The organism is Pseudomonas syringae pv. cilantro (genome assembly GCF_001293775.1).
GTDB lineage: Bacteria > Pseudomonadota > Gammaproteobacteria > Pseudomonadales > Pseudomonadaceae > Aquipseudomonas > Aquipseudomonas syringae_P.
Genome location: NZ_LGLN01000056.1, coordinates 50,596 through 107,821 on the forward strand (window position 1 = coordinate 50,596; position 57,226 = coordinate 107,821).

Sequence of the window (57,226 nt, forward strand, 5' to 3'; positions counted from 1 at the left end):
GCAGCCGCAGGCTGCCCTGTTCGCGTTCACGGCGTCGGACTTCTGCGGGTTGTCGTGGCCTTTCCAGGCGTCGGCGTCGTACTTTTCTCCCGACACATAAGCCGACAGGCCTTTGTATTCACCCGTGTCTACGCGCATGAACGTGCGCGAAGTGGCGTAGCTGCCCATGGTTTGCGAGAGGCGTGCGCCGAACTCCTTGTCCGGGTTGGCACTGGTGAACTGGATCGTGCCGCCCAGATCGCTGTTCGACGCCGTACCCAGTGAGCCGATACCGGGCGCCACTTCGCTGGCGGCAATGTTTTCTGCAATGATCGCCCGGGTGATGCTCAGGCCGTTGAAGTTGCCGAAGCTCATGTTGCCCAGCGTGACGCCGTCCAGCGTGTACCCCAGGTGATGCATGTCGAAGCCGCGCAGGCTGATGCGCTGGCTGCCTTCTTCACGGCCCAGCGGGTCACCGGACTGGAAGTTCACCCCCGGCAAGCGTTGCAGGACTTTCATCGGGCTGGTGCCTGCGGAGTAAGCCTGCACGTCTTTTTGCGTAACGCGTTGCACCTGACGGGTTTCGCCCTGGCCGATCACCGAAACAGTGCCCAGCGTCGTGGCAGAAGTATCGTCGCTGGCGGGCGGCGTGGCAGGTGCAGGCAGGTTGTCATCGGCCTGAATGAACGGGCTGATCAGGCACAGTGAATTCAATGAAATCAGCAGTGCGAGACGCGTTAGCGGAAATCGAGAGGCGCGCGAAGTCGATCGAGTGTTCATGGACAGTTTTCCTGGGGCGTCAGGGGGCCACGCTTGCGCGGGTCTGTGGGGTGAACGACGGTTTTGTTTCAGGGGCTTTCAGTGATGACCGACAGGCAACTGATGCCGGCTGTCTGCACGCCGGTCGGCACGTGATCGGCGTTGCTGTGCGGCGCCATCAACAATGAAGAGCGCGCGTTAGAACGCGTGCCTGCAGGCCGTTCAGGCCAGGAACGACGTTCGTGCGGGGGCAGTCGGTGGGGCAGGATCAGCGTTGGCATGAGTTCAGCTCACCATTGAAGGAAGGCGGGCTCGACGCGCTGGCGACGGGCCCGTTTCAACTGGTGCTGATATTAATACTCATCATGTGTATTAATTATGACCGCTGCCATACGGTCATGTGATTTCTTCCATTCGCGAGTAAGCGGGGCTTCTGGATATCCTGTATCAGCCCTCGATGAACGCCAGCAAATCCTCGTTCAAACGCTGCGCATGCGTCACGGCAAAACCGTGTGGCGCACCCGGATAAACCTTCAGTTCAGCGTCCTTGATCATTGCAGCTGCGCGCTTGCCTGATGCCTCGAACGGCACCACCTGATCGCCATCGCCGTGAATAACCAGCGTCGGTACATCGATCTTCGCCATGTCTGGACGGAAATCGGTCGCGGAGAACGCCGTGACGCAGTCCAGCGTGCCTTTGAGCGAGGCGAGCAGGGCGATATTCAAGGTCTGGGTCAGCACGCCCTCGGATACTTTCTGCTCTTTATTGAGGCCATAGAACGGCGTGGCAAAGTCGCTGATGAACTGAGCACGGTCCTTGAGCAGGCCTTGCTTGATGCCCTCGAATACCGACGCGTCAACGCCTTCCGGGTTGTCTTCAGTCTTGAGGAAAAACGGCGTGACTGCGCCCAGCAGGGCCAGTTTGGCAACCCGTGCGCTGCCATGTTTTGCGATGTAGCGTGTCACGTCGCCGCCGCCCATCGAAAAGCCGACCAGTACCACGTCGCACAGGTTGAGGTGCTCGATCAGTGCTGCGATATCGTCAGCGAACGTGTCGTAATCGTAGCCTGTCCACGGCTGGCTGGAACGGCCAAAGCCACGGCGGTCAAAAGCGATGGTGCGGTAGCCCCGGCTGCTGAGGTATTCCATCTGGTATTCCCACATGTCCGCATCCAGCGGCCAGCCGTGGCTGAACAGTACCGGTGTGCCCGTGCCCCAGTCTTTGTAGTAGATCTCGGTTCCGTCTTGCGTGGTGAACGTGCTCATGCAGATTCCTCTCGTGTCAGGTGGGTAACATCGCTCCGATAGCTTCATGCTCATGTTTTCCGGCATCGGGCCTGGGGCATAGTTCAGTCGGAACGTCGCAGAGGTCATACTCGATGGCTGTTATAGAAGCGTTTCTTGAAACATCGGCTCATTGTATTTCGCTGGGCAAAGCGAACTTGCCGGGCAAACCGGAATCAGTTCCTTGGGTTTGAAGCTCCCTGGACCTGACCATTGAAGGAGAACTGCGTGGCGTCTCAGCTGAAAATCTTGATCCTGTCGGGTCTGTTGTTATTCGCAGGCAGCTTCAATCTTCAGGCGGCCGATGTTCCCGCGTTGCCAATGGGCGCTGCGGTGCCTGCCGACGACAAGGCAGCGGACAAGGCTGACAGCAAGGCGGCGGACAAACCCGCCGCCAAACCGGATGAAAAAGCCGCTGACAAAACCGATGCCAAGTCAGACGCGGCGGCCGACCCGGCTGCGGCTGATCCTGCGGCGGAGTTGCTGGTGCAGGGCGGTTTGCTGGGGGCGATCAGTACCAGCATCGATGACGTCCAGCAGAAGCTCAATCTGGACGACAACCTGTTCGATGCCTGGCGTTTGCGCGCCGACCGTGCGGCCGATGAGCTGGAAAAGCTGGTCAACAAGCGCACCACGCGTTCTCCCTGGAGCGTGGTCGGCGACTTCCTGGCCCTGTCGTTCGTGTGGATCGGGTCATTCGCGGTGCTGACGACACTGGGCCGCTTCGTCGCCGTGCGCTTGTGCCGGACGGCGTTCATCCGGGTGCGTGAACGCAGCCAGGCGCTGCTCAAATACGTATTGCCGTTCACCTTGCCGGCGATCATCTGCCTGCCGCTGACCCTGTACGTCAGCCACTTCATGCCGTCCTCGGTCGGCCGGGCGCTGGCGCTGTGTTTCGCTTACGCCACCAGCAGCGGCATCGTTTCGACATCGGTGCTGCTGTGCGTGATCGTGATGTTCAACTCCGGCCACAAGCGCGCAGCCGTGCGCATGATTCGCCGTTACGCGCCAAAGCCGTTGTTTGTGGTGGGCTTTCTGGCGGCGCTCAGTGATGCGCTGACCAGCCCGCAGATTGCCCGCCAACTGGGCAACAACGTCACCACCAGCGTCGCGGTGTTTACCGGGCTGTTCGCCTCGGTGGTGTTCTGCATGTTGATCATCAAAGTGCGTCGTCCCGTGGCGCACCTGATTCGCAACCGCTCATTGAGCAGTCGCCTGCACCGGCCTGCGCTGCAACAATCGCTGAAGATATTTTCGAACCTGTGGCACTTGCCGATCCTGCTGATGATTCTGGTCTCGGCGATCAACCTGATCGGTGCCGGCGAAGACAGCCAGGAAGCGCTGCGCTGTGCGCTGTTCACCACCATTTTGCTGATTGCCACGGTGTTTCTGAGCACTGTGTTTCAGCACATGTTCAAACCGACCGAATCCCTGGGGCGCGGCGGGCACGTCTATAAGGCGCGGCTGCTGAGCCTTGTGTACGCGGTGTTGCGCATCGCGCTGGCGGTCACGTTCATCGAAGTGCTGGGGCGCATCTGGGGCTTCTCGATGTTCGAGTTCGCCCAGCGCAATACCCTGGGCCGGGTGATCAGTGATTCGCTGAGCAGCATCGGCCTGATATTCGTGGTCACCTGGTTGTTGTGGGTGGTGCTCGATACGGCGATTCAAGAAGCCCTCAAACCGCCCGTCAACCAACGCAGCGGGCGCCAGCCGAGCACACGGATCAAGACCATTCTGCCGCTGCTGCGTAATGCGGTGAAAATCATCCTGGTGGTGATCTGCGCCATCACCACCATGGCCAATCTGGGGATCAACGTCGCGCCGCTGCTGGCCGGTGCCGGTGTGGTCGGTCTGGCCATCGGCTTCGGTTCGCAGCAACTGGTTCAGGACGTGATCACCGGCCTGTTCATCATTATCGAAGACACTTTCTCGGTCGGCGACTGGGTGGTGCTCAGCACCGGCCATTCCGGGACGGTCGAAAGCCTCACAATCCGGACCGTGCGCCTGCGCGACGGCAAGGGTTTTGTGCACTCGGTGCCGTTCGGGCAGATCAAGGCAGTCACCAATCAGTCACGGCAATTCGCCTATGCGTTCTTCTCGGTGCGGTTCACCTATGAGTCCGACATCGACGACGCACTGGCCCTCATCCGTGAAACCGGTCAGTCGATCAGCGAAGACATCCTGCTCAAACACAACCTGCAAGGGCCGCTGGAAGTGTTCGGTGTCGACAGCATGGACCTCAACGGCATGGTGCTGACCGCGCAGTTCCGTACCTCGTCCGGCGGACAGTACGCGGTCGGGCGCGCATTCAACGAGCGTCTCAAGCGGCTTGTGGATAAGAATCCGAACGTGCGCTTTGCGCAGACTTACCCACAGATGGTCATGGCCCCGGGCTTCAATAACCCGCAGGCGGGCCCGGAATCCGAAGGGCCGCCTGCGCCGTCGGACCCGGCTGCGGCCACGCCTTCAGCGCCGGCACCTGCACCGCTTGGTCTGCCCAAGGGTGCCAACCCAGCGGGGCCTGCTGCTCAGTAGGTGATCCGGCGAGACCTCGGGGTCGACGCTGCAACGCCTTGTGGCGGCGTCGATAACCCGACAGGCTGCGCAACTGTTGGGGGTTGGCAGCCAACGTGTTATGTTTGCAGGCGTTTTTCAATTGTTCGTTTGATTACTCTGATACCGAGCCTGCTGACTCTATGCGTATGCGCCTTATGCTGTTGGGCGGCGGGAATGCCCTCGGGCAGGCGCTGATTCGTCTGGGTGCCGAGGAAGACATTGGCTTTCTCGCACCACGTCCCCCGCAAGACGGCTGGGACGTGGCAAGCCTGACGCAACTGCTCGATGACACCCGTCCCGATGCCCTGATAAACCTTGCTTACTACTTCGACTGGTTTCAGGCGGAGACCGTGAGCGAAGCGCGTCTGACTCACCAGGAACGCTCCGTCGAGCGCCTGGCCGAACTGTGTCAGCACCACAACATCACGCTGGTTCAGCCGTCCAGTTATCGTGTCTTCGATGGCTCGCGGGCGACCGCCTACAGCGAAAAGGACGAGCCAGTGCCGTTGGGGCTGCGCGGCCAGGCGCTGTGGCGTATCGAACAAAGCGTGCGCGCCACGTGCCCGCAACATGTCCTGGTACGTTTCGGCTGGCTGCTGGATGACAGCGCCGACGGCGTGTTGGGGCGCTTTCTGTCGCGTGCCAAAGAACCCGGAGAGTTGCTGCTTGCCGATGACCGACGGGGCAACCCGACGCCGGTCGATGACGCGGCGCGGGTGATCATTTCAATCGTCAAGCAACTCGACTGTGAAGCGCCGCTGTGGGGCACTTACCACTACGCCGGGCACGAGGCGACCACGCCGCTGGCGTTGGGCCAGGCGGTACTCACCGAAGCGCGCCTGCTGCGCGAACTGGCGATTGAATCGCCGACCGCGCAGGCACACGCCGCGCGTCCCGACGCAGCCGAAGAGCCGCAACACGCGGTGCTGGCCTGCAAGAAAATCCTTCACACTTTCGGCATCAAGCCCCGCGCCTGGCGGGCGGGTTTGCCAAGCCTTCTGGATCGGTATTATCGACATGTCTGACGCTCCTGTTCTGATCACTGGAGGCGCTGGTTTCATTGGCTCGCACCTGGCTGACGCGTTGCTCGCAAACGGGCACAGTGTGCGTATTCTCGACAATCTTTCGGCGGGCAAGCGCAGCAATCTGCCGCTCGACAACCCGCGGCTAGAGCTGATCGTCGGTGACGTCGCCGACGCCGCGCTGGTCAAGCGTGCGGCGCAGGGGTGCCAGGCCGTCGTGCATCTGGCCGCTGTGGCGTCGGTGCAAGCGTCGGTGGATGATCCGGTGCTGACTCACCAGAGCAACTTCATCGGTACGCTGAATGTCTGCGAAGCGATGCGTGAAGCCGGCATCAAGCGGGTGATCTTCGCCTCCAGCGCGGCGGTCTATGGCAACAATGGCGAAGGTGAGGCGATCACCGAAGACACCACCAAAGCCCCGTTGACCCCTTACGCGTCTGACAAGCTGGCCAGTGAGTATTACCTGGACTTCTACCGTCGCCAGCATGGTCTGGAACCGGTGATCTTTCGCTTCTTCAATATCTTCGGGCCGCGCCAGGACCCGTCTTCGCCGTACTCCGGCGTGATCAGCATCTTTGCCGAACGCCTCCAGAACGGCCTGCCGATCAGTGTGTTTGGCGACGGCGAGCAAACGCGCGATTTTTTCTACGTGGGTGACTTGCTCAAACTGCTGCTGCAAGCCCTGTCGCGGGAAAACGCCATCGAAGGCGCAATCAATGTCGGGTTGAACCAGACCACATCGCTCAATGAGTTGCTGTCAGCGCTCGCGGACGTGGTGGGTAAGAAACCGGGCGTCACCTATCAGGCACCGCGCTCGGGCGACATCAAGCACTCCCGTGCCAGCAACCAACGCTTGCTGGAGCACTTCAGCCTCGACGCGCCAACGCCCTTGAAGCGTGGTCTTGAGCTGTTGATGGGGCGGTGAGCCTGACGCCCTCCGTGATGCACGCCTGATGGTTGTCCCCACCGGGCGTCGTTCCGGTTTCAAAGCAATCGCTGATTACTGCCCGACGGGTTTGCGCAGATTTTCCAGCAGTTCATGCGTCGGATAACCATCTGCTGGCCAGCCGAATGATTGCTGGGCGCTGCGGATCGCTTTGCGCGTGTTGGCGCCGATGATGCCGTCTGGCGCGCCTGCATCGTATTGGCGGGCCGAGAGCAGGGTTTGCAATTCGATGCGCTCAGAACGGCTCAGCGGCACGTCTCCTCGTGGCCACGCACCTACCACGTACCCGGCGCCCTTGAATCGGTCGGAAAGCAGATTGATCGCCAGCGCGTAGGACGTGGAGTTGTTGTACTTGAGGATGGCGCGGAAGTTGTCCAGCACCAGGAAGGCTGGTCCACGGTAACCGGCGGGCAACAGCAATACGGCCTGTTGCTGGCTGGCGGCGACCGGAATTGCCGATCCGTCTGGCTGTTTCAGGCCCAGTTGCTGCCATTCAGCGAGGCTCTTGCGCGTTGTCGAATCGGCCAGCGAGTAATCGAAGCCCGTGCCGAGCACCACCTCGAAGCCCCAGGGCTGGCCACGCTGCCAGCCGGAGCTTTGCAGGTAATGCGCCGTGGAGGCGAGGGCGTCAGCCGGGGTGTTCCAGATATCGCGGCGGCCATCGCCGTCAAAATCCACGGCGTGGGTGTTGTACGTGGTCGGGATGAACTGGGTCTGGCCCATTGCACCGGCCCACGAGCCGAGCATCTTGTCTGGGGTGATATCGCCATGCTGGATGATCTCCAGCGCGGCGAGCAACTGGCTTTGCGCGAAGCCGGGACGACGACCTTCGTAGGCCAGCGTTGCCAGTGAGCGAATGACGGATTGCGTACCCTGGAACGAGCCGAAATTACTCTCCATTCCCCACACCGCGACCAGCGCCTGACGGTCCACGCCGTACTGCTGCTCGATCTTCTGCAGATCGTCAGCGTACTGCGACAGCAATGCCTGACCCTTGCGCACGCGGGCCGCAGAGATGGCGCCGTCGAGGTATTCCCAGACCGGGCGGCTGAACTCGGGCTGGCTGCGGTCGGCCTTAACGACGCTCATGTCCGGCGTGACATCGGCGAACGCCTGATCGAACACATCCGCTCGAATACCGGCCTTCAGTGCTTGCGCACGAAAACCGGCCTGCCATTCGCTGAAGCTGACGGCGGGCTGAATCGTAAGGGAGTCATCGACGATCAACGCTGGCGTAGGCGCTACAGCGGGAGGATTGGTCTGTACTTTGCCGGGTTGAAGGGGCGTGGCATCGGCTGCAGTGGGTTTTTCTGCGCAGGCTACCAGGGCAACGAGGCTGGAGGCAGCGATGAGTTGGCGCAGCTGCGGGCGATGGGTAAAACGAGAAGGCATGCTTGAGTCCAAGGGTATTACCGTTAGGTGCAGACCATAACACGGCTAAGCGGTTGAAAGCGCCTCGGAGATGTTGCTCGATATCAGGCCGCCATAAAGCAGGAAGCCTCCCAGCTTTTAGACTGGAAGGCTTCGCGGCGGTAGCTGCCTTTGCCCTTGGACGGTTGTTCCTGACGACTGCGGAACAACGGCTGGGCGATGATGGATTTGGCCTTGTTCGGCCGCTTTGGCTTGCTCATGGCGAGGTGCTCCTGATAGGTGTTGTGACGCGACGCAGATCATCGGGCAGACTGGCGGTTGTGTCCAATAGTGGTGTGCTATGGCGCTAAGCGCCTTGAAATGCATTACCACGCAGAGTTGCTCAGCGTTATACACAAGTCAGCTTTTGATTCTGGCCGGAAGCCGTGGGAGCGAACNCGCCCTTCGGGCAGAAGCCTGAAAGCCACTTTTTTCGTGTTGCTCAGGACCTGTGTGATGAGCGCAGAGCATTGTAACGAGAGTCAAACAACCCCTGACAAACCCTCACTCCGCAGGCAACGCCAGCCTCTGTCCCGCCATCAGCAGCGCCAGCCGGCTCAGACTGCTCCACGGCGAACCTGCCGCCTGGCCCTTGATCTGCGCGTCGATACGTTGGGCGTCCATGAGCAACTGGCTCCAGCGTTTCGTCGAGTGGCGCTGCAGCGCTTTGCTCATCAACGGTTTGCGCTTGTCCCAGATCGGCGGGCGTGCCGAGCTGAACACCTTGTCCAGCGGCACGCCCTGGCTGAATTGCTGGGACATGTTGGCCAGCGCCCGCAGCTCGCGGGTCAGCGCCCAGAGAATCACGGGTGTTTCGACCCCTTCGCCGCGCAGGCCTTCCAGCATGCGCAGGGCGTGGGCTGCCTCGCCATTGAGCACCGCATCGGTCAGGCCGAAGACGTCGAAGCGTGCACTGTCGGCCACAGCAGCCTGCACCGTCTCGACAGTGATCTGACCTTCTTCGGCCATCAGTTTGAGCTTTTCGATTTCCTGCGCGGCGGCCAGCAGGTTGCCCTCGACCCGTGCAGCGATCAGTTCGACGGCATCCTGCGTGGCAGCCAGCCCGGCTTGAGAAAGACGCTGACGAATCCATTGCGGCAACTGGCCGATATCCACGGGCCAGATCTGCACGAACTGAGTCTGTGGGCCTTCAACCAGCGCCTTGCCCCATTTGGTCTTCTGCGCGCTGCCGTCAAGCTTGGGCAGGCTGATCAGCAACAGGGTGTCTTCGGCGGGTCTGGCGCAGTATTCCATGAGCGCCGCAGCGCCTTTGTCACCGGGTTTGCCAGAAGGCAGACGTAGCTCAAGAAGCCGGCGCTCGGCAAACAACGACATGCTGGCACCTGCCTGGAGCAAGGTGCCCCAGTCGAAGCTGGCGTCGGCGCTGAATACCTGGCGTTCGTCGAAGCCTTGCTGGCGCGCAGCCGCGCGGATGGCGTCGGCGGCTTCCTGGCAGAGCAGCGGGTCGTCGCCGCTGATCACGTAGACGGGCGCGAGCGTGCCTTGCAAGTGCTTGCCGAGTTGGGCGGGGGCGAGTTTCATGAGTCAGAGGGTGTCGGGGCCAGCTTCCTGGCCCCGGACACTTATCTGCCTGGAATTTCGACAGGCGACTGCTGAGGCGTCGCGTCGCGGATGCGCTGAGCAGCTTCCAGTGCGTCGGCTTCAGCCTTGGCAACTGCGTCGGCCTTGGCCTGAAGCTCTTCCAGGCGGGCCGGTGTCAGTTGTTGCAGACGTGCCATCAACTTCTGGATCAGGTCGTTGCGCATTTCCTGACGAACCTGTGCCGCTTCCTGGTCAGAACCGGTCAGGTTGTTGCCATCGTGCACGTAGGAGCGGTCTGCGGTGACTTTGCTGTCCAGCAGCAGGCGGTCTCTGTCGCCATGGACTTCATAGTTGAGCGTGGTGGTCAACTGATACTCCGCCGAACGGCCCGAACCGGAATAGCTGGCGGTGCGCTGGTTTTCAGCTTCGTTGGTCAGGATCAGCTTGTAAGGCGCGCCGGTGTAGACCTTGACGCCGGAGCTGGTCAGCAGGCGAGTGAGCTGGGTCACGGTTTCGCCGTAGGCATTGCGTGCGCTGACGTCCAGCTCCTTGAGCGCCAGCTCGGTGGTGCCGGTGCCACGCAGCTGGAAGCCACAGGCACTCAACAGAACGGCCAGGCCCATTACCAGCAGATTGCGTTTGATCATCTTGATGCTCCCCTTGAATCCGTTTGGGCCGACGTGGCGTACCCTGAAAATATATTCGACGCCCGGCATCTGCCGGGCGCCCGATCCAATCAGCTTGCGACGATGTTGACCAGCTTGCCAGGCACGACGATCACCTTGCGAATGGTCAGGCCATCAGTGAAGCGCAATACGTTTTCGTTGAGGCGTGCGGCCGCTTCGACTTCTTCACGGCTGGCACTGGCGGGCATTTCGATATGGCCGCGCAGCTTGCCGTTGACCTGAATGACCAGTTGCAGGCTGTCCTGCACCAGCGCACTGGCATCGAAAACCGGCCAGCCGGCGTCGATGACGGGCTCGCTGTGGCCCAGCTCGGTCCACAGCTCATGGCTGATGTGCGGCGTGATCGGTGCCAGCAGCAGAGTGACCGTTTCCAGGCCTTCTTGCAGCAGCGCACGGTCTTGCGGCGTAGCCTGCGGGGCTTTTTCCAGCACGTTCATCAGCGTCATCACTTGCGCGACAGCGGTGTTGAATTTCTGGTTCTGGCCAATATCCTGGCTCGCCTGCTTGATGGCCTGATGGATCGAACGGCGGATTGCCTTTTGATCATCGGTCAACGCTGCAACGTCCAGCGCGGTCGCCGGGCCCTGAGCAACATGGCTCTGGGCCAGACGCCAGACGCGACGTAGAAAGCGATGCGAACCCTCGACGCCCGAGTCTGACCATTCCAGGCTCATGTCGGGCGGGGAGGCGAACATCATGAACAGACGACAGGTGTCTGCGCCGTACTGGTCGATCATGGTTTGCGGGTCGATGCCGTTCTTCTTCGACTTCGACATCTTTTCCGTGCCACCGATTTCCACCGGCAGGCCGTCGCTGGTCAGCGTGGCGCTGATGACCTTGGCCTTGGCGTCTCTTTCGAGGGTCACGTCGGCCGGGTTGATCCAGGTCTTCTTGCCGCTGGTTTCCATGCGGAAATAGGTTTCGGCGTTGACCATGCCCTGGGTCAGCAGGTTCTTGAACGGTTCGTTCGAGGTCACCAGGCCTTCATCACGCATCAGCTTGTGGAAGAAGCGCGCGTAAAGCAGGTGCAGAATCGCGTGTTCGATACCGCCGATGTACTGATCGACCGGCAACCAGTGGTTGGCCGCGTTCGGCTCGACCAGGCCACCTTCGTAATGCGGCGAGGCATAACGTGCGTAGTACCAGGAGGACTCGACGAAGGTGTCCATGGTGTCGGTTTCACGCTTGGCCGGTGCGCCGCATTTCGGGCAACTGCACTCGTAGAACTCAGGCATGCGCGCCAGCGGCGAGCCGGCGCCGTCGGGCACCACGTCTTCCGGCAGCACGACGGGCAACTGGTCTTCCGGGACCGGCACGTCACCACAGGTGTCGCAATGCACGATCGGGATCGGGCAGCCCCAGTACCGCTGACGGCTGATGCCCCAGTCGCGCAAACGGAACTGGGTGCGGGACTGGCCCAGCGATTTCTTGACCAGCGCAGCTTCGACAGCATCGAATGCGTCCTGGAAATTCAGGCCGTTGAATTCGCCGGAATTGATCAGCGGGCCTTGTTCGTTGTACTCGGCTTGCCACGGCGCAGGTGTTTCATCGCCAGCGCTGGTGCGTACTACAGGTTTGATCGGCAAGTCGTATTTGCTGGCAAATTCGAAATCGCGCTCGTCGTGAGCAGGGACCGCCATGACTGCGCCATCGCCGTAATGCATCAGCACATAGTTGGCGACCCACACCGGCAGTTTTTCACCGGTCAGCGGGTGTTCGACGAACAACGAGGTCGGCTGGCCTTTCTTTTCCTGCGTGGCGACATCCGCTTCGGCGACGCTGCCGCCTTTGCACTCATCGATGAATGCCTGCAGCGCAGGGTTGCCTTGCGCCGCCAGGGTGGCCAGCGGGTGTTCGGCGGCAACGGCGACGTAGGTCGCGCCCATCAGGGTGTCAGGCCGGGTGGTAAACACTTTCAGCGCGCCAGCTTCGCCGATTGACGTCTGATCGTAGGGGAACTGCACTTCCATGCCGCGCGATCTGCCAATCCAGTTGCGCTGCATGGTCTTGACCTGTTCAGGCCAGCCCGGCAACTCGTCGAGGCTTTCCAGCAGCTCGTCGGCGTAGGCCGTGATCTTGAAGTAGTACATCGGGATTTCGCGCTTTTCGATCAGCGCCCCGGAACGCCAGCCACGGCCGTCGATGACCTGCTCGTTGGCGAGTACGGTCTGGTCGACCGGGTCCCAGTTCACGGTGCCGTTCTTGCGGTAGATCACGCCTTTTTCGAACAGGCGAGTGAACAGCCATTGTTCCCAGCGATAGTAATCGGGCTTGCAGGTAGTGACTTCGCGAGACCAGTCGACCGCCAGACCCAGGCTCTTGAGCTGGTTCTTCATGTAGGCGATGTTTTCGTAGGTCCACTTGGCGGGCGCGACGTTGTTGTCGATCGCGGCGTTTTCCGCCGGCATGCCGAACGCATCCCAGCCCAGCGGTTGCAGGACATTCTTGCCCAGCATGCGCTGATAGCGGGAGATCACGTCACCAATGGTGTAGTTGCGCACATGGCCCATGTGCAGCTTGCCGCTCGGGTAAGGAAACATCGACAGGCAATAGAACGTGTCCTTGCCTGGCTGTTCACTGACTTCAAAAGACTTTTGCTCATCCCAGAAGGTCTGGGCGGCGGCTTCGATTTCGCGGGGCTGATAGAGTTCGTGCATGGCTACTTTTTGCTAAAGATTAGTGACCCTTGACCCCTTCGTTGCTTTGCCGAGTCAGGTCGGCACCGCTTGCCGGACAATTGTATCTGTCTGTGCGGTGCGTTCGGGCTCAAGCGCGCGGAAGTGGAATTACAGGAAGCGCCGTAGCATACATGAGGGCCGTCTACCGAGGGAAACCCTGATTGCCTCTCGCGAAGGCAAAGCCCGCCTGACAGCTCTATCTGGCCGTTGGTCGCAGCCTCCGACCTGTTTTTAAAGCGGCGCTAAGCTCAACCCCGAGGGTGATGATTATCTTCGAGGAGGTGAGCGGATGACAGAGTTGCAGCACGTAGTCAGCACATCCGAGTTGTATGGGCGTTTGATCGATCGTCTGGGGCTTGCCCTTGAAACGGCGAGCACGTCGGTTCGGCTGCGCAACGAATCGCCCGCCGAGCTTGAGCTCAAGGGCTTGAGTTCGGCCGAGTTCGAGTTGATAGAGGCCTATCTTGAAAAGGATTCTGTGACGGCGCACAACGCTTTCACGGCTGCGTCAGCGGCCACTGAGGCGATTGTGCCGGAGCATGACCGATTGCTCAGGGCTCCGAGGCAATCAGCGACCATTATCTGGCTGAAAGACAAGCGGCGGGCTAAAGCATCTCTCAGATTAGGCCGCAGCAGCTAGGGTCTGCTTTTATATGCAGGCGTGCAGGCCTGCCTGCTTACCAGGCGTTGCCTGAGCATTGTTGTCAGGCTTCAAACATTTTAGGCTGCGGGCATCTCTGGAGATGCCCTGATGCCTGTGCGCTATCTGCTCAAAACCCTCTTGTTGCCGCCTGGCATCCTGTTTCTGCTGCTGCTCGCTGCCTGGTGGCTGCGTCGCTCACGTCCGCGCCTGGCGGCTGGCTGCTTTGTTCTCGGGCTGGGCGGGTTATGGCTGATGAGTCTGCCCGTGGTCGTGGAGTTTTCCGCCCGTCAACTGGAGCAGGTGCCGCCCTTGCCGCAGCGGCAGTGGGCAACACTGGCGCAGCAGGCTGACGCGATTGTGGTGCTCGGTAACGGTCGCGAGCGAAACTCACCCACCTGGGGCGCCGATACACCGACCGGTCTGGGGCTGGAGCGGCTGCGGCTGGCGGCGCGCCTGTCGAAAGAATCCGGTCTGCCGATCCTGACCACCGGCGGCTTGCACTTCGACCAGCCGCCGAGCGAGGCGGCCATCATGGCGCAGTCGCTGCAACAGGACTTCGGTGTGACGGTGCGCTGGCAAGAGGGCTTGAGTCGCACGACCTGGGAAAACGCCACCCTGACCGCCAACGTGTTGCAGCCGTTGGGTATCAAGCGCGTGGTGCTGGTCACGCAGGCCTGGCACATGCCGCGGGCGCGCTGGAGTTTCGAACAGGCGGGTTTCACGGTGGTAGGCGCGCCGGTCGGCTTTCTTGGCGTAGACAATGCCCGGCCTTTCGGCGGCTGGTTGCCGGAAAGTCGGGTGTTTACGCAGAGCGGCGTGCTGCTCAATGAAGCGGCAGGATTGCTGGTTTATCCGTGGATCTACAGGAGCAGCCACTGAACGGGTGCCGATCCTGCCTGACAGCAGGCAGAATCGGCTTGGTGCTCAGGCCGTTTTGGAAATCCGAGCCGCCATCAACGCCCAGCCAAACAGCAGCAGGCAGACAATCGCCAGTGGCCACGAACGCCAGTGCAGGTAAGGCGTGAGTTCATGCATCGGCACGACTTCGCCATACAGCACGCCGCGTTCGAACTGCGGAATCTGCACGGTGATCCTGCCGAACGGGTCGATCAATGCGGTCACGCCGTTGTTGGTCGCTCGGATCATCCAGCGGCCTGCTTCAAGCGCACGCATCTGGGCCATCTGTAAATGCTGCAAAGGGCCGATCGAGGTGCCGAACCAGGTGTCATTGCTGACCGTCAGCAGCAGGTCGCTTTGTGCTGAAAGGCCCGCGGCGAACTCCGGATAGACCACTTCGTAGCAGATGAACGGCGCGATTTGATAACCCTTGGCCTGCAACAGCGCCTGATCGTTCGGGCCGCGAGCGAAGTCCGACATCGGCAGGTCGAAGAACGAGATCAGCCCGCGCAGCAGGTCTTGCAGCGGCACGTATTCACCGAACGGAACGAGCTTCTGCTTGTAATAGGTGCCGTCGCCCTGACCCGTGACCGTAATGCCGTTGTAGTAACGGTACTCGCCACGCCCGTTCGGCTCGCGCACCGGAACCCCGGTAATCAGCGCCGCGCCCCGGTCCGAGGCAAACTTGCCCATCATCGACAGGTAGCCTTCGGCACTCTCCTTGAGCACCGGCACTGCGGTTTCCGGCCAGACGATCAGATCGGCCTGTCGGGAGCGAAAGGTCATGTCCCGATACAGCGCCAATTGATCATTGAGCTTCTGCGGGTCCCATTTCATGCTTTGTTCGATATTGCCTTGCAGCGCCGCGACTTTCAGCGGCGGGCCGGAAGGTGACGTCCATGCATGATCCTTCAGCGTCAACCCTGCGATCCAAGGTGCCAGCAGCAACAGCACGCCCATGGCCAGAAACGATGCGCGCGCACGCAAGCGGTGCAGATTGCACAACAAGGCGGCAGTCAGGCCCAGTGCAAACGAGATCAGCCATACGCCACCCACCGGGGCAAGCCCGGCCAGCGGTCCGTCGAGCTGGCTGTAACCGGAGTAAAGCCACGGGAATCCGGTGAGAAACCAGCCACGAAACGCTTCCTGGCCCAGCCACAGGGCAGCAAACGCCAGCGCATCGGCCAGCGGGGCTTCGTTGCGGCGTAACCAGCGCGCCCAGACAAAGGCGGGCAGGGCGAAGAACAGCGCGATGGCGGCGATGAACAGCAGCATCAGCAAGCCCGCCAGCAACGCCGAAGCGCCGCCGTAGGTGTGGATGCTCACGTAGATCCAGCTGGTGCCCGCGCCGTACAGGCCGAAGCCGTAGCACCAGCCGCGAGCGAGGGCCTGGCGCGGGTTCAGCTCGCGCAAACCCAGATAGAACATCGCCACCGCCACCAGCACCAACGGCCAGAGGTCGAAGGGCGCCAGGGCCAGGGTCGTCAGTCCGCCAGCCGCCAGGGCCAGCAGGTTACCGGGCCAGCCGGGGCGGGTTATCCAGCGCATGTAGATTCCTTAGAGCGACATCAGGTGTTTGCGGACAGTGATTACGGACGTGAAATAGGGCTCACGCGCAGCAAGTGAATGCGACGGCTGTCAGCGCTCAGGATGCGGAAACGATAGGCACCGATCTCGGTGATTTCGTTGCGCTTGGGCAGATGACCGAAGGCATTCATCACCAGACCGCCCACCGTGTCGAACTCGTCGTCGGAAAAGCTGCTGTCGAAGAACTCGTTGAAGTTCTCGACTGGCGTCAGGGCCTTGACCAGGAAGTCGCCGCTGGGCAACGGTTTGATGTAGCTGTCTTCCTCGACGTCGTGCTCGTCTTCGATATCGCCGACGATCTGTTCCAGCACGTCTTCAATGGTCACCAGACCCGCCACACCGCCGTACTCGTCGATGACGATGGCCATGTGGTTATGGTTGGCGCGGAATTCACGCAGCAGCACGTTGAGGCGCTTGGACTCGGGCACAAACGTGGCCGGGCGCAGCAGCTTCTTGACGTCATCGCTGTCGCCGTCGGCCTTGAGGATCAACGGCAGCAAGTCCTTGGCCAGCAGCACGCCGAGCACGTCGTCGTGGCTCTCGCCGATCACCGGGTAGCGCGAGTGCGCTGCATCGATGACAGCGGGCAGGAATTCGCGGGGTGTCTGGGTGGCCTTGATGCTGATCATCTGCGAGCGCGGCACCATGATGTCGCGTACTTGCAGGTCAGCCACCTGAATGGCCCCTTCGACGATGGCCAGCGCTTCGCTGTCCAGCAGTTTGTTCTGGTGGGCTTCGCGCAGCAGCTCTAGCAGCTCCTGGCGGTTTTTCGGCTCATGGACAAAGGCCTGGGTCAGTTTACCCAACCATGACTTTTGTCCGTTGCTCGATCGGTCTTCGCTCATAGCCCTTACTCGTGGTCCTTGCTGGGTGTGTCTGAATGTGGGAAGTCGACGCTTTCGTCGTCGGCATAAGGGTCGGGGTAGCCCAGCTCCTCAAGCAACGTTCGTTCCAGCGCTTCCATTTCTTCGGCTTCTTCATCGTCGAGGTGGTCGTAACCCAGCAGATGAAGGCAGCCATGAATGACCATGTGCGCCCAATGCGCATCGATCAGTTTGCCTTGTTCCGCCGCTTCGCGGTTCACCACCGGCACACAGATGACCAGATCGCCCAGCAGCGGGATGTCCAGCATGTCATCCGGAACATCGGCCGGGAACGACAGCACATTGGTCGCGTAGTCCTTGTGCCGCCAGGTGTGATTGAGCTCACGGCCTTCGGTTTCGTCAACCAGCCGGACCGTCAGCTCGGAATCGGCACTGCGTTGGCGCAGGCCCATCTCGCACCACAGGCGGAATTGGTCTTCACGGGGGGCGGGCGTTTCGCTCGCAACCTGCAGGTCCAGCTCAAGCATTGCGATTCTTGTCCCGTGAGTAACCGTTGTTGCCTGACGGGCCATCGCTGAGCTGGTCATCGAAGCGCTCATAGGCTTCGACGATGCGCTGCACCAGCGGGTGGCGAACCACATCCTTTGGCTTGAAATGCGTGAAGCTGATGCCTGGCACGTCCTTGAGCACATCGATGACATGCGTCAGGCCCGACCGGGTGCCCTTGGGCAGGTCGACCTGAGTGATGTCGCCGGTGATCACGGCGGTGGAGCCAAAGCCTATACGGGTCAGGAACATCTTCATCTGCTCGACGGTGGTGTTCTGACTTTCGTCGAGAATGATGAAGCTGTTATTAAGGGTGCGCCCGCGCATATAAGCGAGCGGTGCCACTTCAATGACCTGTTTCTCGATCAGTTTGGCGACATATTCGAAGCCTAGCATCTCGTACAGCGCGTCATACAGCGGGCGCAGGTACGGGTCGATCTTCTGCGCCAAGTCACCCGGCAGAAAGCCAAGCTTCTCGCCCGCCTCGACGGCCGGTCGCACCAGCAGGATACGGCGTATCTGCTCGCGCTCCAGCGCATCGACGGCGCAGGCGACGGCCAGATAAGTCTTGCCAGTCCCCGCAGGGCCGATACCGAAGTTGATATCGTTGCTGAGGACTTCCTTGACGTAACGCTGCTGATTCAGGCCGCGCGGGCGAATCATGCCCTTTTTGGTGCGCAGCGAGACGCCGACTTCGGCGGCAGGGTGATTATCCAGACCATCAACGCCCGATTCCTGAAGAAACAGGTGGACCATGTCCGGCGTCAGCTCGGTACCTTTGGTTTCCCGGTACAGGCGGCGCAGAAGGTTCTCGGCGGATTGGGTTTGAGTGGTCGCGCCAATAAGCTCGAATTGATTGCCGCGATTGCGGATCTCGATGTCCAGGCGTTGTTCGATCAGGCGCAAGTGCTCGTCGAGTTGCCCGCACAGATTGGCGAAACGATGGGCCTCGAAAGGTTCGAGGGTAAAGCGATGAGGTTCTATGGGTGCGTTCAAGGTCGTTTAATGGCCGTCCGGCGGCAATTGAGATGTGTTGAAGAATACCTCTAGCGGTGGTCGTGCGAAAGCTTTGCCTTGTTACAGGCCGCGCTGGAGGTTTCACCGTGCTCAAGAGTAGGGACCGCGCAGAAACGAATTCATTCGGATCTTCGTCTCTGCGCGGGACGCGAGGCTCATGCAGCCATGCAAGGTTACTGTAGCAGCGAGCCACGCAGCGAGTGTGGCTGCGCGTCATCGATGTGCACGTCGGCAAATTGCCCGATCAGCTTGGGATTATTGCAGCGGAAATTGACGATCCGGTTGTTCTCGGTCCGGCCTTGCAGCTCGCCGGGGTCTTTTTTCGAGTAATCGGTGACCAGAATGCGCTGGATACTGCCGACCATCTGTCGGCTGATCTCGAAACCCTGTTGGTTGAGGCGATGCTGCAAGGCGGCCAGCCGCTCTTTTTTCAGGGCTTCCGGCGTATCGTCTTTCAGATCGGCGGCCGGTGTGCCGGGGCGCGGGCTGTAGATGAACGAAAAAGAGAAGTCGAAACCCACGTCCTCGATCAGCTTCATGGTGTTGTCGAAGTCTTTTTCGGTTTCACCGGGGAAGCCGACGATGAAATCGGAACTGATACTGATCCCCGGCACTGCCGCCCGCAGCTTGCGCAGTCTGGACTTGTATTCCAGCGTGGTGTGGTTGCGCTTCATCGCCGCCAGAATGCGGTCCGAGCCCGATTGCACCGGCAAGTGCAGGTGCTTGACCAGCTCCGGCACTTCGGCGTGAGCCTGGATCAGGCTGTCGGAGAACTCGAGCGGGTGCGAGGTGGTGTAACGAATGCGGTCGATACCGTCGACTGCGGCAACGACGCGGATCAGGTCGGCCAGATCCGCGACCCGCCCGTCATGGGTGGTGCCGCGATAGCCGTTGACGTTCTGCCCCAGCAGCGTGACTTCACGCACGCCGTTCTCGGCCAGGTGGATGACTTCGCTGAGCACGTCGTCGAACGGGCGGCTGACTTCTTCGCCGCGGGTGTAGGGCACCACGCAGAATGTGCAGTACTTGCTGCAGCCTTCCATCACCGACACGTAGGCGCTCGGGCCATCGACGCGCGGCTCGGGCAAGTGGTCGAATTTTTCGATTTCCGGGAACGAGACGTCAACCTGCGGCAGGCGGGTGATGCGTGCCGCGTCGATCATTTCCGGCAGACGGTGCAGAGTCTGCGGGCCGAAGACCACGTCCACATAGGGCGCGCGGTCGCGGATGGCCGCGCCTTCCTGGCTGGCAACACAACCGCCGACGGCAATCACCATCTCCGGGTTGGCCAGTTTCAGCTCACGCCAGCGGCCGAGCTGCGAATACACCCGGTCCTGGGCCCGTTCGCGAATCGAGCAGGTGTTGAGCAGGATCACGTCGGCGTCTTCCGCGCGAGCGGTGACTTCCAGAGCCTGATGTTCGCCCAGCAGGTCGACCATGCGCGAGCTGTCGTACTCGTTCATCTGGCAACCGTGGGTTTCAATGTAAAGCTTCTTGGCCATGCGTGATCATCAACCGATTCAGTGAACCGCGCATTATAGGGACGAAGGGCTCCGGTTCCTAGGGTCTGTTCCCGTTTCATCGCGAGCCGCGTTGCTGGGCCAAATCTCGCCAAGCCAGGCGCAGGACGCAGAGAANAAAACAGACTCCGACGCGGCCGCGATGAAACGGGAACAGACCCTAGCGTTGGCTGTCTGATGGACATGCTATAGTCCGCGCCCCTTTTTCATCTCTGATCGTTACCCGCCCGTTATGACCAAACGCGAAGCTCCAATCTACAAGGTGATTTTTCTCAACCAGGGACAGGTGTTCGAAATGTACGCCAAGCAGATCTATCAAAGTGAGCTGTGGGGCTTTCTGGAAGTGGAAGAGTTCGTCTTCGGCGAGCGCACGACCGTTGTGGTAGACCCGAGCGAAGAGAAGCTCAAGGCGCAGTTCGAAGGCGTGGTGCGCAGTTTTGTGCCGATGCATTCGATTGTCCGCATCGACGAAGTCGAGCGGATGGGCACGCCGAAGATCAGCGAGGCGCGCGGCACCAGCAACGTGATGCCGTTTCCCATGCCGATGCCGGAAAAATAGAGAGCGGGGAAATGAACATCGATTGCCCTGAGCGAAACCGGATCAGGGCAATGGGGAGAACGGACTGCGACCTTCGGCAGTTTGCAGTTCGAGCAGGTACTTGCGGAAAATCTGGCTCAGTACCTGAGTGGCAACTTCCAGCTCATCGCGCTTCATCTTCGCCGCTACTTCGTCGGCAGCGTCCAGCGCGTCTTCCGAGCCATTGACCGCAGCCATTTTCAGCACAATGTAGGCTTGAATGTTATTGGCCTGCACGCCCTCGCCACGGCTGAACATCAGGCCCAGTTGGTACTGCGCCTGGGCATGGCCCTGCAAGGAAGCCTGTTCGAAGTAATTAAGCGCCTGCGGCAAATCGCGAGGTGCATTCTTGCCCTCGTAATAGAACTCACCCAACTCGTATTGCGCCTGCGCATCCCCACCCTGAGCGGCCTGCTGACAGGCTGCGAGGGCAGCGGGCAGGTTTTCGGGCTGAGTATTCAGGGTGCAACGACCCATCGCCGGGACTAGCAACGAGTTGCCGCCGGCAGTCGCCAGCAGGGGATAGACAAGCAACAGGCAGCCCAATACAAGGGTGCGGCCGGTGCGGTTCATGGGAGTCGACTTACCTCTGAAAAAGGTGCGGGCATGCCCGACCAGCTAAACGTGCTGGCTGCGCATTATGAAATAAGCAGAGCCAACCTTACAAAGTCTTTACGGATTTTCTGCTGCGCGGCTGCGAAATAACCTTGTTTACCAAGGTGTGACCCGAAACAAAACTTCCAGCAGCCGAGTGTTTGCAGTTGTCGCAGTGCATTGTAGAAGGAAAATACGGGGTTATCGCGCTGTTTCATATGTGGCCATCACGTGCGCCGGTTCAATGACACCCGGCACACGCGAATCCGGCGGGCTTATTTCAGAGCAGCAAAGGCTTTTTCGGCAGCATCCAGGGTGAGTTGCAATTCGGCATCGCCATGGGCAATGGAAGTGAAACCGGCCTCGAATGCGCTGGGCGCCAGGTACACGCCGCCCTTCAGCATCAAGTGGAAGAAACGCTTGAAGCGCTCTGCGTCGCTGGTCATCACGTCTTCGAACGTAACGATTTCGCGCGCTTCGCTGAAGTACAGGCCGAACATGCCGCCCGCCTGAGTGGTGACGAACGGGATGCCGGCGGCGTCGGCGCGCTGTTGCAGGCCTTCAAGCAGGCGACGGGTGTAGTCGCTCAGTTCAGCGTGGAAACCAGGACGGCTGATCAGGCGCAGGGTGGTCAGGCCAGCGGCCATGGCCAGCGGGTTGCCGGACAACGTACCTGCCTGATAGACCGGGCCGAGCGGGGCGATGTGCGACATGATTTCGCGTTTGCCACCAAAGCAGCCGACCGGCATGCCGCCACCGATGATCTTGCCGAACGTGCTCAGGTCGGGTTTCACGTCGTAATAAGCCTGCGCGCCGCCAAGGGCCACGCGGAAGCCGGTCATCACTTCGTCGAAGATCAACACCACGCCATGCTCGTCACACAAAGTGCGCAGCCCTTGCAGATAGCCCGGCGCAGGCGGTACGCAGTTCATGTTGCCAGCCACGGGTTCGACGATGATGCACGCAACTTCCTGACCGACTTCGGCCAGCAGGTCGCGCACGGCATTCAGGTCGTTGAACGGTACGGTCAGGGTGTGTTTGGCGAACGCAGCCGGCACGCCCGGTGAGCTTGGCACGCCGAGGGTCAGCGCGCCGGAACCGGCCTTGACCAGCAGGCTGTCGGAATGGCCGTGGTAGCAGCCTTCGAACTTGATGATGCTGTCGCGGCCGGTGAAACCACGGGCCAGACGAATCGCACTCATGGTCGCCTCGGTGCCCGAGCTGACCATGCGCACCATTTCCATGGAGGGCACCAGCTCGCAGACCAGATCGGCCATTTCGGTTTCCATCGCGGTCGGCGCGCCGTACGACAGGCCGTGTTCCAGTTGGCTGCGCACGGCGTCGAGCACGTCTGGATGGCTATGGCCGAGAATCATCGGGCCCCACGAGCCGACGTAGTCAACATAGCGTTTGTCGTCTTCGTCAGTCACGTAAGCGCCAGCAGCATGCTTGAAGAACAGCGGCGTGCCACCCACACTCTTGAAAGCGCGAACCGGCGAATTAACACCACCGGGGATGTGTTTTTGGGCGTTGGCGAACAGTGTTTCGGAACGGGACATGATCGGGTCTCTGCTTTGAAACGGGGAATTCGTGTCTACGCTGGGGTCAGCCGAGGCGGGCAGCTTCAAGGCGGCTGCTTTATTGAGTGGCATGAGCCAGAGCCGGCGCAGGAACATGCACTATATCAAATGCTGCGCACACATATGACTCTCATGCCAATGCTTCGAGCATGGGAGCACGGGTCTTGTGGGGAGCGAGCCGGGCGACGCTTCGCTTGCTCGCGAAGGCGGACTGGCATCAGCATAAATCTTCGGCGGTCCCAAGGGCCTCTTCGTGAGCAAGCTCACTCCCACGTGGACACCGAATTACCTGGCTCCCACAGCGATTCCGCTCTACAACAACGCCATGAACGCCTTCGCCCGGCGCGTCACTTCCTGGGGATTTTCTGCGCCGAACAAACCGTGAACCACCGCGAGCAAATCAGCACCGTGTTCGACCAGTTGCGGGGCGTTTTCCAGGGTGATACCGCCTATGACGGCAATGGGCAGGTGGACCTTGGCGCGGACCTGAGCGATCAGGTCCAGCGGTACGGCCGGTGCGCCGGGTTTGGTCCGGGAGTTGAAGAATCTGCCGAACGCCACGTAGGTCGCGCCGTCGGCCTTGGCACGCTCCGCCAGCTCCAGCTTGCCGTGACAGGTCGCCCCGACAATCGCCTTGTGCCCCAACAGCGCGCGGGCATCCGCCAGCGAGCCGTCGGTCTGGCCCAGATGCACGCCGACGCCCAATCGCGCAGCCAGTTCAGCATCGTCGTTGATGATCAGACGGGTCTTGTAGCGCTCGCACAGCTTGAGCAGCTCAGTGGCCTCGCGCAGGCGGCGCGAGTCATCGCCGGTCTTGTCACGGTATTGCAGCAGGGTAACGCCGCCATCCAGTGCCGCTTCAACGTAGGAAAGAAATTTCCCGCTCAGCAACTGGCTGTCGGTAATGGCATACAGGCCACGTAGTTTCATCAATCAAGCCCCATGCGTGTTACGAACAAAAGTCCAGTGGCAGACGACGAGGCACGAATTGCCCCTTGCCCAGCTGTTCGGCGTCACGCAATGTTCGCCAGGTGTAATCCAGCGCCGACTTTACGGCGCTGACCAGTTCTTCGCCCTGCGCAATACGCCCGGCCAGCGCGCTGGCCAGTGTGCACCCCGAGCCATGATAGCTGCCCGGTAAACGCTCGCAGACAAAGGTGTGCGTCTGCCCGTTGCGCACGTACAGGCGATTGTGGATCTGTTGTTCGTCGCCATGCCCGCCGGTGATCAGCAGGTGTTCGCAGAAGGGCAGCAGCTTGTGCGCGCATTCATCCGCGGTGCCCTCCGGCAGCTCCGCCAGAATGCGTGCTTCAGGCAGGTTCGGCGTGGCGATGATCGACAGCGGCAGCAGCCGTTCGCGCATGGCATAACCGACTTCATCCTTGCCCAGCGTTCCGCCGCCCCCGGCCCGCAATACCGGATCGCAGACCATCGGCAGATGCGGGTGAGCCCGCAGCAGTTCGGCCACCGTGTCGACCATCTCCAGCGAACCGAGCATGCCCAGCTTGACGGCTGCCACACATGAATCATTGAGAATGGCGTTGGCCTGAGCCATCACCCATTCACGATCGAGCACCCGGAAGTCACTGACATTCACGGTGTCCTGCACGGTCAGCGCGGTAATCGCCGGAGCGGCGTGGCAACCCTGGGCGAGCAGGGCTTCTATATCAGCCTGCAAACCGGCACCACCACTGGGATCGTGGCCGGAGAGGCAGAGGACAACGGGGCGGGAGCTATAGATATTCATGGTGTGCGAGCTTATCACTAACCTTTCGTGAGCCGCTTGCCGGTCCCCGGTTTTTATTGCGCGGGACAATGGCTCAGGCTTCTCCCGATTCCTGTACGGATCGGAAAAATTTTCATGTTTGCTTTGAAATGGCCGATGTAGAGCTATTGCTTTGATTTTGAAGACGCTAATGTCTTTCAGATATTAGCGGCTATGCTTCACCGGTAAGGCAGAATGTAGCGGGTTTGTAACTTTTCTTGTGCAGAAGCCTGCCTGTTCACGTTAAAAGGTCTGTTTTGAATCATTAGCCTGTTTCAAGGATAGAAATTAGCGGACGTCGTAATCAACGGATGGATTGAAATCGACGACCTACCTTGGGGCTTCAATGCGCTATCTGTTGATCATTCTGGCTCTTTGGCTGCCGTTGCAGGTGCACGCGGTCGAGTTTGATGAGAGCACCCGGTTCATGCCCCTGGGGCGTGCCATTCAGGTGTTCGAAGACAAGACCGGTGAGGCCACCATCGAGAGCGTCAGCTCTGCGGCCGGAAAAAGTGCATTTCGCGATTTGAATGCAGGCACCTTCAATGCTGGCTACTCGCATTCTGCTTTCTGGCTGAAAGTCGAACTCACCTATAACCCGGTGGACACTCAGAAGCACAACGACTGGCTGCTGGAGCTGGCCTATCCGCCGATGGATCGCATCGACTTCTACGAGCCGGAGGCTGATGGCAACCTGAAGCTCGCCTGGCGGACCGGCGATATGCTGCCGTTCTCCACCCGTCAGTTCGCCCAGAACAACTACCTGTTTCAGCTGGATCTGCCGCCGGGCCAGACGCGCACCCTGTATTTGCGCGTCAGCAGCGCCGGGTCGGTTCAGGCACCGCTGAATCTCTGGTCCACCCATGCCTATATCGAAGCGCAACCGACCAAGATCTACGTATTTGGCCTGATCTACGGTGTGTTGCTGGGGATGCTGGTCTACAACCTGTTCATTTACATCAGCGTCCGCGAAGCGGATTACCTTTATTACCTGCTGTATGTCGCCTCGTTCGGGCTGTATCAGATGTCGATCAACGGGGTGGCGATCGAATACCTGTGGCCCGACAGCCCATGGTGGGCCAATGCATCCACGCCGTTCCTGATGTCAATGGCCATGCTGTTCGCCTGTCAGTTCACTCGCAGTTTTCTGATGACCGCCCGTTTGAGCCGCTGGCTTGACCGGTTACTGATGGCTATTATCGGCGCGGCAGTGCTGGTGATGGGCATTGCCTTGTTTCTCGGTTATGGACCTGCGTTGCGCGCTGCGACCTATCTGATTCTGACGGGAACCTTGTCGATTTATCTGGCGGGCATTGTCGCCGTGGTCAAGGGCGAGCGGGTCGGCCGCTATTTTGTGCTCGCCTGGTCGGTATTCCTTGGCAGCGGTGTCGTGTTCACGCTGATGTTGCTCGGCTATCTGCCCAATACGTTCCTGACCATGTATGCCATTCACATCGGCACCTTGCTGGAAATGGCGTTTCTTTCCATGGCGCTGGCAGACCGTATCAATCACGCCCGGCGCCAGCAGGCGCAGACGTTGCTGGCCGCCGGTCAGGATCTGGAACGCCTGAACAAGCAACTGGCCACCAGTAACCGCCTGAAGGACGAGTTTCTCGCCACCCTGACTCACGAACTGCGCACGCCCATGAACGGCGTGATCGGTTCGCTGGAAGTCATGCAGACGCTCGACATGGACGACGAAGTGGAGATGTATCACCAGACTGCGGCCAGTTCGGCGCGGGACATGATGACCATGATCAATGGCATCCTGACCCTGACCGAACTGCAGGCCGGCGTGCTGTACGCCGAGTGCGACGCGTTTGTACTCGACGATCTGGTCGACAGACTGCGCGAGCGCTTCAGCACTGCTGCGCACGCCAAGGGCCTGATTCTGACGCTGGACCTCAACGATAAGCTGCCGCCCAGCGTGCGCGGGGATGTCGGCAAGTTGTACCAATGCATCGAGTGCCTGGTGGACAACGCGATCAAGTTCACCCGTAAAGGCGCGGTGCAGGTGCGCTTCAGTGGTCAGCCGCAGGACCTGGAGCGCATGCACTTGCGGATCGAAGTGATGGACAGCGGTATCGGCTTCGGGCACCTCGACGAAGCCGTCCTCTATCAGCACTTCTTTCAGGTCGACGGCTCCATGACCCGTGAGTACGGCGGGCTGGGCATCGGCCTGGCGATCTGCCGGAAACTGGTCGAATTGCAGGGCGGCGAACTGAGCCATCGTTCGGAGCCTGGCAAAGGCAGCTGCTTTACCCTGAGTCTGCCGGTCCTGATGGCCGTGCCGGGGGCCGTGCGCAAAACCCCGGAGCTGAAAGCTCAGTGGGGCCGTTGAACAAGCGTTGAACAAGCGTTGAATAAGCGCCAGGGCAATCACGCCGCTGTTTAGGCGGCTACGGCACTTTTGCCCGGGACGCGTGCGTGATTCACTGCCTGACAGGCTGCGCGTTTACGCAGGCAGGAGATGACCTATGAACCTGAACGCCTTCGCCGAAACCCACGAGGTGACCAACCAGCCGCCGCCGCTGGGCGATATAAACCTCTACCGCATCGACGTGCCGCTCCAGGAATGGAGCCAGCGCTTCGGCGCGGGCTGGGCGCAGTCGCGGATCGACGCCTATGGCGCGCTGGCGGGCAGGCCGTTGATGGAAGCAGGTTTTCTGGCCAACCGGCACAAGCCCGTCTTCGCCAGCCATGACCGCTATGGTCATCGCATTGATCTGGTCGAGTTTCACCCGGCATATCACCAGTTGATGAGCGCCGCCATCGAGCATGGCATTCCGTCATTACCGTGGACCGATCCACAGCCTGGTGCGCATGTCGCGCGCGCCGCCATGAGTTACCTGCACACGCAGGCCGAGCCCGGGACTGGCTGCCCATTGACCATGACCTTCGCCAGCGTGCCCGCGCTCAGGCTGCAACCGGATCTGGCTGAAATCTGGTTGCCCAAAGTGCTGTCCACCCATTACGACCCGCGCAACATCGGCATTGCGCACAAGACCGGCGCAACCATCGGCATGGCAATGACCGAAAAGCAGGGTGGCACCGATGTGCGCGCCAACACCACCCGCGCGTTCGCCGTGGGCGCAGGCGGGCCTGGTCAGGCTTACGAACTGGTCGGGCACAAGTGGTTCTGCTCCGCACCGATGTGCGATGCGTTTCTGACGCTGGCGCAGACTGAAAAAGGGCTGAGCTGTTTTCTGCTGCCGCGTCATCGCCCGGACGACACCCGCAACGAGTTCTATATCCAGCGGCTGAAAGACAAGCTGGGCAACGCGTCAAACGCATCGAGCGAAGTGGAGTTTCGCGGCGCGCTGGCGTGGATGATCGGTGAGGAAGGGCGTGGTGTGGCGACCATTCTCGAAATGGTCGCCATGACCCGCTTCGACTGCATGATCGGCTCCAGCGCCTTGATGCGTCAGGCGCTGACCCAGGCCATTCATCATTGCGCGCACCGCTCCGTCGGTGGCCGATTGCTCACCGGACAACCGTTGATGCAGAACGTGCTGGCCGATCTGGCGCTTGAGAGCGAAGCTGCGCTGGCCCTGACCCTGCGCATGGGCCGGGCGCTGGATCATCTGCACGATGATCACGAAAAACGGTTTGTCCGGCTGGTCACGGCGGTGGGCAAATACTGGATCTGCAAACGCGCTCCGGCCATGATCAATGAAGCGGCTGAGTGCCTGGGCGGCGCGGGTTATGTCGAAGACAGCATTTTGCCCCGGCTGTATCGCGAAGCACCGGTCAACTCGACTTGGGAAGGCTCCGGCAACGTGCAGTGCCTGGATGTGCTGCGTACCCTGTCCAAAGAGCCCGGTGCGCTCGATGCGCTGTTTGACGAATTGGGCGACGGGCACGGCGACCGCCACTTGGCGGCGCATATCAACAACCTCAAAGCTGCGTTTCAGGACACCCGCGACATCCAGTATCGCGCCCGGCAACTGACCGAAGACATCGCCATCGCCTTGCAGGGCAAACTGCTGCTGGAAGCGGGCAACGCGGCGGTCAGTGACGGCTTCATTGCCGGTCGACTGGTGTCCGGCGCGCGAGTGTATGGCGCATTGCCCAGAGGCGTCGAGGTAGAAACATTGCTGCGAAGGTCGTCGCCACAGGTGGCATGAGCACACGAACCCGTTACGATGCACGTCTGCCAGATCACACAGGACATAATCGTGACCCAAGCCTTTGTTGTCGTAGACACTGCCGAGCAAGCCGTCGAGCGACTTGCCGAGCTGCATGAGCGCGCCACCAGCGCGCTGAGTCAGGCGCTCAAGCGCTACCTGAAAGACCGCGTAGAGCCAACCGCCGAAGAGCGAGCGCAGTTCAATTACCCGGAACTGCGTTTGGTCTACAAATGCCACGGTGAAGTGCCGCTGACCACTCGCGCCTACGCCAAGGTCCAACTGCCCGGCACTTACAGCGTCACGGTCACGCAGCCCAAAGCCTTCAAAAAATACCTGCTGGAGCAGCTTGTCCCGCTGATGAGCGATTTTACCGTGACGGTCGAAGTCGGCATGAGCGAGCAGAGCATTCCTTACCCTTACGTGGTCGAGCAGGGCGATGAGCTGGCGGGCACCGGCGTGACCGCCGCGGCGCTGGCGCGGGTGTTTCCGAGCACCGACCTGTCGGCCGCGACTGACGGTATTGCCGACGGCCTGTATGACTGGGCCAATGTCGATCCGCTGCCACTGGCGCTGTTCGACGCCGCTCGGGTGGATTTCTCGCTGCGCCGTCTGGTGCATTACACCGGCAGCGATTGGCGCCATGTACAGCCGTGGATTCTGCTGACCAATTATCACCGTTATGTTGACCAGTTCATTCTGCACGGCCTGGAAAAACTCCGCGAAGACCCGCGTTTCGTGCGCATGGTCCTGCCGGGCAACGTGGTGGTCGACAAGAGCATGGGCGTCGACGAAGCGCAGGCTATCGTTGCCAGTGTGGTCTGGCATCGCTATCAGATGCCGGCCTATCACCTGATAGCCGAAGACGGTCACGGCGTGACCCTGGTCAATATCGGCGTCGGCCCGTCCAATGCCAAGAACATCACCGACCACCTGGCCGTGCTGCGTCCGCATTGCTGGCTGATGATTGGCCACTGCGGCGGCCTGCGGCAGTCGCAGACCATTGGCGATTACGTGCTGGCCCACGCCTACATGCGGCGCGACGGAATTCTCGACCGGGTGCTGCCGCCGCACATCCCGATTCCGGCCTTGGCCGAGGTGCAACTGGCCTTGCAGGAATCTGCAGCGCAGATCACTGGCGAACGGGGCGAAGAGCTCAAGAAGCGCCTGCGGACAGGCACCGTTTTGACTTACGACGACCGCAACTGGGAACTGCGCTGGGCGCAGGAGCGACCGCTGATCAACCTGTCGCGCGCTGTTGCCGTAGACATGGAAAGCGGCACCATCGCGGCTCAGGGTTACCGCTTGCGGGTGCCTTACGGCACGTTGCTCTGCGTTTCCGACAAGCCGTTGCACAGCGAGATCAAGCTGCCGGGTTCGGCCAACGCGTTCTACGAACGTGCAGTCAGCCAGCATTTGAAGATCGGCATCGCCGCGCTGGACCTTATGCGCACGCAACTGAACTCGTTGCACTCACGCAAACTGCGCAGCTTCGACGAGCCGCCATTCCGTTGATAGCCGCTCGTTAATAGATTGGTATTTGCCGAAAGGGCCACTAAAGTGGCCCTTTCTGTTTTCCGATTGCCGAATTCTCATGTCCCGCATTCAACGTCCCACCTCCCGTCGTCCTGCCCCCGGCCCTGCGAGTGCTGCCCGTCGCGTCGCCAAAGCACCTCCGGCCGAGCCGAAACTGATCCTGTTCAACAAGCCTTTCGACGTGCTGACACAGTTCAGTGACGAAGGCGGGCGGGCCACGCTCAAGGACTTTATCGATATTCCCGGTATCTATCCGGCCGGACGGCTGGACCGAGACAGCGAAGGCTTGCTGCTGCTGACCAATGATGGCCAGTTGCAGGCGCGGATTGCCGACCCGAAACACAAGCTGGCCAAGACGTATTGGGTGCAGGTCGAGGGCGAACCGAGCGAGGAGCAGTTGCAGCAGCTGCGCGACGGCGTACAGCTCAATGATGGCCCGACCTTGCCCGCCGAAGCGCGGCAACTGGACGAACCGCAACTCTGGCCGCGCAACCCGCCAGTGCGCTTTCGCAAAAGCGTGCCGACCCGTTGGCTGGAACTGGTGATCAAGGAAGGCCGCAACCGGCAAGTGCGGCGCATGACCGCCGCCGTCGGGCTGCCGACCTTGCGGCTGGTGCGGGTCAGGATTGGCGACTGGACGCTCGACGGTCTGGATCAGGGCCAATATCGGGAAGTCGCCGCAAAGCTGTGAGGTCCGTGGCCGCTCAGTTGCGCAAATGAGTCAGCGGCATCTCCGTACTGGCCAGCACTTGATTGAGCACGAAGCTCGATTTGACGCTGGTCACGCCTTCGATGCGGGTCAGGTGCCCCAGCAGCAGTTTCTGGTAGTGATCCATGTCCGGCACCACCACTTTCAGCTGGTAGTCCGCGTCCATACCGGTGACCAGGCTGCATTCCAGCACCTGCGGCAGGTTGCGGATATGCTGCTCGAAGTTCTCGAAGCGCTCCGGCGTATGCCGGTCCATGCCGATCAGTACGTAGGCGGTCAGGTTCAGGCCGAGCTTCTTGCGATCCAGCAGTGCGACCTGGCGCACGATGTAGCCGTCGTCTTCCAGTTGCTTGACCCGACGCGAGCACGGCGAAGGTGACAGACCAATGCGCTCGGCCAATTCCTGGTTGGAAATACGGGCGTCGCGTTGCAGTTCCGCCAAAATACTCAGGTCATATCTGTCGAGCTTGCTCACGATGCATCCCTTAATGAGTTCAATTGCGCTGGATTATTCATCTGAAGTCAAAAATTGCGCAAGTGATGTTTTAATCGGCAATATTAGCAATCTTCTGCCACCGCCTCAGGCCTATTCTTTTAAACAGAATCACTGCCCGGACACAGCGTCCAGCGCGACCCGCCCAATCAGGCCGGTCGCGGCCTCCCACCCCACCGGGTGTGCCAGGCCCTCGGGCTACATACTGTCCAGAAGACGGCATGCGGTGAGCCAGCGTCAAAAGCGTTGCGCAGGACGACGAAATATCTCAAGGGGGCCTTCTGGTCCCCTTTTCTTTGTCTGCTGAATAAGTGGTCTACTGATAAAGTGCGAGAACGGCGCTACGCTTATGCAGTCTTAATGACATCGACCCGCGTCCTAGTGAGGAAAGCATGAAATCTGGCATCTGGCAGTTTGCGGGTGTAAGTCTGTTGTGTTTGAGCATCAGTGCTCAGGCGCTGGCCGACGAGCGTGATGATTCCCGGCAGAACCAGCCCAACGGCGGCCCCGCAGGGAACGTGCAACAGCAGCAACAACAGCTTCGGCAAGAGCAGAACAACCAGCAGCGTCAGATTCAGCAACAACAGAATCAGCAGCGCCAGGTCGAGCGTCAGCAGCAACAGCAGATCAACCAGCAGCAGAACAATCAGCAACGCCAGATTCAGGAGCAGCAGAATCAACAGCGTCAGGTCGAACGTCAGCAACAGCAGCAGATCCAGCAGCAACAACTTCAGCAGCGCAACGTCGAGCGCCAGCAACAACAGCAGATCGAGCAGCAGCAACGTGAGCAGCAGCGCCAGATTCAGCAGCAGCAAAATCAGCAGCGTCAGCAGTTGCGACAAAATCAGGACAACCTGCCGATCCAGGGCGGACCAAGAGAGGCCCGGCAAACGCAGCCGCCGCGTCAGGGCTACTATCAGGACATCCCGCGTGGCAATAACCGCAACTGGCAGGCTGGCAACGGTCGCCCCAATGATCGTTGGGAAGGTCGTCCGGACGGGCACGGCAATGGCTGGGGACCGGGCCCGCAGTACCGACCGGGCTATGCGATAGATCGTGTGCCGGGCGGATACTCGCGCATTCCTTATCGCGGGCAGGATTATTTCTATTCGCAAGGCTATTGGTATCGCCCGGAGGGCCCACGCTATGTGGTGGTGAACCCGCCTTATGGCGTTCGGGTAAGCAGGCTGCCGTCGTATTCTCAGGAAGTGTGGATCGGCAGCAGCCTGTTGTTTCTGGCAGCGGGCACTTATTACGCTTATCAGCCTGACACTCAGGAATATGTGGTGGTCAATCCGCCGCAGAACGAAGCGGTTTACCAGTCCGCGCCTCAGCAACAGGGCAATGGCTACGACCCGGTTGCCTATCCTGCCAACGGCCAGAGCCCGCAACAGGTCGAACTGGATCGTTACCAGTGCTATCGCTGGGCCGCCGACGAGAGTGGCTTTGATCCAGCCAATGTCTCGGGGCAACCGCCGCCTGACGTGGTGGACGTCTATCGCCGGTCAATGGGCGCCTGTCTGGCCGGGCGTGGTTACAGCGTCAACTGAGGTCGGTCAGGCGTCAGCGTTCATGACGACTTCCTGAGGGTCGGCGTGCACCAGCACTTCGGCCTTCGGGAACTGCTCGTGAATGGCGTCGGCCACCCTGTCGCAGAGCGCGTGGGCCACCGATAGCGTGAGCGTTCCCGGCAGTTCCAGGTGCATCTGCACAAACCAGCGATTACCGGAAATCCGCGTGCGCAGATCATGGGCGCCGAGGACACCCGGCACATTGCACGCCAGCTCCAGCATGCGCGCGCTCACGTCGGTCGGCAGCTCTTCATCCATCAACACTGACACTGTTTCGCGGGCGATCTGCAAGGCGCTCCACAGAATGTAAACCGCGATGCCCAGCCCGAAATAGGCGTCCAGTTGTTGCCAACCGAAATACGCCAACGTCAGGGCCACCAGAATACTTGCGTTGAGCAGCAGGTCAGAGCGGTAGTGCAGCGAGTCGGCACGGATGGCCGCAGAGCCGGTCGCCTTGATCACCCGGTATTGCAGGGTAAGCAGCGCAAGCGTCAGGCCGATAGATACGACCATCACCACCATGCCCAGCAGCGGCGCGCCGAGTGGCTCCGGGTTCTGGATGCGCTCGACGGCCTGAACGGCAATCAGCACGCCACTGACGGTGATGAACAGTGCCTGTGCCATGCCCGACAGGGCTTCCGCTTTGCCGTGACCATAGCGATGATCATCGTCGGCCGGCCGCAACGCGTAATGCACCGCCAGCAGATTGAGAAACGAAGCCGCGCCATCGAGCAGAGAGTCGGTCAGTCCGGCCAACAGGCTCACCGAGCCGCTCAGCCACCAGGCAACGCCTTTGGCCAGAATCAGAGTCACCGCAACCGCCAGCGAGGCCCGCGTCGCCAGACGCAACAGTCGGGAATGTTCGGCAGTGGTGCTCATGACGCTTCCTTCTTGTCAGGCTGCCGGGATCAGACCCAGTGTCGCCAGTTGCTCCACGCTGCCTTTGTGTTGGATCAGACGCGGGTCGTTCAATGGCAGGGAGCGGCCAAGCTCGGTTTCGATAATGGCTTGCAGCTTGATGTTGTCGACGCTGCCGTCCGCCTTGATCGCCGGTTGCAGCTTCTGCGGATCGATCTGCGCATGCTCGCCAGGTCCGTAATAAATCGCACCTGTCGCGAAGTCCACCGCAAACGCGATCACACCGGGAACGATATAGAACAACAGCGCGAAAGCATCCAGCGCCGCAATGGCCGGGTCAACCTTGCCATCAATCTGACCCCGACGGTCCGGATAGAAAATACTGCCGCAGGCAGAAATCTGGGTCAGCAACGTGGCGACCAGAACGCCACCGATCAAGCGAGAAGGAATGCGCATGGAAAGCTCCTGAGATGAAGGGGCAACTATACAAGGCAATGGCTGCAAGGCTAAGACTATTGAGTAATAGGGTGGTTCTGCGTGAATTGATCATCGTGCCTGTTGTACGTAAAACCACCGGACTCTCTTGCCAATGCATTGGCGATGTATCCCGTGACGCTCCGCGTCACAAATCTTAAGCTGTGCACGGTATCTGACGTAACCGAGGTTTCGGATTGAATGCTGCCTGCCCATCGTAAGGGCTGCGGTACGCGTTACTGCTGCAATGGGCCGCAGAGCGTCCCGAACTGTATTCCCACGCTGGAGCGTGCGGAACGATAGGTGCCCGCGAGATCACTGCTCTTACCAATGCTCTACCCCCTTACCGACCACGATTAACATCTGGTTTACTGTGCCCCACGATAACTACAAAAACGCAGGAGTCATGTATGCAACCGATTCGTCTCGGTCTGGTGGGTTACGGCAAGATTGCTCAGGATCAGCACGTGCCTGCCATCCGCGCCAACCCCGCTTTCCAGCTTGTGGCCGTCGCAACACAGGGGCAACCCTGCGCCGGGGTGGAGAATTTCAAGTCTCTGGGTGAATTGCTCGAAAGCGGGCTGCATGTCGATGCGATTGCGTTCTGCACGCCGCCGCAAGGCCGATTTGCTTTGGTGCAACAGGCGCTGGCTGCTGGCAAGCATGTGCTGGTGGAAAAACCGCCGTGCGCCACGTTGGGCGAAGCGATGGCACTGGTCGATCAGGTAGCGGAGCAGAGCGTCAGCGGTCTGTTCGCCTGGCACTCGCGTTACGCGCCCGGTATTGCAGTTGCCCGCGAATGGCTCTCCACGCGCACCCTGCAAAGCGTTCAGATCGACTGGAAAGAAGACGTGCGCAAATGGCATCCGGGTCAGGCATGGATCTGGCAGCCTGGTGGCCTCGGCGTATTCGATCCGGGTATCAATGCCTTGTCGATCGCGACCCATCTGTTGCCGTTACCGATGTTCGTGGAATCTGCCGAACTGCGCGTGCCTGGCAACTGCCAGTCGCCTATCGCCGCATCGATCAAGATGTCTGACGCACGCCACCTCGATATCCGCGCTGAGTTCGATTTCGACCACGGTCATGACGAACTCTGGAGCATCGAAATTCGCTGCGCCGAAGGCATAGTGCGTCTGGACAACGGCGGTGCGCTGTTGAGCATCGATGGTGTGCGCCAGACTGTTTCAGAGGAAGGCGAGTACGCGGCGGTGTATCGACACTTTCACCAGTTGATTGCCACTAAAACCAGCGATCTTGATCTGCAGCCGTTACGCCTGGTCGCGGACAGTTTTTTTGTTGGCAGTCGTGCGGCGGTTGAACCGTTCTACGATTAGCGACCTCTCAGGTATAAGCGGGGGCAATCGCTGCACAGGCTCCCGCACATCAGAGCCTGACGAGAGAGCAGAAATTGGACACTAAAAAGCTTTGGCCTTCCAGCGAGGAAGAGTTGGCGCAAGTGCGACGGTTCAACAAGACCCTCGCGCGCCTGCCACGTTTTCGTATCCGCAATCGCGTTGCACCGCTGGTGATTCAGGCGCTGTTGCGAGCAGGGCAGGTGGGAGGGGCGTTCAAGCTCGGCAAGCAAGGGCTTCGGGCTGAAAAAAGAATTATCAGCGCCAACGGAGTGCCGGTGCCCGTGCGCATCATCAGGCCGAAAGGCAAGCTCAAAGGCGTCGTATTCGACATCCATGGCGGCGGCTGGGTGATCGGCAATGCGCAGATGAATGACGATCTGAACATCGGCATGCTCAATCAGTGCGACGTGGCAATCGTGTCCGTGGATTACCGGCTTGCCGTGTCGACCCCGGTCGAAGGCCTGATGGACGACTGTTTTTCTGCCGCGTGCTGGCTACTGAACGACTGCGAAGAGTTTGCCGGGCTGCCTGTCATCGTCGTCGGCGAATCGGCGGGGGGGCATCTTGCCGCCGCGACTCTGCTGAAGTTGAAAGCCAGACCTGAACTGCTTGAACGCGTGGTCGGTACGGTCCTGTATTACGGCGTTTACGACCTGACCGGCACGCCGAGTGTCCGCACTGCAGGCCCGGACACTCTGGTGCTGGACGGCCCCGGCATGGTCAGCGCAATGCGCTTGCTAACCCCCGATATCAGTGACCAAAAGCGCCGCGAAGCGCCACTTTCACCGCTGTATGGTGATTTGACCGACCTGCCGCCAGCGCTGATGTTTGTCGGGGAGATCGATCCTCTTCTGGACGACACACTGCAAATGGCCGAGCGTTGGGCGAACTCGGCAGACGTGGAAATGCACCTTATGCCGGAGTCCCCGCACGGGTTCATCCACTTCCCGACAGCATTGGCGCGCAAGGCACTGGCGCGCAGTCATGAGTGGATCAATGAGCGAATGGCGGCTGCGTGATAGGTTTCCCAATCAACGCTGTCAGTGGGACATGCTCTGAGCAGTTGCTCCGACAGGCTCCGTGGTTTCGAGCCTGTCAGGCGCTTGATTGCGTGGAGGCTCGCTGATCCACACAAAGCCATGAAGCAGCTCTCTGATTGTCCGGTACAAGGGCGGCTGCAAGATGCCGCTGGCACAGGATGATCATGGAACCAGAACGTCGTTGCTGACCACGCAAGTGATGTGATTTCTACGCGGATGCTCTGGTGAAAAACGCATTTGATCTTCTGATTGACAGGCTGGCGAAAGATTATGAAATGCCTGAGCTTCCTGTAAAACAACATGAAAATGAAGTGTATTGTTTTCAGTTTAAAGAAGTTTCCATAAAGATATATCAAGACGCATCCAAGTGGGTGCACTTTTTATCTAACATTGGCGTTGCCGGCATTCTGGACAGTCATGCGTGTCAAAGACTCTTGCGGCTTAACGCATTTAACCTCAGAACACCGTTTTTTACCGTAGGTCTCGATGACAAGAACGGGGGAGTCGTGCACACGCGAATGCCATTGCTTGAACTCGATAATGTTGAGATGCGCCGCATCGTCGAAGCGTTGTTGACTATGTCGGGCGAGGTAAAAAATACGTTTGGATTTATTTGAAACCGGTCTGAACAGGCAGGAATCCGGACGTGGAAAACAGTATTTCAATCCATCTGGAGAGCATTTAAATGGGAAACTTCTGCAGTACGAGCGGCGTTGATCGTACTTACAGCCCTCCGGCGAGTCCCGAGTATGGGACGGGCAGTGATTCACCCTCGCGGTTTGTTGGGCAATACACGCTGACCTCCATTCATCAGTTGTCCAGCAAGGAGAGGGAAAACTTTCTCAACGCACATGATCCGATGAGGGTTTACAAGTTAAACAGTAAAACGTCGGTATACCGCACGATGCCGAGAGAATACGTACAAAGTGGACGTGTCGCCGGGAATCCAAATTCAGGTGCCATGATCGCGCTTCATGAAGAATTACAGGAAAGCCCTTATGCCCGGCATACCGGAGCGAGACCTGATAAGGCGGAGGCCTACAGGCCTCGAACAGCGCATGCCTCCTCGTTGAATACACCGTCCTTGAATGTCATGGCAGGTCGGGGCGCATTGGGAGCCCTGAGGATTTACGCACGTTCCGATCATGTGACGACGGAAATGAAGCTAGGTGATTTTCTGAGTCAAGGAGGCAAGGTTTACAGCGATAATTCCTCGACAAGCGCAGGCGGTGACAGGGTAGAAGCGCTGATTGTGACACTGCCGGAAGGCAGCACGGTGCCGGTCAAGATCATCGATTAGTGCATTGTTAGGTTCCCGGTAAGCCGTGCAATGCGTGGCTCACCTATATATTAGTAAAGCATCAGCTTGCTTCATTCAACCTCCGACACCCACTTGGACACCGGGTCGCCACTGCTCAACGCGGGCTGCACCAGACCATCCACCATAAAGGTCGGTGAAACGTGAATACCGTTTTGCCGAGCGTATTTGGCGTGCCATTTCACCGCGTGCTCAAGGTCGGGGTTGGCGAACGCCTTGGCCAGCGCCAGGCCGCTATAGCGCTCGATGCGCGCAATGATGTCATTGGGTGTGGCATCGAGATTCGGTCCGCCCGCGTGGTGTTCGAACTCGAACTCTTCGCGGTGTGACGCAACCGCCGTCATGACCGCCTTGGCGCTTTCCTTACCGCCTTCCAGCGTTGCTGCCGCCAGAATGCAGCGCACGATGACGCCTGAAAACATATGCCAGGGTTGGGATTGCAGGCGGATTTTGACCGTGACCTTGTCTTCGCCGGCTTGAGCCAGCAAGTCATCAAGCTTGAAGAACGCCTTCACTGAAAAAGGGCAGGTGGGTTCGAGGAACACTTCGAACAGACGAGGCCCGTGACCCCAGGAAAGTGTGTCTGAATGCATGGTCGTGTTGCTCCCGTCGGTTGATCATGCCGTTTTGAGAGCGGGTCGGGGCATGAGTTCGATTGGTATGCTCAACCCAGCAACTCGGTAATCCATTGCACCTGCTGCGTAATGCTCTGCAGCTTCTCTTCCGGTACGGTTTTTTGCGCTCTGGCAAAACCGCTCAGCGTCTTCTGTTTCTTGCCCAGCAGGCGCTGCCATTTGAGTAGAAACGCCGGGCTGCGCGTCTGCATCTGCAGCGGTCCGAAATACAGCTCTTGAGCGGTGTAAGTCACCGGCCCGTCAGGTTCTGCGATGATGATCTCGTAGTCAAAACGGTTTTCCCGCAGCATTTCCTCGCAGACGATGCGGCAGCCATTTTCCATCAGCCACACACGCAGCGGTTGTTCGCCGCCGTTGGGCTGCAGGATCAACCGTTCCCTCCCACTCAGCCGAGCTTTGCCGCTGTCGAGAATGTCACGAATCGTCTCACCGCCCATGCCGCAGATGCTCACTGCCGTGATGCCATCGCCCGGTTCGATCGCCGCCAGGCCATCGGCCAGGCGCACGGTAATCCGCTGATCAAGGTCGTTTTCACGCACGGTGCGCTCGGCCGCACAGAACGGCGTCAACGCGACTTCGCCCGCCACCGCTGCGGTAATGACGCCACGCTTCAACAACGCCACTGGCAGATAGCCGTGGTCTGAGCCAATATCGGCCAATCGCGCACCGGCCGGCACATGCGAGGCGACGCGCTCGAGGCGCATTGACAATGTCTGTTCGTTCAACCGCCGCACCTTTTCAACCGAAGCCTCCAGCGCCGTTGGCTGGATCGGGTCGCGATTCTGTCGGGCAACGCCGTGCATTTCAACTTTCCTTGAAAAAGCTCACGGCTCGACCCTTGCCTGTCGCTCGCGTAGGCTTGCTGTTTTCCGTCTTTTGCAAAGCAGAGAACCCATGGCAAACGCAGATATTACCTTCACTCCTGATCCCGATTCGGACTCCATCTCCTCCGACGTTGCCGACTTCAACGGCCTGCTGGTCAGCACCCAGATTCCGACCCGCCCCGACGGCAGCCTGGAACTGGGCGACATTACCGAACAAAGCGAATGCACCTTGCGGGCTCTGAAAGACGCATTGGAGCGGGCCGGCAGCTCAATGGATCGAGTCCTGCACCTGACCATCTACCTGACCGATATGGCAGACCGCGCAGCATTCAACGAAGTGTACAAGCGCTTCTTCCAAAAGCCGTGGCCAGTTCGCGCGGCGGTAGGCGTGGCTGCGCTGGCGGTTGACGGAATGCGTGTGGAAGTGACGGCGATGGCGGCCAGGGCGGGCTGATTCAGGCACATTGCTTCAACTTGGGAACTCTATCGTGTTGTGGACCACACAGGCGATATCAATTCTTGGGGAAGCAATATGATCAACCTCTCCAACCTCTCTGCTGTGGCGACTTCTGTAGCGCGGGCGGCGCTAGGCGAGTCGAATACGTCAAAGATAAATCACGCGTTCGATGTCGCGAGTCACATCGCTGGCCAAACGGCTTTGCGGGTGGGCAACTCATTGCTGGAGCAGATAAACCGGCTCAACGAGCGCCAACAACAGGGGCTCTCGGAGATTCTGAAAGCGTTGCGCGGCGAAAAGCCCGTGGATGGAGTCCATACGCACAGCGGAGGCGGTCTATTCAAACTGGCGCGGGCTGCGTTTGATGTGGTCAGTGTGGTCTGGGAGCGTGACAAGCTGAAGCCGCACGTGATGAGCTTTTTGAAAGCCCTCGATAGTCAGGGCAAGACGTTATTTTCACTGGGCAAGGAGATGGCGAAGGCGTTCGCCGAATCCGTGCAGGGGCCCGATAAGAACAACGGTAAAACGGAAAACTCGCCATACGCTTCTTTCGCCAGCAAAGTTGGCATGAGTAAAGTCATACAACGGTTGTTCAATGAATCAGGACGGCCGGGTGCTGAGCGTGTGCGACGACCTACGTCAGGTCCTGCCCCGAGACCTGGCGGCGCTCAACAGCAAGCGCGTCCGGAGATGCCTCCGCGTACCCGGCCACAGGCCAATGGAGCGCCACCGCCACCGAAAGCGGAACCACGGCCTTCGTCCGGCCGACCTGGCGGCGCTCAACAACAGGCGCGTCCGGAAACGCCTCCCCGCAGCCGACCGCAAACCAACAGTGCGCCACCGCCGCGGTCCAATAACACAACGGGTGCGAGCGCTTCTGCCAAGGTGGGCGAGTCCGGCCCGGCCAAACCCGCCGTCAAGCCGTTGTACGAGCGTCTTGGGCTTTCGGATATGACGGCAAGCCCAGTTGCGGTCAAAAAGGCCTACCATAACGCATCGATGAAGCACCATCCGGATAAAAACCCTGGCGATGCAGGGGCGACAGCGCGTTTTCAGGACATTTCAACTGCGTTCTCTATTCTGTCCGATCCGGAAAAGCGCAAGGCATATGACAGCGGCCGTATGAATGAAAAGGGTCAGTATGTCTGAACGAAGTTGCGGCCTGACCCCCGCTCATGGCAGTGCCACTGAGCGGTGGGTATGGCGCGTAAGTAACCCCTGCAACCAGGCCATGCGCTGGGCCGATTAAACCGAAAAATGCTCCTCCACCGTCTCAGAAAAATGCGTGCAGTTTATCCGCGCATAACGCTGGTAATCCCGTGACACAGAGAACGCAGACCCCGGCATCAACAGAATCTTGTGTTGTTCGAGTTTATTCATGAACGGCTGAAGATCAGGGAGATCCGGATGATAGACCCAAATGAATATGCCGCCCTGCGGTGCGATATCGAACTTCCAGCCTCGGGCGAGCAGTGAGCGTTGAGTCTTGACCTGCTGACTGATAAGCCTCTGCTGAACACTCTGCATGTGCCGAGCGTAGGCTCCTCGAAATGGATGATCTTGGCAAAGCGCTGCCCTATAGCAGGTTAGCTTCGACAGCTGTTCATGTACGACGCCGTACTTTTATTTCTTAAGATTCCAGGCGTGTTGACGACACAGATAGCAAGTTGCCAAGGATACGGCCCTCTAGCCACTCAGTGAGTCCATCATGCAAATCTTGCCCTTCTGGCGCCGTGATCGCGAGGCGTTAAAACAGTTAATCGTAGCCATTCTCACAGGCCGTGCGCCCGAAGTGGCAGGCTTCGCAGAAGCCCCCGGCGTGATGCAGGCTTGGAGCGTCTTAGACGTGTCCCAAGCACGAGCTGCTGAACGTATCCACGAGCTTGAAGCTGAGCTTGAGTCTGCTCGAAGCCTCATAGGCGAAGCTACCGCCAGCTCTAGAGCACACGAGGTGAGGTTTGACTTGGTGAATCGCGCCTCTAGTGAAGGTCTATGGGACATGGAGGTCATTGCTGGTGATCCTGTTAATCCAAAAAATCGATTCTGGTGGTCATCGCAATTCCGGAGTCTTCTGGGGTTCAGCGACGAGCGCGATTTTCCAAACGTGTTGGCAAGCTGGGCTGATCGTTTACATCCGGACGACAAGCAAGCAACTCTGGATTCTTTTGCAAGGCATCTGAATGATAAGTCGGGTCAAACGCCCTACAAGGTTAAGAACCGATTGGCGATGAAAGATGGCACCTACCGATGGTTTTACGCGCAGGGTGAAACTCTACGTGACGAGCGTGGGACTCCCGTTCGCGTTGCTGGCTCGCTTCGTGATATTCACGAGGAGCTTAAGCGTGACCAGATGCATGAAGTGATCATCACTCGTTTTGAGCTGGCGCGCGAGATGCTTTCAGATGGCCTATGGGATATGGAAGTGATCGCTGGAGATCCGGTCAACTCAAAAAATCCATTCTGGTGGTCGCCGCAGTTCCGAAAGTTGCTAGGGTTTGAGACTGTTGAAGAATTCCCTGATGTTCTCGACAGCTGGGCATCCCGGTTGCACCCCGAAGATAAAGCGCAAAGCTTAAGTGCATTTAGCGCGCACCTTACCGATCGGACGGGGAAAACACCCTTTGATATCGAATACCGCTTGAAGATGAAAAGTGGTGAGTACCGATGGTTTAGGGCTAGAGGTCAGACAAGACGAGATCCTTCGGGCGCACCGCTAAGAGTGGTGGGGGCACTGGTCGACGTCCATATTCAGCACGAGCAGGAATTGCTCCGCCAGGCAGAGTCCCTCCACCAGCGTGAGCTGGAAGAAAACCTCTCTCACCTCTCGCAAATCGTCAGCACGATTCAGAGTATCGCCAGCCAGACTAACCTCCTGGCTTTGAACGCAGCCATTGAAGCCGCGCGTGCTGGTGAGGCGGGCAGGGGGTTTGCAGTCGTCGCGGATGAAGTGCGCAAGCTGGCGACCAGGACGACAGAGGCAACTCAGCAAGCTGTCAGCATGATAAGTAAATAACGTTGTGACGTGAGCATTTGCTCCAGCTTTCTCTGGTAGCAGGCAACCCAGGCGCTCCATACCCAAGAGCAGTAGCAGATGAGCCCTGTCGTCGAAAGCGGCGGAACTCAGGCCGGGTTCTGCCGTCTGCTGATAACGGTACGAAATCGTATCATTATTATTGAAGACTCTTAAGGGGGGGGGGCTTGATGCCAACACTGTTCGATCCAATTAACCTCGGCAGCATATCCTGCAAGAATCGAATCTTTATGGCGCCGCTCACCCGAGGGCGAGCCACCCACACCCACATTCCATCCGATCTTATGGTTGAGCACTATCGCCAGCGTGCGCATGCAGGGGTCATTTTCAGCGAGGCGACGGGCATATCACAGCAGGGATTAGGCGTTCCCTATGCGCCAGGGATCTGGAATGAAGAGCAGATGGCCGGCTGGCGGAAGGTAACTGAAGCTGTGCATAACGAAGGAGGCAAAATCGTTCTTCAGCTCTGGCATATGGGCCGCGTCGCTCACTCGTCGTTCAATCAAGGTCGTCGGCCAGTTTCCGCATCTGCTACGACGTCGCCAGGCCACGGCCACACTTATCATGGGAATGAAGAATACGAGACAGCACGGGCCTTGAGCGAAGACGAGATCCGGGATGTCGTACAACAGTATGGTGCGGCTGCTCGCAACGGTATGCACGTTGGTTTCGATGGTGTCCAAGTGCATGCCGCTAACGGCTATCTGATCGATCAGTTTCTAAGGGACTATTCCAACTTTCGCAAAGACCAATACGGAGGAAGCATCGACAACCGCATCCGGTTTTTGTCCCAGGTCGTTGAGGAGGTTGTCTCGGAAGTAGGTAAGGATCTGGTCGGTGTACGCCTCTCACCAAACGGTGAGATCCTGGGGGTGAATGACTCCGATCCAGCTGAACTTTTTACGCGAGCGGCTCAGCGTCTTTCCGAAATTGGAATTGCCTATCTGGAGGTACGAGAGGCCCCGCCCGGAGAGTTCATGCTGTCCTCAGATACCGCCCAAATACACCCTCGGATGAGAGAGGTATTCGATGGCCTTTTCATAATGAACAGCGATTTCGATCTGACGCGCGGTCAGGAATCGCTGGCTAACGGCGAGGCCGATGCTATCTCTTACGGTAGACCCTTCATCAGCAATCCAAATCTTCCAGAGGTTTTTCAAAGAGGGTTGTCCCCCGTCCCGAGCAATCCGCAGACCTACTACTCGCTGGGTGCTGAAGGTTACGTAGATTATCCAGATGTACAGGCTGATGCACCGTCTCGGGAATCGTGACGCCCAGTATCGATTTCTTAGGTGGTCACCGATTCGAACACCGACCGTGTGACCACTGTTCTTTGGGCAGATACGCTTCAAGATTTGCACCGCTACAGACAAAAAATACCCCTAGCCAAAAATTCGTTGAACTCCTGAAGCTCATTGCCCATCCATTAATGGTACTTAGTCGTACTGTTTTTTCATGCCGCCCTTGGCGTGAATCGAATGCTGATCAGGAGATGCAGATGCTACCCACGGATATGCGCGCGGCCCGGCTTCATAGCACTGGCGAACCAATGAAAATCGAACGCTTGCCGGTGCCAGGCATTCGGCCAACCGAGGTGCTGGTAAAGGTAGAAGCATGCGGGGTAGTGCAAAACCTGCAGAATGTGATTAAGAAATGGGACGAGGTCGCTCCCGAAATGCCGCTACCTAAAATTCCCGCAATCTTTGGGTTGGATGCCACTGGGGTCATCGAATCAGTAGGGGCTCAGGTCTACGGATTTAAACCTGGAGACAGAGTGTACGTAAACCCTGGACGACACTGCGGCTCCTGTCGGGCCTGCATGGCCGGCGAGCCGATTTCCTGCGACAGCTTCGTGCTGAACGGGTATTTCGGCTTGGGCAAGAACGGTGCTCAAATGTTCGAGGACTATCCCTATGGTGGGCTTTGCGAGTATATGCCCGCGCCCCAGTACAGCCTGGTTCGACTGCCTGACCAGATGGACTTTGACACAGCAACTCGTCTCGGCTATCTGGGCACGGCGTATCGTGGGTTGATTCGAGCAAATGCTGGCCCTGACAAAATCCTTCTCATTAACGGCATCACAGGAACTCTGGGACTTGGTGCGGTGGCACTGGCACTGGCACTGGGCGTAAAGAAAATCCTTGGCACAGCTCGCAACAAAGACTTGTTCCAAAAAGTGCGAGCCATGGGGCCTGCCGGGAGGATCGAGATACTGGAGTCGGGTACGGAGCCCGTGAAAGAGTGGAGTCAGCGAGTGACTGACGGCGAAGGTGTCGACATTGTGCTGGATGCTTTGGCCCCAGGGGCGCCAGCCGATCCTATGGTGGAGGGCTTCAAAAGTCTGAATCGAGGCGGTCGGCTAGTGGATGTTGGCGCCGTCCAGGGCGACGTTCCCCTGGACTTGTTCTGGGCGCTTTCTAATGACGTAACAATCATCGGATCCAGCTGGTTCACTACGCAGCAGAGCCAGAAAATGGTTGATATGGTCGGTGCAGGGCTGCTGGATCTTGGGTTCTACGAGCATAAAATCTACTCGCTTGAGCAGGTTAACGAAGCGGTTGACGACACCGGCAGTCGCTGCGGAGGGTTCACCAACTACGTGATCAAGATGTAACGTTTGCCCTGGTTGCCGCCTCTGTGATGGGGTGGCAACTAAGCCGGGTCATCGAGGTTCGACTGATCCACATCTCCTGCCAACATCCTGGCGACTTGAGCTACATCCTTTGCGCTGCGCTTATTTAGCAATCCAAGATCGTCCCCGAAAAAAGCATGGAAGTAGAGAGGGTGAAGCGCCAGTTCCACAAACCGTCTACCCAGGTGCAACGCAAGCTCGGCCTCCAAAGGTTCCTCAGCCGTCAGCAAAGCGTCTGCAATACTTTGGACGCAGGCACCGAAGCCCAAGCGAAATGCCTCTTTGGCAATTTCTGGGAAGCGATCAGTTTCGGCCAAGGTAATGCGCATGATTGAAATGACATACGGGGTCAGTGTGGCTCGGGCTAACGCGGTGCCTGCCTGCACCAGTTTTTCCTCAAGTGTCCCCCGAACGTGCTCTTTGTTCATGTCCTGAAGAAAGGTATCCACGCACTCGCGTACCACGGCTTCGAATAGCGCCTCCTTGGTTGCATAGCGGCTATACAGCGTGGTCTTGCCCACGTGAGCTCTCTCGGCAACCTGATCAAGAGTGGCACGTCCAAACCCTTGCTCCAAGAATATGGCGGTGGCTGCATCAAGAATTCGCCTTTCGACCTCTCCAGCTTGGTCAGCACGTGGACGACCTGGTTTTGGGCGAGGCGAGGCGGAGTCTTTTTTGAAGCGATCCTGTTTCAAACCATCAATCCGTCTTAAGAAACTGAGTTGGATAGTGTGCCATTTACTGACCTCCGTAGGTTAGCCAAGGCCGGCAATTCCACGTCGAATGTGCTGAGCGCAAACGAAACGACAAAAGGAATGAGAGGGCATGGCGCTTAATGGTACGTTAGCGTACTATTAAGGCCGTGAAGCGTGAAGTCTTCCGGGGCTGTGGTAGTCGCGTCACAACGCATCGAATCCTGACGATCTTTGCGCTTGCAGTCGCAACTCAGAGTAGAAGCCTTGAACGGCTGACAGACCCGTCTAGGAAGCCCGCGACTTGACGGGTTTACCCACCTGGTGATGTCTGAAACCACAGAGAGATATCGTATGTCGACTTCGTTGTATCAAGAATGGTGTGCGGCTCGTTTGAGGGCTCTTTGCCTGGTCAACGCGAAAGTCATCGCTCAGGCCGAAGCACTTATGGGCGAAGAAGGTATCGTCCAAGCGGGAGTGCGTCTGGAGGCTGCAATCATCTACAAGGTCTTCTGCCGACATCAACGAACACTTTCATGGCAGGCTGAAGGGCTGTCAGCTTCTGGGGATGTTTTTCCCTCCGACCACACGGCCATCCATCCAGCGACTTCCAGGGTCGACTCACCTATGACCACATCGCTCTCCAGGCTGTGTGACCTGCGTGCGAACATTGCTGCAGCCCAATTTGCCTGTGATGAGCTTGGGAGCGCAGTTGTTATTTTAGGTATGTCCGCCAACCAAGATGATCTGTATTGGATGCGCGACGAGTGTGCGGCCTACAACCGTCGTTTGGAAAAGTTGGTCAGCGCTCATCAAGAAAAACTCGTAGCGCTTAACAATCCACTTCGTCTGGTGTCTGTTGAATCGACGAGCTCGCGAATTCTCGAACCGCATTCTCCCGTGGATGAGAACACTCAGGCGACTGCTCGCGAGGCATGCTAAATGCTGGAAAAACGTGATATTTCTGCTATCTACAGTTCTCTGAGCAAGGCTTACCCGACTTTTGATCAAAGTGATGATGAGTGGATGACCAACGGTCTATCCAGCACTCCCTTTCGGAGCATTGTCTCTGCGGCGCTGTCCACCATGACGACAACAAAAAGGGTCGTTTCTGCTTGTGTACCTCTTTACAAGAAGGTCTCAACTTTTGAACAGCTCTTGGCGCTTGATGACGAAGAGCTTCGAAGCATCATCAAGCCTGTCGCGCACTACAACAAAAAGACGAAAAGTCTGAAGCTGATGTGCAAGCAGATCATCGAGCGGCATGACGGTAAAATTCCTGGGACAAAAGAGGAATTGCTCCAACTGCAAGGCATTGGACTTAAATGTGCCAGTCTGATCATGAACTTCATCTTTGACACCCCTTTGATTGCCGTAGACACCCATATACATCGTTTGCTCAATCGTCTGGGTGTGGTCGACACAACCTCTACAGATGTCACAACCAGGGTGATTAATGAGGTGACCCCATCCAGATACAAGAAGCATGCACACGAATGGCTGATTCAGCACGGCATGAAGGTTTGCGTCGCACGCAGTCCCCATTGTCAGGAGTGCATTATCTCCAAGCACTGTGTCTACTTTTCCGATCATCGTCCTTAGGCGTATCAGCCCGTTCGAGTTTGCTCTGGTGAACAGCTACGTCGAGGGAGCAGGAACGCCGCGGATCCATTGGAGGTTTCATAATGAGTGTAACTGTTCTTGGTGCTGTCCTGGCGCAAGGCGTACCTTTACCGGTTTTGTCCTCAACGGCCTCCGCTGGTTTTCCATCCCCCGCTACTGATCACATTGAAAAACACATCTCGCTCGATGAGCTTTTCGACATTCGTGCGCCCCATGTCTATTTGGTCAGGATTGACGGCGACAGCATGCAAAAAGCTGGAATCTTCAGCGGCGACCTTGTGATCGTTGATCGTAGCCGAGAGGCCGTACATGGCGACATTGTTGTGGCGTCGCTGAACTCTGAACCGGTTTGCAAGCGGTTTCACCTGCAAGATGGAAAGGTGTGTTTGGCGCCGGAAAATGACAGTTACGCCACCACGGAGCTTTCCGATGAGGATGAGTTAGTGATCTGGGGTGTTGTGCAATACAGCGTGCGGGATCATGGTCGGGGCTAAAAAATGTTTGCTTTGATAGACTGCAACTGCTTCTACGCGAGCTGCGAAAGGGTATTCAGGCCGGATCTTGCAAAGGTTCCAGTCGTCGTATTGTCCAATAACGATGGATGTGTGATAGCGCGTTCCTACGACGCCAAGCCTTTCGTAAAAATGGGGGCGCCATACTTTCAGATTAGGGACTACCTGGATCAATCCGGCATTGCGACATTCAGCAGTAATTACACTCTATAGTAAGTTAGGTGGAATGCTTCTGGGCTACGCTGATTCTGTCGACGTTCTGGGGGATCGCCCATGGCCTCTACTGCCTCTTATGAGCACGTGCTTAACCGCTATCCTGACGTTCAGGAATGGCTGGCGCTGCTCGGTAACCTGGGAAGAGCGTCTGCTACCTTGGAGGCGTATGGCCGGGGGTTGGCGCACTACCTGCTCCACTGCGAGGCCTCCGGTCTGGAGGCTGAATCCATCACATTTGAGCAAGTCACGCTCTACATCCGTCGGCTACAGCCCGGGCAAGAAAACGCGGTGGCGAATTCGACCTTGCACCAGCGCCTCACCGCGATCCGCCTGTGGTACGACCACCTGGTGTTTCAGGGGCGTTGCGCACAGAATCCGGTACCTCGCGGCCAGCACGGCCGCTTATGTCAGGTCCCTGGACATTCAGGCTTCGTAAGAGGGCTGGTACCTCGCTTGATAAAGCTGCCCGACATCCCCACGGATGAGCAGTGGCGTTACTTTCTGAGTATCGCGGCCAGGTCGTCTATTCGTGATCGGCTTATGCTCTCGTTGGCGTACTGCGGTGCGCTCCGTCGTGCCGAACTGGTGGCCCTTAGAATCGAAGACCTGGATCTCGCCCATCGACTCATTTCAGTGCGCGCAGAAACGACCAAAGGCCGACGCAGCCGTGTCGTGTGCTACAGCCCTGACATTGCGCCGATACTTGGAACGCATCTTCATGCCCTTCGTTTGGCCGGTTGGTCGAAAGGAGCCCTGTTTCGATCCGAGTCTGATCGCAATCGAGGTTCGGCACTCACGCGGTGGACGTGGAGTAAAACGGTAGAAAGATGGGCCGCAGACTCAAATCTGTCATGCCTGAGCACACACACTTTTCGTCATCTGCGACTCACGCATTTGGCTCGTGCGGGGTGGAAACTGCATGAGTTGACGGCCTATGCAGGTCACCGGGATCCGAAGACCACCTTGATTTATGTGCACCTGTCGGGCGCGGACCTGACTGCAAAAATGGCGCATTCGGTGGGTAGTCTGGACGCCCGACTGTTCGCTGAACTCTTCAAGTCGGAGTAATCCTCACGGGAGCATTACTTACCATGAGCTACGTGCCATTTGATGTGGATCATTATGAGCGTCAAGAGGAACTGTCGGATCTGGAGCGGACTATACTCTCGAATCGTCGGTATCGTTCCGACTGGGCCTATCTACAATCGAGTGTACCCAGACTCGTTATTCCTCTAATTGATCTCGTGGCACACGCTGGCGTTTCGGATCGATTGGCGGTCTCCTCTGTGTCCGTCATTCTCTGGCACGTTAGTAGGACTGATATCCCCTATTGGTCTTGGTCAGAAATGCAGTGGTTGGCTCTCCTCGATACCCAAGCTGGGTCGCGCCCTTTTCTGGCAGCGGTCGCATACCACATGGGAGGTTTTCGTACGCCACAGCGCATTACCAAATTTCGCCAATCTGCGATTTATGCATCATTCATTTTCGGGCACAAGATATTCAAGGATGAGCTCACTCGTTTAAGCACGGTTTTGAAATCACTGGGCTACACAGCGCGTCACCTTGAAAAATTCCTGAGTGGCGTGCTGGGCGCATTGATGTTGGAAAACGGCGACCCTCGGCTTGAGACTTTCACGGAAGGGCTTTTGATTAAAGGCCAAGGCCATCGAAGCGTGGGCATTGCCAGGCTGGTTGGCAAAGTCTCCCATGGTCTAGCTGCGCTGGGTATTCTGGATAAACCGTTACGCAAGCGTGGCTATGCTGACTGGCGTGAAAAGAGTATCGAGGGTATTGACCCTGTCTGGGTCAGTTGGTGTCGTCGCTGGCGAGACACCTCAACCTTACGTCCCCGGACACGGGAAAGTAACTACAGCTTCATGTTGAGAACCGGCATCTGGTTGACGCGCGAGCAGCCGTGGGTGAGCTCCCCCGTCGATTGGAACACATCCACCTGCGCGGCCGTCATCGCGGCTATTGACCGGATGACCGTTGGTGAGTGGGCTTTGGAGTCAGCGCTCGGTACGAAGTTGAAAGGGCTTGGTCAACCGATTGCACCGAACTCAAAGCGAGGGTTTCTGCATGCCTTACGCCGTTTTTTCATCGACTTTGAACTGTGGGGCTGGGGACGTCTAAAGTTCAGCCCCCGTCATCACCTGGCCACACCCCGTACTGTGGCGTTTAACTCGGGTATCAATCCGCGCGTTATCGACGACTCCAACTGGCTCAAGCTGGTCTGGGCGAGCCTAAACCTGGAGCGTAAGGATTTGCTCTCGGAAATTCACTACCCCTTGGCGATGGTTCAGGCGGCGGCTGTGGTGTGGACACACACCGGGCTACGCAGCAATGAAATTATGCGGCTGTCCATGGGGTGTGCGCATGCCCAGCCCCATGAGGTAGTACACGAAGACGGAACCACAATTCCACCAGGGACCTTGTGCTACCTCGATATTCCAGCCAGCAAGACATTCAAGGCTTTTGTCAAACCCGTGGCGGCGGTGGTTAAAGAGCGAATCGACGCCTGGCTTAAAGAAAGACCGGTGAACCAGGCACCACTTCTGGATGAACGAACCGGGGAGAAGGTCAGTTACCTGTTTCAGTTTCGGGGCAAGCGCATGGGCGCGGGAGTCATCAACCGTACGATTATCCCGATGCTATGTGCCAAGGCAGGTGTCCCGCTAGACGACAGTCGGGGTCGTATTACCAGCCATCGGGGGCGCGCCTCGGTCGTGACTGCATTGGCGAGTGTTCCGCAGGGCATGTCGCTAATGGAGCTGATGCAGTGGTCTGGGCACAGTTCACCCAGTTCTACGCTACATTACATCCGCATCCGCCCCACCAAGCTGGCGGCATCATTTGTCAAAGCTGATCAAATGTCTCACATGGTGTCAGTGCTTATCGACCACGACGTAATCGCACGACGTTCATCTGACCCTTATACCTTTTATGATCTGGGCGATTCGTACTGTTCAAATCCGTTCTGGAGCAGTTGCCCTCATCGAATGGCGTGTGCTGGCTGCGATTTTAATATTCCCAAAGCCAGTGCCAGAGCGCAGGCTCTGGAAAGTAAAGCGTCCATCGGACATTATCTGGAGGCCGTGCCCCTGACGGCCGATGAGCGGGCTATTGTTGAAGGTGACCTGGAAAAATTGGATGGGCTTATACGCAAGCTCGATGATGTGCCGACGCTGGATGGCAGAACGCCCAGTCAAATCGAGGCTAAAAAAAGCCGATAATCATGGGTATTCTGATTTGGTGTTTGTCCTGAGGAACTCTGAAGAAGACGTCCAAAAAAGAGCGACTGTCGATGCGAAGCCATAGCTAAAGCTGACATCTATGTTTCATACCTATTTTCTTCAGTCACCGTTTTGAAAACCTTACCTCCCTGGCAAGGTCGTATTACTGATTTTTGGCAGCCTTATCTTAAAAGTCATCTTCTGAGTCAGACTGAACAGCTCTTAATAACTCGCCTGCACGGCTTGTGGAAACTTCAAAACCCGCATTGGAGAGTTCTGTTTTAAAAACCTTTGCATCCGCTCCCGGCTGGCTGCTCTTGCTTCCAACAATGTATTTTTTAGGTATTGGGGTCGCCTCAGAAAACGGATTTTAAAGTACGCTAAGCGATTTCACTCGTCGTAATGGTCAGAATTTCCCCGTGCTGTTGCCGCTAAAGCTGGATTTCCACATCAGTGAAAGCTCTGCGCGCAGATTAATGTTGCTTCAGCGGCTATGGCATAGATTAGGGAACTTGCTTGGTGGGAACTGACCCGGCCAAATGACGACATAGCTAGCATGATGAAAGTATTTAATTCGTTGAGATAAAATGAAAATACATAACGCTGGCCTAACCCCACCTTTGCCGGGCATTTCGAATGGAAACGTTGGAAAGGCGGCGCAATCATCAATAACTCAACTGCAGAGCCAGCAAGGCTCTTATGGCTTGCCACCAGAAAGCTCTGAGACTCGCCCTGATAGGGCGCGTGCGAACTATCCATATTCATCAGTACAAACACGGTTGCCGCCCGTTGCGTCTGCTGGGAAACCGCTGCCTGATACACCATCTTCTTTGCCCGGCTACTTACTGTTGCGAAGGCTGGACCATCGCCCTGTGGATCAGGAAGGTACCAAAAGTCTGATCCCGGCAGACAAGGCTGTGGCTGAAGCGCGCCGTGCATTGCCCTTTGGAAGAGGCAATATTGATGTGGATGCGCAACTTTCCAATCTGGAAAGTGGAGCCCGCACCCTTGCAGCAAGGTGCTTGAGAAAAGATGCCGAGGCCGCCGGTCATGAGCCTATGCCTGCGAATGAGCAGATGAACTGGCATGTTCTTGTTGCGATGTCAGGCCAGGTGTTCGGCGCGGGCAACTGTGGCGAACATGCTCGTATAGCGAGCTTCGCCTATGGAGCTTTGGCCCAGGAAAACGGACGATCTGAAGATGAAAACATCTACTTGGCTGCATCGACTGAGGAAGATCATGTGTGGGCTGAAACCGACGAATCCCAGTCTGGCGCCTCAACGATTGTCATGGATCCGTGGTCAAATGGTTCAGCCATATTTGCGGAGGACAGTAGGTTTGCGAAAAATCGAAATGCTGTAGAGCGTATGGATACGTTTAATCTTTCAACCGCAGCCGAAGCGGGCAAAATTACGCGTGAGATAGCCGAGAAGGCTTTGACGCAGGTCACAACCCGATTGCAGAAACGCCTGGCGGATCAGCAGGAGCAAGTCTGGCCCATCAAAAGTGGTCGCTATCGACCAGAAAAATCGGTACTTGATGATGCATTTGTCCGCAGAGTGAGCGACAAGTTGACCTCCCCTGATTTGCGGCGTGCACTACAGGTAGATATTGAAGCGGTCGGAGTCGCAATGTCGCTCGGCACCAAGGGCGTCAAGGAAGCTACTCGACAAGCCCGACCTTTGGTTGAGCTTGCATTGAAGGTCGCCTCTCCTCAAGGCTTGGCGAGACGAGATGTCTGAAACCTGAACTCGCATTTTAAAGTACGTTAAGAATAAGCGCCCCATTCATTCACGATGCCAGCGCTTTGTAGACCGTCGAACGACCGATCTTCAGCTGCCTGGCAATCTCCATCGCACTGACACCCTGATCGTGCAGGGTGAAGACATCGGCCTTATTCACCTTAGGTTTACGGCCAAATTTCACGCCCTTGGCCTTGGCTTCCAAACGACCTTCGTTGGTACGTTCCAGTATGCGCAGGCGCTCGGCCTGAGCCACCGCAGACAGGATGGTGACCACCATTTTTCCCATGGTCCCCTCTGTACTGATGCCATCATCCAGAAAACGGATGGCCACGCCCATGTCGTCGAACTCTTTGATGAGCTGAATCATGTCCGCAGTATCGCGACCTAATCGGTCAAGTTTTTTTACCAAGACAACATCGCCCTCTTCGACCTTGAGCCGCAGCAGCTTGAGGCCTTCGCGGTTCACGTGACTGCCCGAGACCTTGTCAGTAAAAATCCTTGCTGCGCTGACGTTTTCAGCCTTGAGCGCGTTTATCTGTACGTCAAGGGACTGTTGGCTGGTGGAGACGCGGGCATAACCAAAAAGTCGCATGGGAAATGTCTCATAAGTCGATTTATAGATACCCCGTCTACGAAGTATAAGCAAACGAATTTATAGACGTGTGTGGAGGATCATTTTACCGTGTCCACAAACTTATGAGTAAGGAGACTGCATGCCACGTCGCTCGATTCTTTCCCTTGCGGAGCGGGAAAGCTTACTGGCGTTGCCAGATTCCCAAGATGAAATGATTCGTCACTACTCTTTCAGCGAAACCGACCTCGCCATCATCCGCCAACGGCGTGGGTCTGCAAATCGGCTGGGCTTCGCTGTACAGCTCTGTTACATGCGCTATCCCGGGGTAACACTTGCTATGGATGAAGAACCATTCGAGCCATTGCTGCGCTTGGTGGCCACGCAACTGAAGGTGCCGCCTGAAGCATGGGCTGACTATGGGCAACGCGCCGAGACGCGCCGCGAGCACCTGTTGGAATTACAGGCTCTTTTTGAGTTTCAGCCATTCACAACAAGACATTATCGTCCCTGCGTTCATAGTTTGGATGAACTGGCATGGCAGTCCGACAAAGGCTTCGTGTTGGCGACGGAGTTGGTTGAAGGGTTGCGACGACAGAACATATTGCTTCCATCACCAGGTGTGATCGAGCGCATTTGTGCTGAGGCAATCACCCGCGCCAATCGGCGGATCTATGAAGCCTTGTCCGAGCCTCTTTCGAATACACACCGCCGTTGCCTCGATGGCCTCCTTAGACGCCGAGACAAAGGCCAGACCACCTGGTTGGCCTGGTTACGCCAGTCGCCAGTTAAACCGAACTCACGGCACATGCTTGAACATATCGAGCGCCTCAAAGCATGGCAGGCTCTCGATCTACCAGCAGGCATTGAGCGGCTGGTTCACCAGAATCGCCTGCTCAAAATTGCCCGTGAAGGCGGCCAAATGACACCTGCTGACTTGTCCAAGTTCGAATTGCAACGACGCTACGCTACCCTTGTGGCACTGGCCATCGAGGGCATGGCCACCGTCACTGACGAAATCATCGACCTGCACGATCGTATCCTGGGCAAGCTGTTTAACGCAGCCAAGAATAAACACCAGAAACAGTTCCAGGCATCCGGAAAAGCGATCAACGCAAAGGTGCGACTTTATGGACGCATCGGCCAAGCCCTGCTGGAGGCCAAGCAAAACGGCTGCGATCCGTTTGCTGCCATCGAAGCGGTCATGTCTTGGGAGGCTTTCGCCAAGAGTGTCACCGAAGCGCAAAAACTTGCACAGCCCGAAGACTTCGACTTCCTGCACCGCATCGGCGAGAGCTACGCCACGTTGCGCCGCTATGCTCCGCAGTTTCTCGACGTACTCAAGCTGCGGGCTGCGCCCGCAGCCAAGGACGTGTTTGAAGGCATTGAGGTATTGCGCGCAATGAACACTGACAACGCCCGTAAGGTTCCCGTCGATGCCCCGATCGGGTTCATCAAGAAGCGCTGGAAGAAACTGGTTATAACCGACGGCGGTATCGACCGGCGCTACTACGAACTGTGCGTGATGTCGGAACTAAAGAACGCGCTGCGCTCTGGAGATATTTGGGTGCAGGGATCGCGTCAGTTCAAGGACTTCGAGGATTACCTGATGCCATCCGAGAAATTCGCCCATCTCAAGCTGGCCCATGAATTGCCTCTGGCCGTAGCCACCGACTGCGACAAATACCTGAACGACCGGTTGACGCTGTTGGAAGCTCAGCTTGCCACCGTGAACCGCATGGCTCTAGCCAATGACTTACCGGATGCCATCATCACCGAGTCTGGTTTGAAGATCACGCCTCTGGATGCGGCAGTGCCAGATACCGCACAGGCGTTGATTGATCAAACCGCAATGGCTATGCCGCATATCAAGATCACCGAATTGTTGTTGGAGGTGGACGAGTGGACAGGATTCACCCGGCATTTCGCACATCTGAAATCGGGTGACCTGGCCAAGGATAAGCACTTACTGTTGTCCACCATCCTGGCTGATGCGATCAACCTAGGCCTGGCTAAAATGGCCGAGTCTTGCCCTGGCACCACCTACGCAAAACTGTCCTGGCTACAAGCCTGGCACATCCGTGACGAAACCTATTCGGCCGCGCTGGCTGAGCTAGTAAACGCGCAGCTCCAACATCCTTTTTCCAAGCATTGGGGTGACGGTACCACATCATCGTCAGATGGACAGAATTTCAGAACTGGCAGCAAAGCCGAGAGTACGGGTCACATCAATCCCAAATACGGCAGCAGCCCGGGACGAACTTTTTACACCCACATTTCTGACCAGTACGCCCCGTATCACCTGAAGGTGGTCAACGTTGGCGTGCGCGATTCTACCTATGTGCTTGACGGGCTTCTGTATCACGAATCTGACCTGCGTATTGAGGAGCACTACACGGATACTGCGGGCTTCACAGATCACGTCTTCGGTCTGATGCATTTACTGGGTTTTCGCTTTGCACCGCGCATCCGCGACCTAGGCGATACCAAGCTGTTCGTGCCCCAAGGAAATATCGATTATGACGCGATTAAGTCAATGATTAGTAAAGAAAAACTGGATATCAAGGCCATTCGGACGCACTGGGATGAAATTCTGAGGCTGGCCACCTCGATCAAACAAGGTACCGTGACTGCCTCGCTGATGTTGCGCAAGCTGGGTAGTTATCCTCGGCAGAACGGCTTAGCCGTTGCCCTTCGCGAAATCGGTCGCATCGAACGCACGCTGTTCATTTTGGACTGGCTACAAAGTGCCGAGCTGCGCCGTCGTGTGAATGCAGGACTGAACAAGGGCGAAGCGCGCAATGCGCTGGCCAGGGCTGTCTTCTTTAACCGGCTGGGCGAAATCCGAGACCGTAGCTTCGAACAGCAACGCTACCGTGCCAGCGGCCTCAACTTGGTGACTGCTGCAATAGTGCTGTGGAACACGGTTTACCTGGAGCGGTCCGCAAACGCATTACGCGGACATAGCACCGCTGTCGATGAATCGCTGCTGCAGTACCTGTCGCCGCTGGGCTGGGAGCACATCAACCTAACTGGTGATTACCTGTGGCGCAGCACCGTCAAGGTTGGTGGAGGAAGATTCCGGCCATTACGACGACTGAAATCAGCTTAACGTACTTTAAAATCCGTTTTCTGAGGCGACCCCNAAGCCGGAGAGCC

The 57,226-nt window shown here is 58.2% G+C and carries 51 protein-coding genes and 5 pseudogenes; 29 read left to right on the forward strand and 27 right to left on the reverse strand.

The annotated features are described in order from the left end of the window. The 3 genes from ABJ99_RS13970 to ABJ99_RS13975 form a co-directional block, all read right to left on the reverse strand. The coding region (locus ABJ99_RS13970) for a TonB-dependent receptor plug domain-containing protein (protein WP_154864435.1) at positions 1–759 on the reverse strand (759 nt) is incomplete at its 3' end. A 68-nt stretch (positions 760–827) separates the two neighbouring features. Next, complete coding sequence (locus tag ABJ99_RS28725) at positions 828–1,019, reverse strand: hypothetical protein (RefSeq protein ID WP_080378153.1); 192 nt, start codon at positions 1,017–1,019, stop codon at positions 828–830. A gap of 166 nt (positions 1,020–1,185) precedes the next feature. After that, a complete protein-coding gene (locus tag ABJ99_RS13975) occupies positions 1,186–2,004 on the reverse strand; it encodes an alpha/beta fold hydrolase (protein ID WP_054086310.1) in 819 nt (272 codons plus the stop codon). Between the two features lie 246 nt (positions 2,005–2,250). Here ABJ99_RS13975 and ABJ99_RS13980 point away from each other — a divergent pair, with 246 nt between their 5' ends. The 3 genes from ABJ99_RS13980 (at position 2,251) to ABJ99_RS13990 (ending at position 6,525) form a co-directional block, all read left to right on the forward strand. Next, positions 2,251–4,557 (forward strand): mechanosensitive ion channel family protein, encoded by a 2,307-nt coding sequence (locus ABJ99_RS13980; protein ID WP_054086311.1) that lies wholly within the window; start codon positions 2,251–2,253, stop codon positions 4,555–4,557. A gap of 161 nt (positions 4,558–4,718) precedes the next feature. Further along, positions 4,719–5,603: a sugar nucleotide-binding protein gene (locus ABJ99_RS13985; RefSeq protein ID WP_054086312.1), complete on the forward strand. Its 885-nt coding sequence runs from the start codon at positions 4,719–4,721 to the stop codon at positions 5,601–5,603. Next, positions 5,596–6,525, forward strand: coding sequence for an NAD-dependent epimerase/dehydratase family protein (locus ABJ99_RS13990; RefSeq protein WP_054086313.1), 930 nt, complete (start codon positions 5,596–5,598; stop codon positions 6,523–6,525). Before ABJ99_RS13985 ends, ABJ99_RS13990 begins: the two co-directional genes overlap by 8 nt. A gap of 75 nt (positions 6,526–6,600) precedes the next feature. Here ABJ99_RS13990 and ABJ99_RS13995 read toward each other — a convergent pair whose 3' ends face one another. The 5 genes from ABJ99_RS13995 to leuS all read right to left on the reverse strand — a co-directional run bounded on the left by ABJ99_RS13995 (position 6,601) and on the right by leuS (position 12,841). Continuing rightward, the gene (locus tag ABJ99_RS13995) at positions 6,601–7,938 is read right to left on the reverse strand and encodes a lytic murein transglycosylase (RefSeq protein WP_054086314.1); all 1,338 of its coding nucleotides are present in this window, start codon (positions 7,936–7,938) and stop codon (positions 6,601–6,603) included. 83 nt (positions 7,939–8,021) lie between these two features. Next, complete coding sequence (gene arfA, locus ABJ99_RS14000; protein WP_003376569.1) at positions 8,022–8,177, reverse strand: alternative ribosome rescue factor ArfA; 156 nt, start codon at positions 8,175–8,177, stop codon at positions 8,022–8,024. Positions 8,178–8,460: 283 nt separating this feature from the next. After that, positions 8,461–9,498, reverse strand: a complete 1,038-nt coding sequence (gene holA, locus ABJ99_RS14005) for a DNA polymerase III subunit delta (RefSeq protein ID WP_054086315.1) — start codon at positions 9,496–9,498, stop codon at positions 8,461–8,463. 41 nt (positions 9,499–9,539) lie between these two features. Beyond that, complete coding sequence (locus ABJ99_RS14010) at positions 9,540–10,145, reverse strand: LPS-assembly lipoprotein LptE (RefSeq protein ID WP_054086382.1); 606 nt, start codon at positions 10,143–10,145, stop codon at positions 9,540–9,542. 89 nt (positions 10,146–10,234) lie between these two features. Continuing rightward, positions 10,235–12,841, reverse strand: a complete 2,607-nt coding sequence (gene leuS, locus ABJ99_RS14015) for a leucine--tRNA ligase (protein ID WP_054086316.1) — start codon at positions 12,839–12,841, stop codon at positions 10,235–10,237. 310 nt (positions 12,842–13,151) lie between these two features. On the opposite strand from leuS, the pseudogene ABJ99_RS29830 reads away from it, so the two are divergent. Both ABJ99_RS29830 and ABJ99_RS14025 read left to right on the forward strand, forming a co-directional pair. Further along, positions 13,152–13,341 (forward strand): annotated as a pseudogene (locus ABJ99_RS29830) (hypothetical protein); the annotation flags it as partial. A gap of 272 nt (positions 13,342–13,613) precedes the next feature. Further along, positions 13,614–14,384 carry a YdcF family protein gene (locus ABJ99_RS14025; RefSeq protein ID WP_054086318.1) on the forward strand — a complete coding sequence of 257 codons (771 nt, stop codon included), beginning with the start codon at positions 13,614–13,616 and terminating at the stop codon, positions 14,382–14,384. A 45-nt stretch (positions 14,385–14,429) separates the two neighbouring features. Here the strand turns inward: ABJ99_RS14025 and lnt are convergent, their stop codons facing one another. From lnt to miaB, 5 genes are all read right to left on the reverse strand, one after another. Beyond that, positions 14,430–15,950, reverse strand: coding sequence for an apolipoprotein N-acyltransferase (lnt, locus tag ABJ99_RS14030; RefSeq protein WP_054086319.1), 1,521 nt, complete (start codon positions 15,948–15,950; stop codon positions 14,430–14,432). A gap of 41 nt (positions 15,951–15,991) precedes the next feature. Next, positions 15,992–16,834, reverse strand: a complete 843-nt coding sequence (locus ABJ99_RS14035; protein WP_054086320.1) for an HlyC/CorC family transporter — start codon at positions 16,832–16,834, stop codon at positions 15,992–15,994. A 5-nt stretch (positions 16,835–16,839) separates the two neighbouring features. Further along, complete coding sequence (gene ybeY, locus ABJ99_RS14040; protein ID WP_054086321.1) at positions 16,840–17,340, reverse strand: rRNA maturation RNase YbeY; 501 nt, start codon at positions 17,338–17,340, stop codon at positions 16,840–16,842. Beyond that, complete coding sequence (locus tag ABJ99_RS14045; protein ID WP_054086322.1) at positions 17,333–18,355, reverse strand: PhoH family protein; 1,023 nt, start codon at positions 18,353–18,355, stop codon at positions 17,333–17,335. The genes ybeY and ABJ99_RS14045 overlap by 8 nt, the downstream gene beginning before the upstream one ends. Positions 18,356–18,549: 194 nt before the next feature. Further along, a complete protein-coding gene (gene miaB, locus ABJ99_RS14050; protein ID WP_054086323.1) occupies positions 18,550–19,878 on the reverse strand; it encodes a tRNA (N6-isopentenyl adenosine(37)-C2)-methylthiotransferase MiaB in 1,329 nt (442 codons plus the stop codon). A 250-nt stretch (positions 19,879–20,128) separates the two neighbouring features. On the opposite strand from miaB, the gene ABJ99_RS14055 reads away from it, so the two are divergent. Then, positions 20,129–20,455 carry a DUF1820 family protein gene (locus tag ABJ99_RS14055; protein ID WP_054086324.1) on the forward strand — a complete coding sequence of 109 codons (327 nt, stop codon included), beginning with the start codon at positions 20,129–20,131 and terminating at the stop codon, positions 20,453–20,455. Between the two features lie 42 nt (positions 20,456–20,497). Here the strand turns inward: ABJ99_RS14055 and ABJ99_RS14060 are convergent, their stop codons facing one another. The 4 genes from ABJ99_RS14060 to ABJ99_RS14075 all read right to left on the reverse strand — a co-directional run bounded on the left by ABJ99_RS14060 (position 20,498) and on the right by ABJ99_RS14075 (position 24,394). After that, entirely contained in the window at positions 20,498–21,046 is a 549-nt protein-coding gene (locus ABJ99_RS14060) for a tetratricopeptide repeat protein (RefSeq protein WP_054086325.1), read from the reverse strand. A gap of 296 nt (positions 21,047–21,342) precedes the next feature. After that, positions 21,343–22,626, reverse strand: a complete 1,284-nt coding sequence (gene hemL / locus ABJ99_RS14065) for a glutamate-1-semialdehyde 2,1-aminomutase (protein WP_054086383.1) — start codon at positions 22,624–22,626, stop codon at positions 21,343–21,345. 333 nt (positions 22,627–22,959) lie between these two features. Further along, positions 22,960–23,577: a thiamine phosphate synthase gene (gene thiE / locus ABJ99_RS14070; protein ID WP_054086326.1), complete on the reverse strand. Its 618-nt coding sequence runs from the start codon at positions 23,575–23,577 to the stop codon at positions 22,960–22,962. 19 nt (positions 23,578–23,596) lie between these two features. After that, positions 23,597–24,394: a hydroxymethylpyrimidine/phosphomethylpyrimidine kinase gene (locus ABJ99_RS14075; protein ID WP_054086327.1), complete on the reverse strand. Its 798-nt coding sequence runs from the start codon at positions 24,392–24,394 to the stop codon at positions 23,597–23,599. 364 nt (positions 24,395–24,758) lie between these two features. Here ABJ99_RS14075 and ABJ99_RS14080 point away from each other — a divergent pair, with 364 nt between their 5' ends. The 4 genes from ABJ99_RS14080 (at position 24,759) to ABJ99_RS14095 (ending at position 30,766) form a co-directional block, all read left to right on the forward strand. Continuing rightward, complete coding sequence (locus ABJ99_RS14080) at positions 24,759–26,753, forward strand: 7TMR-DISM family protein (protein WP_054086328.1); 1,995 nt, start codon at positions 24,759–24,761, stop codon at positions 26,751–26,753. A 136-nt stretch (positions 26,754–26,889) separates the two neighbouring features. Then, positions 26,890–28,539, forward strand: coding sequence for an acyl-CoA dehydrogenase family protein (locus tag ABJ99_RS14085; protein WP_054086329.1), 1,650 nt, complete (start codon positions 26,890–26,892; stop codon positions 28,537–28,539). A gap of 18 nt (positions 28,540–28,557) precedes the next feature. Further along, positions 28,558–30,054 (forward strand): AMP nucleosidase, encoded by a 1,497-nt coding sequence (gene amn, locus ABJ99_RS14090; protein WP_162491549.1) that lies wholly within the window; start codon positions 28,558–28,560, stop codon positions 30,052–30,054. Positions 30,055–30,133: 79 nt separating this feature from the next. Beyond that, the gene (locus ABJ99_RS14095) at positions 30,134–30,766 is read left to right on the forward strand and encodes a pseudouridine synthase (protein ID WP_054086330.1); all 633 of its coding nucleotides are present in this window, start codon (positions 30,134–30,136) and stop codon (positions 30,764–30,766) included. A 13-nt stretch (positions 30,767–30,779) separates the two neighbouring features. Here the strand turns inward: ABJ99_RS14095 and ABJ99_RS14100 are convergent, their stop codons facing one another. Both ABJ99_RS14100 and ABJ99_RS29600 read right to left on the reverse strand, forming a co-directional pair. Beyond that, on the reverse strand, positions 30,780–31,259 hold the full coding sequence (locus ABJ99_RS14100; RefSeq protein ID WP_007251053.1) for an Lrp/AsnC family transcriptional regulator: 480 nt from the start codon (positions 31,257–31,259) through the stop codon (positions 30,780–30,782). A gap of 365 nt (positions 31,260–31,624) precedes the next feature. After that, complete coding sequence (locus tag ABJ99_RS29600; RefSeq protein WP_054086384.1) at positions 31,625–32,167, reverse strand: hypothetical protein; 543 nt, start codon at positions 32,165–32,167, stop codon at positions 31,625–31,627. Between the two features lie 168 nt (positions 32,168–32,335). Here ABJ99_RS29600 and ABJ99_RS29605 point away from each other — a divergent pair, with 168 nt between their 5' ends. Continuing rightward, on the forward strand, positions 32,336–32,827 hold the full coding sequence (locus ABJ99_RS29605; protein ID WP_310886734.1) for a DUF6515 family protein: 492 nt from the start codon (positions 32,336–32,338) through the stop codon (positions 32,825–32,827). Between the two features lie 6 nt (positions 32,828–32,833). On the opposite strand, the gene ABJ99_RS14115 is transcribed toward ABJ99_RS29605, so the two are convergent. Together ABJ99_RS14115 and ABJ99_RS14120 are read right to left on the reverse strand one after the other, a co-directional pair. Further along, complete coding sequence (locus tag ABJ99_RS14115; RefSeq protein ID WP_054086331.1) at positions 32,834–33,727, reverse strand: cation diffusion facilitator family transporter; 894 nt, start codon at positions 33,725–33,727, stop codon at positions 32,834–32,836. Positions 33,728–33,742: 15 nt separating this feature from the next. Beyond that, positions 33,743–34,162 carry a hypothetical protein gene (locus tag ABJ99_RS14120; protein ID WP_054086332.1) on the reverse strand — a complete coding sequence of 140 codons (420 nt, stop codon included), beginning with the start codon at positions 34,160–34,162 and terminating at the stop codon, positions 33,743–33,745. Positions 34,163–34,590: 428 nt separating this feature from the next. Here ABJ99_RS14120 and ABJ99_RS14125 point away from each other — a divergent pair, with 428 nt between their 5' ends. The 4 genes from ABJ99_RS14125 to ABJ99_RS14140 all read left to right on the forward strand — a co-directional run bounded on the left by ABJ99_RS14125 (position 34,591) and on the right by ABJ99_RS14140 (position 37,878). Beyond that, positions 34,591–35,517: a Gfo/Idh/MocA family protein gene (locus ABJ99_RS14125; protein ID WP_054086333.1), complete on the forward strand. Its 927-nt coding sequence runs from the start codon at positions 34,591–34,593 to the stop codon at positions 35,515–35,517. 74 nt (positions 35,518–35,591) lie between these two features. After that, entirely contained in the window at positions 35,592–36,557 is a 966-nt protein-coding gene (locus ABJ99_RS14130) for an alpha/beta hydrolase (protein WP_054086334.1), read from the forward strand. Positions 36,558–36,802: 245 nt separating this feature from the next. Then, entirely contained in the window at positions 36,803–37,195 is a 393-nt protein-coding gene (locus ABJ99_RS14135) for a CesT family type III secretion system chaperone (RefSeq protein ID WP_054086335.1), read from the forward strand. A gap of 68 nt (positions 37,196–37,263) precedes the next feature. Further along, positions 37,264–37,878 carry an AvrPphF family type III effector gene (locus ABJ99_RS14140; RefSeq protein WP_054086336.1) on the forward strand — a complete coding sequence of 205 codons (615 nt, stop codon included), beginning with the start codon at positions 37,264–37,266 and terminating at the stop codon, positions 37,876–37,878. 71 nt (positions 37,879–37,949) lie between these two features. Here the strand turns inward: ABJ99_RS14140 and ABJ99_RS14145 are convergent, their stop codons facing one another. Next, entirely contained in the window at positions 37,950–38,489 is a 540-nt protein-coding gene (locus ABJ99_RS14145) for a DsbA family protein (protein ID WP_054086337.1), read from the reverse strand. A gap of 71 nt (positions 38,490–38,560) precedes the next feature. Further along, on the reverse strand, positions 38,561–39,256 hold the full coding sequence (locus tag ABJ99_RS14150; protein ID WP_054086386.1) for a tRNA (adenine(22)-N(1))-methyltransferase: 696 nt from the start codon (positions 39,254–39,256) through the stop codon (positions 38,561–38,563). A 169-nt stretch (positions 39,257–39,425) separates the two neighbouring features. Here ABJ99_RS14150 and ABJ99_RS14155 point away from each other — a divergent pair, with 169 nt between their 5' ends. Then, entirely contained in the window at positions 39,426–39,809 is a 384-nt protein-coding gene (locus ABJ99_RS14155) for a RidA family protein (protein ID WP_054086338.1), read from the forward strand. 78 nt (positions 39,810–39,887) lie between these two features. After that, positions 39,888–40,961: a J domain-containing protein gene (locus tag ABJ99_RS14160; RefSeq protein WP_054086339.1), complete on the forward strand. Its 1,074-nt coding sequence runs from the start codon at positions 39,888–39,890 to the stop codon at positions 40,959–40,961. 96 nt (positions 40,962–41,057) lie between these two features. Here ABJ99_RS14160 and ABJ99_RS14165 read toward each other — a convergent pair. Further along, positions 41,058–41,357, reverse strand: a pseudogene (locus ABJ99_RS14165) (PLP-dependent aminotransferase family protein); the annotation flags it as partial. 454 nt (positions 41,358–41,811) lie between these two features. Between ABJ99_RS14165 and ABJ99_RS29835 the strand changes: the two are divergent. The 4 genes and pseudogenes from ABJ99_RS29835 to ABJ99_RS14180 all read left to right on the forward strand — a co-directional run. Continuing rightward, positions 41,812–42,543: pseudogene (locus ABJ99_RS29835) on the forward strand (PAS domain-containing protein); the annotation flags it as partial. 69 nt (positions 42,544–42,612) lie between these two features. Then, a pseudogene (locus ABJ99_RS29840) lies at positions 42,613–42,816 on the forward strand (methyl-accepting chemotaxis protein); the annotation flags it as partial. A 197-nt stretch (positions 42,817–43,013) separates the two neighbouring features. Then, the gene (locus ABJ99_RS14175) at positions 43,014–44,114 is read left to right on the forward strand and encodes an alkene reductase (RefSeq protein ID WP_054086342.1); all 1,101 of its coding nucleotides are present in this window, start codon (positions 43,014–43,016) and stop codon (positions 44,112–44,114) included. 278 nt (positions 44,115–44,392) lie between these two features. After that, entirely contained in the window at positions 44,393–45,457 is a 1,065-nt protein-coding gene (locus ABJ99_RS14180) for an alcohol dehydrogenase catalytic domain-containing protein (RefSeq protein ID WP_230081028.1), read from the forward strand. A 38-nt stretch (positions 45,458–45,495) separates the two neighbouring features. Here the strand turns inward: ABJ99_RS14180 and ABJ99_RS14185 are convergent, their stop codons facing one another. Further along, on the reverse strand, positions 45,496–46,170 hold the full coding sequence (locus ABJ99_RS14185) for a TetR/AcrR family transcriptional regulator (protein WP_054086344.1): 675 nt from the start codon (positions 46,168–46,170) through the stop codon (positions 45,496–45,498). 351 nt (positions 46,171–46,521) lie between these two features. Here ABJ99_RS14185 and ABJ99_RS14190 point away from each other — a divergent pair, with 351 nt between their 5' ends. The 6 genes and pseudogenes from ABJ99_RS14190 (at position 46,522) to ABJ99_RS14210 (ending at position 51,751) form a co-directional block, all read left to right on the forward strand. Beyond that, positions 46,522–47,109, forward strand: coding sequence for a hypothetical protein (locus tag ABJ99_RS14190; protein WP_054086345.1), 588 nt, complete (start codon positions 46,522–46,524; stop codon positions 47,107–47,109). Beyond that, positions 47,110–47,769, forward strand: a complete 660-nt coding sequence (locus ABJ99_RS14195; protein WP_054086346.1) for an endonuclease III domain-containing protein — start codon at positions 47,110–47,112, stop codon at positions 47,767–47,769. A gap of 83 nt (positions 47,770–47,852) precedes the next feature. After that, the gene (locus ABJ99_RS14200; protein WP_054086347.1) at positions 47,853–48,284 is read left to right on the forward strand and encodes a LexA family protein; all 432 of its coding nucleotides are present in this window, start codon (positions 47,853–47,855) and stop codon (positions 48,282–48,284) included. Between the two features lie 3 nt (positions 48,285–48,287). Then, positions 48,288–48,512: pseudogene (locus ABJ99_RS27135) on the forward strand (Y-family DNA polymerase); the annotation flags it as partial. A 63-nt stretch (positions 48,513–48,575) separates the two neighbouring features. Next, positions 48,576–49,586 carry a tyrosine-type recombinase/integrase gene (locus ABJ99_RS14205; RefSeq protein ID WP_054086348.1) on the forward strand — a complete coding sequence of 337 codons (1,011 nt, stop codon included), beginning with the start codon at positions 48,576–48,578 and terminating at the stop codon, positions 49,584–49,586. 23 nt (positions 49,587–49,609) lie between these two features. Then, a complete protein-coding gene (locus ABJ99_RS14210) occupies positions 49,610–51,751 on the forward strand; it encodes a tyrosine-type recombinase/integrase (protein WP_054086349.1) in 2,142 nt (713 codons plus the stop codon). A 450-nt stretch (positions 51,752–52,201) separates the two neighbouring features. Here the strand turns inward: ABJ99_RS14210 and ABJ99_RS28735 are convergent, their stop codons facing one another. After that, positions 52,202–52,576: a hypothetical protein gene (locus ABJ99_RS28735; protein WP_044311047.1), complete on the reverse strand. Its 375-nt coding sequence runs from the start codon at positions 52,574–52,576 to the stop codon at positions 52,202–52,204. Between the two features lie 47 nt (positions 52,577–52,623). On the opposite strand from ABJ99_RS28735, the gene ABJ99_RS28740 reads away from it, so the two are divergent. After that, positions 52,624–53,493 carry a hypothetical protein gene (locus ABJ99_RS28740; RefSeq protein WP_054086350.1) on the forward strand — a complete coding sequence of 290 codons (870 nt, stop codon included), beginning with the start codon at positions 52,624–52,626 and terminating at the stop codon, positions 53,491–53,493. Between the two features lie 49 nt (positions 53,494–53,542). Here ABJ99_RS28740 and ABJ99_RS14225 read toward each other — a convergent pair whose 3' ends face one another. After that, the gene (locus ABJ99_RS14225) at positions 53,543–54,088 is read right to left on the reverse strand and encodes a recombinase family protein (RefSeq protein ID WP_011107006.1); all 546 of its coding nucleotides are present in this window, start codon (positions 54,086–54,088) and stop codon (positions 53,543–53,545) included. A gap of 121 nt (positions 54,089–54,209) precedes the next feature. Between ABJ99_RS14225 and ABJ99_RS14230 the strand changes: the two genes are divergently transcribed. Continuing rightward, entirely contained in the window at positions 54,210–57,179 is a 2,970-nt protein-coding gene (locus ABJ99_RS14230; protein ID WP_054086351.1) for a Tn3 family transposase, read from the forward strand. Positions 57,180–57,226 lie beyond the last annotated feature (47 nt).

Coding starts and splice junctions, on each gene's coding strand:
- ABJ99_RS28725 (WP_080378153.1), bottom strand. CDS start 1,019: ATGCCAACGCTGATCCTGCCCCACCGACTGCCCCCGCACGAACGTCGT.
- ABJ99_RS13975 (WP_054086310.1), bottom strand. CDS start 2,004: ATGAGCACGTTCACCACGCAAGACGGAACCGAGATCTACTACAAAGAC.
- ABJ99_RS13985 (WP_054086312.1), top strand. CDS start 4,719: ATGCGTATGCGCCTTATGCTGTTGGGCGGCGGGAATGCCCTCGGGCAG.
- ABJ99_RS13990 (WP_054086313.1), top strand. CDS start 5,596: ATGTCTGACGCTCCTGTTCTGATCACTGGAGGCGCTGGTTTCATTGGC.
- ABJ99_RS13995 (WP_054086314.1), bottom strand. CDS start 7,938: ATGCCTTCTCGTTTTACCCATCGCCCGCAGCTGCGCCAACTCATCGCT.
- arfA (WP_003376569.1), bottom strand. CDS start 8,177: ATGAGCAAGCCAAAGCGGCCGAACAAGGCCAAATCCATCATCGCCCAG.
- holA (WP_054086315.1), bottom strand. CDS start 9,498: ATGAAACTCGCCCCCGCCCAACTCGGCAAGCACTTGCAAGGCACGCTC.
- ABJ99_RS14010 (WP_054086382.1), bottom strand. CDS start 10,145: ATGATCAAACGCAATCTGCTGGTAATGGGCCTGGCCGTTCTGTTGAGT.
- leuS (WP_054086316.1), bottom strand. CDS start 12,841: ATGCACGAACTCTATCAGCCCCGCGAAATCGAAGCCGCCGCCCAGACC.
- ABJ99_RS14025 (WP_054086318.1), top strand. CDS start 13,614: ATGCCTGTGCGCTATCTGCTCAAAACCCTCTTGTTGCCGCCTGGCATC.
- lnt (WP_054086319.1), bottom strand. CDS start 15,950: ATGCGCTGGATAACCCGCCCCGGCTGGCCCGGTAACCTGCTGGCCCTG.
- ABJ99_RS14035 (WP_054086320.1), bottom strand. CDS start 16,834: ATGAGCGAAGACCGATCGAGCAACGGACAAAAGTCATGGTTGGGTAAA.
- ybeY (WP_054086321.1), bottom strand. CDS start 17,340: ATGCTTGAGCTGGACCTGCAGGTTGCGAGCGAAACGCCCGCCCCCCGT.
- miaB (WP_054086323.1), bottom strand. CDS start 19,878: ATGGCCAAGAAGCTTTACATTGAAACCCACGGTTGCCAGATGAACGAG.
- ABJ99_RS14055 (WP_054086324.1), top strand. CDS start 20,129: ATGACCAAACGCGAAGCTCCAATCTACAAGGTGATTTTTCTCAACCAG.
- ABJ99_RS14060 (WP_054086325.1), bottom strand. CDS start 21,046: ATGAACCGCACCGGCCGCACCCTTGTATTGGGCTGCCTGTTGCTTGTC.
- hemL (WP_054086383.1), bottom strand. CDS start 22,626: ATGTCCCGTTCCGAAACACTGTTCGCCAACGCCCAAAAACACATCCCC.
- thiE (WP_054086326.1), bottom strand. CDS start 23,577: ATGAAACTACGTGGCCTGTATGCCATTACCGACAGCCAGTTGCTGAGC.
- ABJ99_RS14075 (WP_054086327.1), bottom strand. CDS start 24,394: ATGAATATCTATAGCTCCCGCCCCGTTGTCCTCTGCCTCTCCGGCCAC.
- ABJ99_RS14080 (WP_054086328.1), top strand. CDS start 24,759: ATGCGCTATCTGTTGATCATTCTGGCTCTTTGGCTGCCGTTGCAGGTG.
- ABJ99_RS14085 (WP_054086329.1), top strand. CDS start 26,890: ATGAACCTGAACGCCTTCGCCGAAACCCACGAGGTGACCAACCAGCCG.
- amn (WP_162491549.1), top strand. CDS start 28,558: ATGCACGTCTGCCAGATCACACAGGACATAATCGTGACCCAAGCCTTT.
- ABJ99_RS14095 (WP_054086330.1), top strand. CDS start 30,134: ATGTCCCGCATTCAACGTCCCACCTCCCGTCGTCCTGCCCCCGGCCCT.
- ABJ99_RS14115 (WP_054086331.1), bottom strand. CDS start 33,727: ATGAGCACCACTGCCGAACATTCCCGACTGTTGCGTCTGGCGACGCGG.
- ABJ99_RS14120 (WP_054086332.1), bottom strand. CDS start 34,162: ATGCGCATTCCTTCTCGCTTGATCGGTGGCGTTCTGGTCGCCACGTTG.
- ABJ99_RS14125 (WP_054086333.1), top strand. CDS start 34,591: ATGCAACCGATTCGTCTCGGTCTGGTGGGTTACGGCAAGATTGCTCAG.
- ABJ99_RS14140 (WP_054086336.1), top strand. CDS start 37,264: ATGGGAAACTTCTGCAGTACGAGCGGCGTTGATCGTACTTACAGCCCT.
- ABJ99_RS14145 (WP_054086337.1), bottom strand. CDS start 38,489: ATGCATTCAGACACACTTTCCTGGGGTCACGGGCCTCGTCTGTTCGAA.
- ABJ99_RS14155 (WP_054086338.1), top strand. CDS start 39,426: ATGGCAAACGCAGATATTACCTTCACTCCTGATCCCGATTCGGACTCC.
- ABJ99_RS14160 (WP_054086339.1), top strand. CDS start 39,888: ATGATCAACCTCTCCAACCTCTCTGCTGTGGCGACTTCTGTAGCGCGG.
- ABJ99_RS14175 (WP_054086342.1), top strand. CDS start 43,014: ATGCCAACACTGTTCGATCCAATTAACCTCGGCAGCATATCCTGCAAG.
- ABJ99_RS14180 (WP_230081028.1), top strand. CDS start 44,393: ATGAAAATCGAACGCTTGCCGGTGCCAGGCATTCGGCCAACCGAGGTG.
- ABJ99_RS14190 (WP_054086345.1), top strand. CDS start 46,522: ATGTCGACTTCGTTGTATCAAGAATGGTGTGCGGCTCGTTTGAGGGCT.
- ABJ99_RS14195 (WP_054086346.1), top strand. CDS start 47,110: ATGCTGGAAAAACGTGATATTTCTGCTATCTACAGTTCTCTGAGCAAG.
- ABJ99_RS14200 (WP_054086347.1), top strand. CDS start 47,853: ATGAGTGTAACTGTTCTTGGTGCTGTCCTGGCGCAAGGCGTACCTTTA.
- ABJ99_RS14205 (WP_054086348.1), top strand. CDS start 48,576: ATGGCCTCTACTGCCTCTTATGAGCACGTGCTTAACCGCTATCCTGAC.
- ABJ99_RS14210 (WP_054086349.1), top strand. CDS start 49,610: ATGAGCTACGTGCCATTTGATGTGGATCATTATGAGCGTCAAGAGGAA.
- ABJ99_RS28735 (WP_044311047.1), bottom strand. CDS start 52,576: ATGGTGTATCAGGCAGCGGTTTCCCAGCAGACGCAACGGGCGGCAACC.
- ABJ99_RS14225 (WP_011107006.1), bottom strand. CDS start 54,088: ATGCGACTTTTTGGTTATGCCCGCGTCTCCACCAGCCAACAGTCCCTT.
- ABJ99_RS14230 (WP_054086351.1), top strand. CDS start 54,210: ATGCCACGTCGCTCGATTCTTTCCCTTGCGGAGCGGGAAAGCTTACTG.